The sequence below is a fragment of the Pseudomonas sp. RL_105y_Pfl2_101 genome (assembly GCF_963970585.1).
Taxonomy (GTDB): Bacteria; Pseudomonadota; Gammaproteobacteria; order Pseudomonadales; family Pseudomonadaceae; genus Aquipseudomonas.
On record NZ_CAXAPG010000003.1, the window covers coordinates 54,606 to 108,092 of the forward strand.

The 53,487-nt window shown below is 58.0% G+C and carries 66 protein-coding genes and 2 pseudogenes (2 of these 68 running past the window's edge); 56 read left to right on the forward strand and 12 right to left on the reverse strand.

What is annotated here, in order from left to right; all coding sequences use genetic code 11:
• Window positions 1-418: the 5' portion of a hypothetical protein gene (locus AACY31_RS05040; protein ID WP_339503972.1), read on the reverse strand. It extends 176 nt beyond the left edge of the window; the window shows 418 of its 594 coding nt (coding positions 1-418); its start codon is at window positions 416-418; the stop codon falls past the left edge of the window.
• A 249-nt stretch (window positions 419-667) separates the two neighbouring features.
• The gene (locus AACY31_RS05045; RefSeq protein WP_339504163.1) at window positions 668-1,408 is read right to left on the reverse strand and encodes a S24 family peptidase; all 741 of its coding nucleotides are present in this window, start codon (window positions 1,406-1,408) and stop codon (window positions 668-670) included.
• A gap of 83 nt (window positions 1,409-1,491) precedes the next feature.
• On the opposite strand from AACY31_RS05045, the gene AACY31_RS05050 reads away from it, so the two are divergent.
• The 13 genes and pseudogenes from AACY31_RS05050 to AACY31_RS05110 all read left to right on the forward strand — a co-directional run bounded on the left by AACY31_RS05050 (window position 1,492) and on the right by AACY31_RS05110 (window position 8,439).
• Entirely contained in the window at window positions 1,492-1,731 is a 240-nt protein-coding gene (locus AACY31_RS05050) for a hypothetical protein (protein ID WP_339503974.1), read from the forward strand.
• Between the two features lie 30 nt (window positions 1,732-1,761).
• Complete coding sequence (locus AACY31_RS05055) at window positions 1,762-1,950, forward strand: hypothetical protein (RefSeq protein WP_010568074.1); 189 nt, start codon at window positions 1,762-1,764, stop codon at window positions 1,948-1,950.
• An 18-nt stretch (window positions 1,951-1,968) separates the two neighbouring features.
• Window positions 1,969-2,157 (forward strand): hypothetical protein, encoded by a 189-nt coding sequence (locus AACY31_RS05060; RefSeq protein WP_186643048.1) that lies wholly within the window; start codon window positions 1,969-1,971, stop codon window positions 2,155-2,157.
• 127 nt (window positions 2,158-2,284) lie between these two features.
• On the forward strand, window positions 2,285-3,088 hold the full coding sequence (locus tag AACY31_RS05065; protein WP_339503981.1) for a phage regulatory protein/antirepressor Ant: 804 nt from the start codon (window positions 2,285-2,287) through the stop codon (window positions 3,086-3,088).
• A complete protein-coding gene (locus AACY31_RS05070; protein ID WP_339503983.1) occupies window positions 3,085-3,405 on the forward strand; it encodes a hypothetical protein in 321 nt (106 codons plus the stop codon). Before AACY31_RS05065 ends, AACY31_RS05070 begins: the two co-directional genes overlap by 4 nt.
• On the forward strand, window positions 3,402-4,181 hold the full coding sequence (locus AACY31_RS05075; protein ID WP_445261522.1) for a YdaU family protein: 780 nt from the start codon (window positions 3,402-3,404) through the stop codon (window positions 4,179-4,181). Before AACY31_RS05070 ends, AACY31_RS05075 begins: the two co-directional genes overlap by 4 nt.
• A complete protein-coding gene (locus tag AACY31_RS05080) occupies window positions 4,171-4,989 on the forward strand; it encodes an ATP-binding protein (protein ID WP_339503985.1) in 819 nt (272 codons plus the stop codon). Before AACY31_RS05075 ends, AACY31_RS05080 begins: the two co-directional genes overlap by 11 nt.
• Window positions 4,989-5,135: pseudogene (locus tag AACY31_RS05085) on the forward strand (ClpX C4-type zinc finger protein); the annotation flags it as partial. The gene AACY31_RS05080 and the pseudogene AACY31_RS05085, both read left to right, overlap by 1 nt.
• Window positions 5,136-5,465: 330 nt before the next feature.
• Window positions 5,466-6,047: a hypothetical protein gene (locus AACY31_RS05090; RefSeq protein ID WP_339503987.1), complete on the forward strand. Its 582-nt coding sequence runs from the start codon at window positions 5,466-5,468 to the stop codon at window positions 6,045-6,047.
• 187 nt (window positions 6,048-6,234) lie between these two features.
• Window positions 6,235-6,705, forward strand: coding sequence for a hypothetical protein (locus tag AACY31_RS05095; protein WP_339503989.1), 471 nt, complete (start codon window positions 6,235-6,237; stop codon window positions 6,703-6,705).
• Complete coding sequence (locus AACY31_RS05100) at window positions 6,702-7,334, forward strand: recombination protein NinG (protein WP_339503991.1); 633 nt, start codon at window positions 6,702-6,704, stop codon at window positions 7,332-7,334. Before AACY31_RS05095 ends, AACY31_RS05100 begins: the two co-directional genes overlap by 4 nt.
• The gene (locus AACY31_RS05105) at window positions 7,331-8,026 is read left to right on the forward strand and encodes a hypothetical protein (protein WP_339503993.1); all 696 of its coding nucleotides are present in this window, start codon (window positions 7,331-7,333) and stop codon (window positions 8,024-8,026) included. Before AACY31_RS05100 ends, AACY31_RS05105 begins: the two co-directional genes overlap by 4 nt.
• Window positions 8,027-8,199: 173 nt before the next feature.
• A complete protein-coding gene (locus AACY31_RS05110; protein WP_093199243.1) occupies window positions 8,200-8,439 on the forward strand; it encodes a hypothetical protein in 240 nt (79 codons plus the stop codon).
• Window positions 8,440-8,673: 234 nt separating this feature from the next.
• On the opposite strand, the gene AACY31_RS05115 is transcribed toward AACY31_RS05110, so the two are convergent.
• Together AACY31_RS05115 and AACY31_RS05120 are read right to left on the reverse strand one after the other, a co-directional pair.
• Window positions 8,674-9,075 carry a type II toxin-antitoxin system HicB family antitoxin gene (locus AACY31_RS05115; RefSeq protein ID WP_339503997.1) on the reverse strand — a complete coding sequence of 134 codons (402 nt, stop codon included), beginning with the start codon at window positions 9,073-9,075 and terminating at the stop codon, window positions 8,674-8,676.
• A gap of 37 nt (window positions 9,076-9,112) precedes the next feature.
• The gene (locus AACY31_RS05120; protein ID WP_028236771.1) at window positions 9,113-9,295 is read right to left on the reverse strand and encodes a type II toxin-antitoxin system HicA family toxin; all 183 of its coding nucleotides are present in this window, start codon (window positions 9,293-9,295) and stop codon (window positions 9,113-9,115) included.
• A 111-nt stretch (window positions 9,296-9,406) separates the two neighbouring features.
• Between AACY31_RS05120 and AACY31_RS05125 the strand changes: the two genes are divergently transcribed.
• From AACY31_RS05125 to AACY31_RS05135, 3 genes are all read left to right on the forward strand, one after another.
• On the forward strand, window positions 9,407-9,736 hold the full coding sequence (locus tag AACY31_RS05125; protein ID WP_028236772.1) for a hypothetical protein: 330 nt from the start codon (window positions 9,407-9,409) through the stop codon (window positions 9,734-9,736).
• On the forward strand, window positions 9,733-10,053 hold the full coding sequence (locus AACY31_RS05130) for a hypothetical protein (protein ID WP_339504000.1): 321 nt from the start codon (window positions 9,733-9,735) through the stop codon (window positions 10,051-10,053). Before AACY31_RS05125 ends, AACY31_RS05130 begins: the two co-directional genes overlap by 4 nt.
• Window positions 10,054-10,248: 195 nt before the next feature.
• Window positions 10,249-10,449 (forward strand): YodC family protein, encoded by a 201-nt coding sequence (locus tag AACY31_RS05135; RefSeq protein WP_339504002.1) that lies wholly within the window; start codon window positions 10,249-10,251, stop codon window positions 10,447-10,449.
• A 122-nt stretch (window positions 10,450-10,571) separates the two neighbouring features.
• Here the strand turns inward: AACY31_RS05135 and AACY31_RS05140 are convergent, their stop codons facing one another.
• Entirely contained in the window at window positions 10,572-10,859 is a 288-nt protein-coding gene (locus AACY31_RS05140) for a hypothetical protein (protein ID WP_339504004.1), read from the reverse strand.
• Between the two features lie 116 nt (window positions 10,860-10,975).
• Here AACY31_RS05140 and AACY31_RS05145 point away from each other — a divergent pair, with 116 nt between their 5' ends.
• The 23 genes from AACY31_RS05145 to AACY31_RS05255 all read left to right on the forward strand — a co-directional run bounded on the left by AACY31_RS05145 (window position 10,976) and on the right by AACY31_RS05255 (window position 29,894).
• Window positions 10,976-11,599, forward strand: coding sequence for a putative metallopeptidase (locus AACY31_RS05145; RefSeq protein WP_339504006.1), 624 nt, complete (start codon window positions 10,976-10,978; stop codon window positions 11,597-11,599).
• A 29-nt stretch (window positions 11,600-11,628) separates the two neighbouring features.
• Window positions 11,629-12,105 carry a DUF2280 domain-containing protein gene (locus AACY31_RS05150; protein WP_339504008.1) on the forward strand — a complete coding sequence of 159 codons (477 nt, stop codon included), beginning with the start codon at window positions 11,629-11,631 and terminating at the stop codon, window positions 12,103-12,105.
• A complete protein-coding gene (locus tag AACY31_RS05155) occupies window positions 12,080-13,399 on the forward strand; it encodes a phage terminase large subunit family protein (protein WP_339504010.1) in 1,320 nt (439 codons plus the stop codon). Before AACY31_RS05150 ends, AACY31_RS05155 begins: the two co-directional genes overlap by 26 nt.
• Window positions 13,400-13,401: 2 nt before the next feature.
• The gene (locus tag AACY31_RS05160) at window positions 13,402-14,781 is read left to right on the forward strand and encodes a DUF4055 domain-containing protein (RefSeq protein WP_339504012.1); all 1,380 of its coding nucleotides are present in this window, start codon (window positions 13,402-13,404) and stop codon (window positions 14,779-14,781) included.
• Window positions 14,781-15,854: a hypothetical protein gene (locus AACY31_RS05165; RefSeq protein WP_339504014.1), complete on the forward strand. Its 1,074-nt coding sequence runs from the start codon at window positions 14,781-14,783 to the stop codon at window positions 15,852-15,854. Before AACY31_RS05160 ends, AACY31_RS05165 begins: the two co-directional genes overlap by 1 nt.
• A gap of 149 nt (window positions 15,855-16,003) precedes the next feature.
• A complete protein-coding gene (locus tag AACY31_RS05170) occupies window positions 16,004-16,750 on the forward strand; it encodes a DUF6651 domain-containing protein (protein ID WP_339504016.1) in 747 nt (248 codons plus the stop codon).
• A 9-nt stretch (window positions 16,751-16,759) separates the two neighbouring features.
• A complete protein-coding gene (locus AACY31_RS05175; RefSeq protein ID WP_339504018.1) occupies window positions 16,760-17,728 on the forward strand; it encodes a major capsid protein in 969 nt (322 codons plus the stop codon).
• A 49-nt stretch (window positions 17,729-17,777) separates the two neighbouring features.
• A complete protein-coding gene (locus AACY31_RS05180) occupies window positions 17,778-18,044 on the forward strand; it encodes a hypothetical protein (protein WP_339504020.1) in 267 nt (88 codons plus the stop codon).
• A gap of 3 nt (window positions 18,045-18,047) precedes the next feature.
• Complete coding sequence (locus AACY31_RS05185; RefSeq protein ID WP_339504022.1) at window positions 18,048-18,425, forward strand: hypothetical protein; 378 nt, start codon at window positions 18,048-18,050, stop codon at window positions 18,423-18,425.
• A 2-nt stretch (window positions 18,426-18,427) separates the two neighbouring features.
• On the forward strand, window positions 18,428-18,793 hold the full coding sequence (locus AACY31_RS05190) for a glutamate 5-kinase (RefSeq protein ID WP_339504024.1): 366 nt from the start codon (window positions 18,428-18,430) through the stop codon (window positions 18,791-18,793).
• 2 nt (window positions 18,794-18,795) lie between these two features.
• Window positions 18,796-19,176 (forward strand): HK97 gp10 family phage protein, encoded by a 381-nt coding sequence (locus AACY31_RS05195; protein WP_339504026.1) that lies wholly within the window; start codon window positions 18,796-18,798, stop codon window positions 19,174-19,176.
• Entirely contained in the window at window positions 19,173-19,568 is a 396-nt protein-coding gene (locus AACY31_RS05200) for a phage tail terminator-like protein (RefSeq protein WP_339504028.1), read from the forward strand. Before AACY31_RS05195 ends, AACY31_RS05200 begins: the two co-directional genes overlap by 4 nt.
• Before the next feature lie 60 nt (window positions 19,569-19,628).
• Window positions 19,629-20,558: a phage tail tube protein gene (locus tag AACY31_RS05205; RefSeq protein WP_339504030.1), complete on the forward strand. Its 930-nt coding sequence runs from the start codon at window positions 19,629-19,631 to the stop codon at window positions 20,556-20,558.
• A 48-nt stretch (window positions 20,559-20,606) separates the two neighbouring features.
• On the forward strand, window positions 20,607-21,122 hold the full coding sequence (locus AACY31_RS05210; protein ID WP_339504032.1) for a hypothetical protein: 516 nt from the start codon (window positions 20,607-20,609) through the stop codon (window positions 21,120-21,122).
• A gap of 358 nt (window positions 21,123-21,480) precedes the next feature.
• A complete protein-coding gene (locus AACY31_RS05215; RefSeq protein WP_339504034.1) occupies window positions 21,481-21,981 on the forward strand; it encodes a hypothetical protein in 501 nt (166 codons plus the stop codon).
• Window positions 21,982-22,041: 60 nt separating this feature from the next.
• Window positions 22,042-25,962, forward strand: coding sequence for a phage tail tape measure protein (locus AACY31_RS05220; protein WP_339504036.1), 3,921 nt, complete (start codon window positions 22,042-22,044; stop codon window positions 25,960-25,962).
• Window positions 25,962-26,300, forward strand: a complete 339-nt coding sequence (locus AACY31_RS05225; protein ID WP_339504038.1) for a phage tail protein — start codon at window positions 25,962-25,964, stop codon at window positions 26,298-26,300. The genes AACY31_RS05220 and AACY31_RS05225 overlap by 1 nt, the downstream gene beginning before the upstream one ends.
• Window positions 26,301-26,309: 9 nt before the next feature.
• The gene (locus AACY31_RS05230) at window positions 26,310-27,059 is read left to right on the forward strand and encodes a phage minor tail protein L (RefSeq protein WP_339504040.1); all 750 of its coding nucleotides are present in this window, start codon (window positions 26,310-26,312) and stop codon (window positions 27,057-27,059) included.
• Between the two features lie 2 nt (window positions 27,060-27,061).
• The gene (locus tag AACY31_RS05235) at window positions 27,062-27,820 is read left to right on the forward strand and encodes a C40 family peptidase (protein ID WP_339504042.1); all 759 of its coding nucleotides are present in this window, start codon (window positions 27,062-27,064) and stop codon (window positions 27,818-27,820) included.
• Between the two features lie 283 nt (window positions 27,821-28,103).
• Window positions 28,104-28,340, forward strand: a complete 237-nt coding sequence (locus AACY31_RS05240; RefSeq protein ID WP_339504044.1) for a DUF4258 domain-containing protein — start codon at window positions 28,104-28,106, stop codon at window positions 28,338-28,340.
• Entirely contained in the window at window positions 28,340-28,771 is a 432-nt protein-coding gene (locus AACY31_RS05245) for a helix-turn-helix domain-containing protein (RefSeq protein ID WP_339504046.1), read from the forward strand. The genes AACY31_RS05240 and AACY31_RS05245 overlap by 1 nt, the downstream gene beginning before the upstream one ends.
• Before the next feature lie 94 nt (window positions 28,772-28,865).
• Window positions 28,866-29,264 (forward strand): hypothetical protein, encoded by a 399-nt coding sequence (locus AACY31_RS05250; protein ID WP_339504048.1) that lies wholly within the window; start codon window positions 28,866-28,868, stop codon window positions 29,262-29,264.
• 75 nt (window positions 29,265-29,339) lie between these two features.
• On the forward strand, window positions 29,340-29,894 hold the full coding sequence (locus AACY31_RS05255) for a tail assembly protein (RefSeq protein WP_339504169.1): 555 nt from the start codon (window positions 29,340-29,342) through the stop codon (window positions 29,892-29,894).
• A gap of 69 nt (window positions 29,895-29,963) precedes the next feature.
• On the opposite strand, the gene AACY31_RS05260 is transcribed toward AACY31_RS05255, so the two are convergent.
• Complete coding sequence (locus AACY31_RS05260) at window positions 29,964-30,587, reverse strand: hypothetical protein (protein ID WP_339504050.1); 624 nt, start codon at window positions 30,585-30,587, stop codon at window positions 29,964-29,966.
• Window positions 30,588-30,722: 135 nt separating this feature from the next.
• On the opposite strand from AACY31_RS05260, the gene AACY31_RS05265 reads away from it, so the two are divergent.
• The 8 genes from AACY31_RS05265 (at window position 30,723) to AACY31_RS05300 (ending at window position 39,411) form a co-directional block, all read left to right on the forward strand.
• Window positions 30,723-34,283 carry a phage tail protein gene (locus AACY31_RS05265; RefSeq protein WP_339504052.1) on the forward strand — a complete coding sequence of 1,187 codons (3,561 nt, stop codon included), beginning with the start codon at window positions 30,723-30,725 and terminating at the stop codon, window positions 34,281-34,283.
• Window position 34,284: 1 nt separating this feature from the next.
• On the forward strand, window positions 34,285-34,587 hold the full coding sequence (locus tag AACY31_RS05270) for a hypothetical protein (protein WP_339504054.1): 303 nt from the start codon (window positions 34,285-34,287) through the stop codon (window positions 34,585-34,587).
• 957 nt (window positions 34,588-35,544) lie between these two features.
• Window positions 35,545-36,651 (forward strand): pyocin knob domain-containing protein, encoded by a 1,107-nt coding sequence (locus AACY31_RS05275; RefSeq protein WP_339504056.1) that lies wholly within the window; start codon window positions 35,545-35,547, stop codon window positions 36,649-36,651.
• 380 nt (window positions 36,652-37,031) lie between these two features.
• Window positions 37,032-37,361 carry a phage tail protein gene (locus AACY31_RS05280; protein ID WP_339504171.1) on the forward strand — a complete coding sequence of 110 codons (330 nt, stop codon included), beginning with the start codon at window positions 37,032-37,034 and terminating at the stop codon, window positions 37,359-37,361.
• A gap of 115 nt (window positions 37,362-37,476) precedes the next feature.
• Window positions 37,477-38,022, forward strand: a complete 546-nt coding sequence (locus tag AACY31_RS05285; protein WP_339504058.1) for an HNH endonuclease — start codon at window positions 37,477-37,479, stop codon at window positions 38,020-38,022.
• Window positions 38,022-38,447, forward strand: a complete 426-nt coding sequence (locus AACY31_RS05290) for a cell wall hydrolase (RefSeq protein ID WP_339504060.1) — start codon at window positions 38,022-38,024, stop codon at window positions 38,445-38,447. Before AACY31_RS05285 ends, AACY31_RS05290 begins: the two co-directional genes overlap by 1 nt.
• Complete coding sequence (locus AACY31_RS05295; RefSeq protein ID WP_339504062.1) at window positions 38,444-38,956, forward strand: lysis protein; 513 nt, start codon at window positions 38,444-38,446, stop codon at window positions 38,954-38,956. The genes AACY31_RS05290 and AACY31_RS05295 overlap by 4 nt, the downstream gene beginning before the upstream one ends.
• A 242-nt stretch (window positions 38,957-39,198) precedes the next feature.
• On the forward strand, window positions 39,199-39,411 hold the full coding sequence (locus tag AACY31_RS05300; protein WP_339481832.1) for a hypothetical protein: 213 nt from the start codon (window positions 39,199-39,201) through the stop codon (window positions 39,409-39,411).
• Window positions 39,412-39,754: 343 nt separating this feature from the next.
• Here the strand turns inward: AACY31_RS05300 and AACY31_RS05305 are convergent, their stop codons facing one another.
• Window positions 39,755-40,717 carry a GlxA family transcriptional regulator gene (locus AACY31_RS05305; protein ID WP_339481831.1) on the reverse strand — a complete coding sequence of 321 codons (963 nt, stop codon included), beginning with the start codon at window positions 40,715-40,717 and terminating at the stop codon, window positions 39,755-39,757.
• Window positions 40,718-40,812: 95 nt separating this feature from the next.
• Here AACY31_RS05305 and AACY31_RS05310 point away from each other — a divergent pair, with 95 nt between their 5' ends.
• The 6 genes from AACY31_RS05310 to arsJ all read left to right on the forward strand — a co-directional run bounded on the left by AACY31_RS05310 (window position 40,813) and on the right by arsJ (window position 45,821).
• Window positions 40,813-41,256, forward strand: coding sequence for a tautomerase family protein (locus AACY31_RS05310; RefSeq protein ID WP_339481830.1), 444 nt, complete (start codon window positions 40,813-40,815; stop codon window positions 41,254-41,256).
• A gap of 85 nt (window positions 41,257-41,341) precedes the next feature.
• The gene (locus AACY31_RS05315) at window positions 41,342-41,689 is read left to right on the forward strand and encodes an ArsR/SmtB family transcription factor (RefSeq protein ID WP_339481829.1); all 348 of its coding nucleotides are present in this window, start codon (window positions 41,342-41,344) and stop codon (window positions 41,687-41,689) included.
• A gap of 36 nt (window positions 41,690-41,725) precedes the next feature.
• The gene (locus AACY31_RS05320; RefSeq protein ID WP_339481828.1) at window positions 41,726-42,784 is read left to right on the forward strand and encodes a flavin-containing monooxygenase; all 1,059 of its coding nucleotides are present in this window, start codon (window positions 41,726-41,728) and stop codon (window positions 42,782-42,784) included.
• Window positions 42,785-43,095: 311 nt separating this feature from the next.
• On the forward strand, window positions 43,096-43,467 hold the full coding sequence (locus tag AACY31_RS05325; protein WP_339481827.1) for a metalloregulator ArsR/SmtB family transcription factor: 372 nt from the start codon (window positions 43,096-43,098) through the stop codon (window positions 43,465-43,467).
• Between the two features lie 119 nt (window positions 43,468-43,586).
• Window positions 43,587-44,591 (forward strand): ArsJ-associated glyceraldehyde-3-phosphate dehydrogenase, encoded by a 1,005-nt coding sequence (locus AACY31_RS05330; RefSeq protein WP_339481826.1) that lies wholly within the window; start codon window positions 43,587-43,589, stop codon window positions 44,589-44,591.
• Window positions 44,592-44,600: 9 nt separating this feature from the next.
• Window positions 44,601-45,821, forward strand: a complete 1,221-nt coding sequence (gene arsJ / locus AACY31_RS05335; RefSeq protein WP_339481825.1) for an organoarsenical effux MFS transporter ArsJ — start codon at window positions 44,601-44,603, stop codon at window positions 45,819-45,821.
• Window positions 45,822-45,855: 34 nt separating this feature from the next.
• Here arsJ and AACY31_RS05340 read toward each other — a convergent pair whose 3' ends face one another.
• The 3 genes from AACY31_RS05340 to AACY31_RS05350 all read right to left on the reverse strand — a co-directional run bounded on the left by AACY31_RS05340 (window position 45,856) and on the right by AACY31_RS05350 (window position 49,237).
• Window positions 45,856-46,122 (reverse strand): thioredoxin family protein, encoded by a 267-nt coding sequence (locus AACY31_RS05340; protein WP_339481824.1) that lies wholly within the window; start codon window positions 46,120-46,122, stop codon window positions 45,856-45,858.
• A gap of 22 nt (window positions 46,123-46,144) precedes the next feature.
• On the reverse strand, window positions 46,145-47,587 hold the full coding sequence (locus AACY31_RS05345) for a permease (protein WP_339481823.1): 1,443 nt from the start codon (window positions 47,585-47,587) through the stop codon (window positions 46,145-46,147).
• Window positions 47,588-47,797: 210 nt separating this feature from the next.
• Complete coding sequence (locus tag AACY31_RS05350; protein ID WP_339504173.1) at window positions 47,798-49,237, reverse strand: lactate dehydrogenase; 1,440 nt, start codon at window positions 49,235-49,237, stop codon at window positions 47,798-47,800.
• A 235-nt stretch (window positions 49,238-49,472) separates the two neighbouring features.
• Here AACY31_RS05350 and AACY31_RS05355 point away from each other — a divergent pair.
• Window positions 49,473-49,637 (forward strand): annotated as a pseudogene (locus AACY31_RS05355) (alcohol dehydrogenase catalytic domain-containing protein); the annotation flags it as partial.
• Window positions 49,638-49,688: 51 nt separating this feature from the next.
• On the opposite strand, the gene AACY31_RS05360 reads toward AACY31_RS05355, so the two are convergent.
• Window positions 49,689-50,057, reverse strand: coding sequence for a hypothetical protein (locus AACY31_RS05360; protein WP_339492787.1), 369 nt, complete (start codon window positions 50,055-50,057; stop codon window positions 49,689-49,691).
• 236 nt (window positions 50,058-50,293) lie between these two features.
• Here AACY31_RS05360 and AACY31_RS05365 point away from each other — a divergent pair, with 236 nt between their 5' ends.
• A complete protein-coding gene (locus AACY31_RS05365) occupies window positions 50,294-50,533 on the forward strand; it encodes a YceK/YidQ family lipoprotein (protein WP_003203548.1) in 240 nt (79 codons plus the stop codon).
• A 118-nt stretch (window positions 50,534-50,651) separates the two neighbouring features.
• Window positions 50,652-51,692, forward strand: coding sequence for a zinc-dependent alcohol dehydrogenase family protein (locus AACY31_RS05370; RefSeq protein ID WP_339481821.1), 1,041 nt, complete (start codon window positions 50,652-50,654; stop codon window positions 51,690-51,692).
• On the opposite strand, the gene AACY31_RS05375 is transcribed toward AACY31_RS05370, so the two are convergent.
• Window positions 51,689-53,487, reverse strand: partial view of a DKNYY domain-containing protein gene (locus AACY31_RS05375; RefSeq protein ID WP_339504064.1) — the 3' portion only. Its footprint extends 223 nt past the window's final position; the window shows 1,799 of its 2,022 coding nt (coding positions 224-2,022); its start codon lies beyond the right edge, outside the window; the stop codon is at window positions 51,689-51,691. The genes AACY31_RS05370 and AACY31_RS05375 overlap by 4 nt on opposite strands.

Consider the following 53,487-nt stretch of genomic DNA (forward strand, 5'->3'; position numbering starts at 1 on the left):
CTATCTGGGCTTGGTGCTCTGCCGGGATAATCACGACCCAGCCATGGTTGCTCCCCCTCCCGGTAGGTATGCAAGGGATAGATAGCTTATCGGTGGATGGCGCGACATCCGATCCGCAGAATCTGCATTTTTTGGCCTCAACTTTTATCAGTTCAGCGCAAAATGGGCAGGCCGCGCAATCTGCGCTATCGGAGTACTTTGGCTTGCTCTGATTTCGTAGATCCATGGAAATCAAAATAACCCCAGAAACCACTAACGCCGCCCCTAAAACTGAAAACATGATCCGGCGAGACATAAGATCGGCATTTGCCACCCTCTCCCAATACATCGCGCCATAAGGCACGGTGACATCCATGGCGATAGCGTAAGCAATGGTCGCAAGCCCAATGATTGCAAGAAGAACTCCAGCCAGCCGCATGTTTTTACCTCCGCGTTAAGTGGTAGCCATCCTACCACCCCAAATACTCGCCATCACCAAAGCGCTCAGCGGCGGTTTCATGGGTTGCGCAGCAAGGGCGGCGTATTGGCTTAAGAGCGGAGCATGGAGGCTTTGATTCAGGCTAAAGGTGGGAATGGCGGACACAAAAAGCCCAGCACTGGGCTGGACTTTATTATTCCGTGGTAGAACCTATTGCTTTGCCTGGCTTGGCTATGGGAGCGTACCCTTCTAAAGCATCCCGCCGCGCCAAACCACGCGCCCGATAATACGAACCTCATTTATCTCCCCATCACGCAGCGTCTCATCGCCGTATCGCGCCTTGTCCGGGTTGTCGCTGCGGATGATCCAGCCGCCAATGTCGGACTTCACCAGGCGCTTAACGATCGTTCCCTTGGTTGCGCTCTGCATGGCGAATATCTGGCCGTCCTTCGGTTCAATCTTGGATTCGTCCACCAGCAGCACGTCGCCATCGTTTATGGTCGGGTCCATGCTGTGTCCGTTCGCATAGATGACGTCCAAGTGACGCTGGTTCAGGTTGTTCGCCCGAAGCCAAGACGACTTGAACGCCATGACGCCGCGAATCTCGACGTGAGGGTTGTCGTCGCCATCGCCGGTTGAGCCGCGCGCGGTGAGTTGCAGTACTCCTGTGTATCCAGGCTCATCCCGAAGATCGAAGCTCCGAGGGGGAGTTCTTTCATCTGTTACGGGAGAAGTGGGTGAGCCTTCCAACATGTCGCCCCGACCATACTCCAGCCACTCGACGCGCACACCAAGAGCATTGGCCACAGCCAGCATCTTGGCGCCGCCAGGCATGGACTCACCGTTCATCCACTTGCTGGTGGCCTTCGGTGTGACGCCAGCCATTTTCGCAAGGCGAGCACCGGCACCCCATTCTGGGATGTCTTTTTCCGCCAAGGCCTTTTTGAGGCGGGCAACGAACGCAGCGCGCAAATCTTCTATTTGAACCATGGGTACATGGTTGCATGCGCTTGCATGTACTTTCAGTTCCGACATAATATGTACCGCAAGTTCATATTTAACTCGGAGGCCATATGCGGCCGCTCAAGAAATCGATCGATGACGCCGGCGGTGTTCCAGCGGTTGCACTGGCCTGCGGAAAGACTCCACGCGCCATCTACAAATGGCTCGCCGCGGACGCTTTGCCGCGCACCGAGTACACCGGCGAAACCCAATACGCCAAGAAAATTGCTGAGCTGGCTGCCTCCAATGGCAAGCCGTTCGAATCTGCCTGGCTGCTTGCCGAGGCGCACCCGAAGAAAACCGCCGCTTAACCCACCTTGCATGCTCAAAGGAGCCAAACGATGCACTTCGACCCAAGCCACATGCACGACAAACCCACAAAGGTCCGCCTGGATGAGGTGGCCGACGATCTGCTGACCGCTATGGCCAGATTTCAGCGGACCCAGAAAGCCGTGCTCGCCCGCGAAATCCTTGAGCGCGGCCTGAACCAAATGATGGAAGAGCTTAACGCGAAAACAGACGTGGCCTGAAGTTGCCGAGGAGGCCCTGTGCCTGAAAGAAAGCCGCTGGAAATCCAGCTCGACTGGCAGGGACTCGCTGATCTGGAGCTATTGGCCAGACGCAACGGGTTAACGCCAGAAGAGATGGCCGCATCAATCATGAATCGGGCGCTTGATCGAATGACGCGCCCGCCAAAAAGCCGCAGCAACGTCGCTTCCATAGGACGCAAGGGCTGATAAGTCCCCTAGGGACTATTGAGGATCCGCCAGTGAAACAACCAAGCAGTAAATCGGACGCACAAAAAAACCACCGGGCAAGGGTGGCTTTTGGTGCAGCACATTCAAATCAGTTCTGGAGCGAATAATGCCTATTCCCCAATCAGTCGTCAACTCAAACCAATCCGCGACACAATTTCACGTATCGCAAAAAGTGTCGCGACCCACCATGTCATCACGCGAGATCGCAGAATTGACCGGAAAGCGCCATGACCACGTCATGCGCGACATCCGCAATATGCTCTCCGAGCTGCAAATCACTGACCCCAAATTTGGGGGCACCTATTTGGATGGGTCTGGTCGCTCGATGCCTTGCTTCCATCTGGATCGCGAGCTTACCGAAACCCTGGTCACCGGCTACAGCATCCCGCTTCGCCACAAGGTCATTCGCCGCCTTCACGAACTTGAGGACGCCCAAGCCAAGCCGGCCTTCGATATCGCCAGCCTGAACGACCCAAAGGTTCTTCTGGCCCTACTGACCGACAACGTCCGCAAGGTCGTCACCCTGGAGTCCGACAACACCGAGCTTTCCCACGAAAACCTGATGCTCGAGCAGAAGGTCGCTGCCGACGCACCGAAGGCGGCTTTCTTCGATGCGGTGACCGTCACGCACGAAACCTATTCGGTGGCCGAGGCCGCAAAGTTGATCGGCACCGGACAGAACCGCCTGATGGCATTCCTGCGCCAACGCCGTTGGGTCACCCTCCGCAAAAACGAGCCTATGCAGGGTCCGATTGAATCCGGCTATCTAACTGCGAAGCTCAGCACCTATGAGCATCCAGAGAACGGAAAGACCACCGTGTCCACTCCTCGGGTTACCGGTAAAGGCCTGACGAAGCTCCAAGCCCTTTGGTCGCGCCGTGACGCCGATCTGCTCGGAGGTGCTCTGTGATCACCACCGAACGACTTCAGCTAATTCTTCGTGTTGCTGATCGTGCAATGGCTCATCAGCGCGCCATCGACGACCTTGCCGAAGCCCAGCGCCGCCTGGATCAAGGCTATGCCGACTTCTTCGAAGCGCACGGCCGTCCAGAAGGACGATTTCACCAGGACAACGAAGATTTCCTGCCAGTGATGTTCTTCACGGAAGGCCAATACCAACGGCTGCAAGCTGCCAAGAAGGCCGAGTACAACGCCTTGCGTCGTCACCACACTGCGCTGCGAGCGCTTGAGTCGTTCAATCCAGTCGATCTCAAGGGGGTCGCATGATGCATTACTTCAAAAGAAATATTGGCGACTACCACAAGAAGGCTGGACGCCTGACGATGCTCGAGCACGGTGCGTACACGCTCTTGCTTGATGCGTGCTACGACCGTGAACGCTTCCCTACTTTGGAAGAAGCAATTGACTGGTGCTGGGCACGCAACAAGGAAGAAATCGACGCAGTTGAGCTTGTTTTGCGCAAATTCTTCGATCTCGTTGGCGGTCGTTACGTGCAGGCCCGCATTCAGGATGAAGTGGCGTCGTATCACGCTACAGCCTTGAAAAATAAAGAGATCGCGGAGAAACGCGAGGAAGCCAAGCGCACCAAGCGTGCACCACTCGTGCACGAAGCGTGCACGGATGGTCACCTAACCACTAACCATAAACCACTAACCATTAACCAAGAACCAGTAGATCAAAAGACTTGCGCACCTACGGTGAGCGAGGCGCCGGATCTGTTCCCGAAGTTCTGGGCGCTCTATCCACGCAAGCAGGACAAAGCCAAGGCTCTGAAGGCGTGGACGAAACTCAAGGTCACTGACGAACTGTTCAACCTGATCGCCAAAGGACTCGCCGCGCAGGTTGTGTCTGCCGACTGGCTCAAGGACGGCGGCAAGTACGTCCCAATGCCGACCACATGGATCAACGGCAAGCGCTGGGAGGACGAGGTCAAGCCATCCAGTAACGTGCACCAGTTCCCGGCATCCCGCCACACCGGCTTCGACCAGCGTGATTACAAGGCGGGCCTGACTGCTCGCGGGGACGGCACCTATGACTTCTGAGCCGAAGAAAATCGATCTCGACATCAACGACATCGAGCGCCGTTTCGGTGTGATCGCCAAGCAGCCAGCCGAATGCCCGACTCACGGTAAATACGCCGCGGTCCTTCGCAAGACCAGCGACATCGCGTCCGGATGCCCGGAGTGCGCCGCAGAGATTCAGGCGCAGCGCGACCAGGAAGAACAGCGGGCGATGTATGCCCGTATTGCCGAACAGCGCTTAGAGCGCAAGCTGGGGGCCTCGCTGATTCCAAAGCGTTTCATGGGCAAGAACTTTGCCGACTTCATCGCTGACACACAGGCGCAGAAAGCCAATCTGGCGAAATGCGTCGAGTACGCCGAGAAATTCCCGCAGCACCTGGAAGACGGTCGCTGCATCGTGATGACCGGCACGCCGGGTACCGGGAAGACGCATCTGGCCGCCGCCATCGCTGGGCACGTCATCGTCAACCACAACGCCACAGCCGTGTACCGCACTGTCGGCGGGCTGCTCCAGTTCATCAAGGGCAGCTACGGCGACCGCGCCGAATACACCGAGTCCGAGGCGTTCGCCAGTTTGGTCGAGCCATCGCTGCTGATCATCGACGAAGTGGGCGCCACCAAGCCAACCGAGTTCGAGCTGGCCACCCTGTTCGCGGTGATCAACGGACGTTACGAGGCTCAGCTGCCGACCATCGTGATTTCCAACATCGACGCCAAGGAGCTGGGCGCAGTGCTGGGTGATCGCAGCGTCGATCGTCTGCGTGAGGGTCGTGGCATTGGCCTGGTGTTCGAAGGCGCGTCTGAGCGCAGCAAGCGGAGGGCTTCCTGATGAGCAATGTCGAGCGAATTCTGTACTGCAGCTTTTGTGGTGAAAGCCAACACAAGGTTGATGTGCTCATCGCAGGGCCAAGCATCTTCATCTGCAACGACTGCGTGGATCTTTGCGTTTCTATCCTGCGTGAGCGCCGGCCTGAGAAGTACTGCGCCCAGCGTGACGCCCTCGTCCAGATCATTGAAATGAACCGTCAGCACGCCGAAGACCAATACGGCGACGCAAACAAAGCCGAGGCGTGGGGCTGTGTCTCAGTAGCCCGCCGGGGTTTGAAAGGGGCTAAGCCATGACCACCAAAACCCAAATCGGAGTCGCCTGCGGCCTTGCTGGCTTCTGCATCGGTATCTACAGCGTCCTGATCACAATGGCGGTGACAGCATGATCATTACCTGGGAACAACTGAAAGCCCTGCTCAATACGTCGGTGGTCATTCACGACGGACGTGACGGGTATTCCTTCGCGAGGGTGACGGCATGAGCGACCAAACAGAATTGAAACGGCTTGCCGAAGCAGCATCGCCGGGAAAATGGGATTACGAACAGGACTGTCTGTTCTTCTACGTCGATGGCTACACCAAGCACCTAATGGAGCTGTGCGAAGGCGATGACGTTGATGGAATCCAGCAAATAGAAAACGCCAAGTTCATCGCTGCCGCGAACCCGGCAGCAGTACTGGCCCTGATCGCCGAGAACGAGCGCCTGGAGCGGAAGAATGCCAATCAGTCAGAGAGCATCCGCGAGTACCAGGACTTGGTCATGGGCGGCGACGTAAGCCTTGGGATGCTGAAAGCAGATATCCGAGTGACGACCGGTGAGCGCGACGAGCTGCGCGCCGAAGTCGCCGGCCTCAAAACCGGCTACGAAGCCTATGAGCAGGTAGTTCAGGGGCTCAAGGCAGAGAACGAGGTGCTGCGCAGGAGTGCAGATCGTTATCAGTGGCTTCGGGACAAGCAGACGTTCATCTGGCTGATACAGGACTGGTTTCCGAAAGACAACGTTTTGACCGATGTGGATGCCGAGATCGACGCTGCCATGAGCAAGGGAGAGCAGTCATGACCGATGAAATTATTTGCCCGTGCTTCCTTGCCGCAAAGGCCTTGTCTCGCCTACAGACTTTTTATTGGATCTGGGAGCACTACCGGGATAGCTCGGTCCCGCCTCTTCGTCGTCACGCCATTGCAGCAAAGGCTCACGGTTTGGTTTGGCATGATCGAACCTTGAGCGTTAGCGCGGAGGCCCGGCCATGACCGACAAGATCAGCGTTAACTGCCAAGCCAAGCTCTCCGAAGCCATCACCTGCCTGGCCACCATGTACCGCGACAAGAAGTTCGTCGTCGTGTCGCTGCGCCCCGGCAAGGACCGCACGCTCGACCAGAACGCATTGTGGTTCGGGATGTACAAGCGAATCTCCGAAATGACCCAGATCGGTGATGCCGCCGACGCTCGACGGTACTGCAAGTTGCACTTCGGCGTGCAGATCCTTCTGAACGAGGACGCCGGTTTTCAGGCTGCGTGGTACCGGGTAATGCGACATCTGCCCTACGAGGAGAAGCTGGCCATGATGGGCGAGCACAAGCTGTTCGGCCCGGATGGATTCCCGGTGACCAGCCTGTTCAATCGCGCTCAGGGGATCCAGTACACCGACCGCATGGCCGCCTTCTTCACCGGTCAGGGCGTTGTCTTCACTGATTTGCTGAGCAAGGAGGCTGCATGAAGCGCACTCCACTGCAACGCAAAACCCCGCTCACGTCCGGCGGCCCACGCCGTAAGCGCTGCCCTACATGTCGAGTGATGTTCACGCCCTCCAGAAGCTCGCAGGCGGTGTGCGGCGAGATCGAGTGCGCCATCGCTCACGGCAAGTCCGAGAAGGGCCAAGCGACCGCTAAGAAAGCCTTGGCGGACGTGGGGCGCCGCGAGATCAAGGTCCGCAAGGAGAAGCTGAAGAGCAGGGCGGAGCACCTGCGCGAGGCTCAGACCGCGGTGAACGAGTACGTCCGCCTGCGCGATGCGCACCTGCCGTGCATCAGCTGCGACTCACAGCCCAACGATAACGACCTGATGACCGGAAGCCGCTGGGACGCCGGCCATTACCGATCCGTCGGCGCCTGTCCGGAGCTGCGCTTCGAGCCGCTGAACATCCACCGCCAGTGCGTGAAGTGCAACCGCAACCTTTCCGGCAACGCGGTCGAGTACCGCATCCGCCTGGTGCTGCGCATCGGCGCCGACAAGGTGGCCTGGCTGGAGGGGGCTCACCCTGTCCGCAAGTACACCGTGGAAGAAATCAAGGCCATCAAGGCTGACTACCGGGCCAAGACCCGCGAACTGAAGAGGGCTGCAGCATGATCTATCCAACTGTTCTGAACGCAGTTGTCTCGGCCCTCGCGGCTGAGGCGATCGACAACACCAGCAAGCAGGCGTGGCAGAAGCTCTACAACTCTGCCGATGAGGACGAGGGCGGCGATCTGGCGACACTGGTCCGCTCCCGCGGCGCTGACACCATCGACCGCACCCAAGTGGACTGCTGGGTGTCTGCCCGGCTGCACAGTGCGCTTGAGCAAAAGCACTGGGATGCGCTGGTGGCGAAGTACAGCACGCACAAGGGGCGCAAGGTCCAAGCCATTGCAGAACTGCAAACCCAGATCAACACGCCAGCGCCGAAGCTTTTCCTGTTCAAGGCGAGCACCGCATGGGCTATCCCGCAGTTGAAGGGCGCGCGGCCGAAGGTGGCGACATCCGTGTCAGTCGAGATCCCGATCGATGCGCCAGAGTGGCGCCGTGAGGCCGTGGTGAAGGCTGCGCTGGCTGCAGGTCAGGCGAAGGTCAAGCGTGACAGCTCCCGATCCGCGGACATGATCGTGCTCAAGGACAGCTTCTACGACATGAACACCTGGGATAACGACGGCACCCCGGAGTCGACTCGACGCCGGTGGCGGCAGGATATCGGAAAGGCTGCTGACGTCTTGGTCGACGAGGCTCTGGCGCACGCTGCCGATATTCTGGAGGCGGAAGGTTTGCTGATTGAACAGGCTGCGTGATTGCCTGTTGACATCAGTGAGCGGATGAGCGAAATTAATCCCATCCTGTCATTCCTGCGCGTATCGAGGAGTGACAAACGAAACCCGGCCACCGTGCCGGGTTTTTTATTGCCCAAATGCAGGCGAAAGACCGGAAAGACCCTCCTGCTCAATCGACGTTCGAGGATCTACCGATGACCAAAATCACCCGCTGCAAAATGACTCTCCGCTCCAAAGGGCCTGTTCAGGGCTCGACGGAATCACTGACCCGCCTGCACTTCGGTGCTGTGTGGTCGGCCAACCCGGCGGAAGAAGACGCGATCTATGGCAAGTACACGCCATACGGTGAATACACCGTGAACGTGGCCGCAGACCGCGCCGAGCATTTCGAAGAAGGGAAGGACTACTACTTCGATATCTCGCCTGCATTCTGATTTAACTGTAGCCAGGGCAGCCCTCGGGAAGGCCTGGACGTCGATAGCCGGATAGTGCGACGTGTACGGAATCAACACCGGCAGCCCGCGCACCCTGACCTCACAATGCTGCAGGGTGGCGCGAGACTGGATCAGCGAGATCGATGCAAAGGGGCGTCGACGTTGAGAAGGCCTTTGGCCGACAGCTCGGAAAGACGAGCGCACCTATTCAGGGCCTCGACATTGGTCGGGGATTTATCGCCCAAGTTTTTCCATGGCGGCATCCGCCAGGAAAGACGACCGGCTTTTGATGTTGTGATCGCGAACAAAGCGGTCGATCTGCTGGATCACATAGCCAGGCAGTGTGACGTTGACCTTCTCGGTTTTGCCGAGGTAGGGCGTGATGTCGATTTCCAGCATGCCCCATCCCATATCATCGAACTCTGGATTGTTCCGGTGGTTGTTGATAGAGGTTGGGAGCGGGATGCCTTTCTCAGAGCTCGCCAGCTCTTCCAGCATGATGTGCGCGATTTCGATGGCAGCGCTGTACGCCTCCTCGAATGTGTCGCCGGCTGTAATTGCCCCAGGAATGTCAGGAATCTGGATGCCGGTAGCGGTTCTATCGTCGCCCCACTCGATGCAGATTGGATATTGCATATGTATCTCCTCAGGAGGTGCAAAGGGTGACGCCGGGCTACATCAACCCGGCTAGTTTCTTGATGGCCCTGACAGTTCCGATGGGTAGGTCTTTCTTTGGGTGTGGTACCGGAACTGTTTGGGGTCTATTTGGATGCTTGAACATGTGGTGGCTTCCGGTTACTCGATCTAGAACCCATCCAGCGGCTTCAAGCTCCTTTATCAACTGCCTGCTTTGCACCTCCATCTCCTTGTTTAGTTGATGAGTCAATTATACCTCTAGGCGCACAATATTGCAAATGTGTTTGTGCGCCTGGAGGCATCTTTTAGTCATGCCCACGGAGTCGAGCGCATGGAGTTTTTACAGCGCCTGTTCGATAAGCTCGACTGGGCTTTTGCCGGACTGCTCGGCGCAATCGCCGCCAGTTTCTGGCACCGCGATGACCTGGTAGACCGAAAGGCCTGGGCGATCTTCATTTTCTCGGGTGCTGTCTGCGCCCATTACCTGACGGGCCTGATCAGTTCCTATTTCGGAGTGGTCGAGCCGCGCAGCGTGGCCGGTGTGGGCTTCCTCCTGGGGACCTTTGGCGGATCGCTTATCGCCGCCATCACCCGGGCCATCAAAGCCGCTGACCTCTGGGCGTTCATCCGCCAGCGGTTCGGGGGAGGCAATCCACCATGAATCTTGAACTGATCAACTCCATCGCCTGCGGCATGATCGCCTTGTGGGCGTTCTGGTGCGTGGTGAGCGGGAAGGTGAGGGACGGCATCCTCGGGAAGCTGATCTACTCAACGATCGCCATCAGCGCGTACGTGGTCACCACCCGGCACGACAGCTTTCTGTTCGGGCCGACCGTTGCTGGTTTGACACTGCACATCGCATTGGCCTTGGCCGGTGTCCGCCACTTGTTCATGGTCACGTACTGGCAGCGGGTCAAGGCTTGGCTATGCCGCCATCTGAACTGCGAGCGCTGCATGGGCTGCGAGAAGAAGCGGTAGAGCGCGACACGTTTCGCGCGTCAGCAAATTGTGTCGCGACACTCGACTAGTGGAGCAGTATAGAGAGCCACTCTGGTCGAGCCAGCTAATGCGCTCAATCATTTATAGATGAGGGGGCTTTGGTGCCGAAACCGCCCACTTGTTGACGCACACTTTCCGATGCACTATCCAGCCTCCACAAACAAGGAGATGGTTATGGCTATTGAGAAGGGTGATGTGGTTGAGTTGAAAAGTGGCGGGCCAAGCATGACCGTGCAGACCCTCGGCAACTGGGAAATGAAAGGCATCGAAGATGGTGCGATGTGCGTCTGGTTCGACGGTAAGACGAAGCACCAAGATGTTTTCGATGTGGCTGTATTGAAGCCGGTGGACGAAGCGTATCGCGGTCGAGTCTAAACCAAAAGTGAGTCGAGCCCCGCCAAGTGCGGGGCTTTCTGTATCCGGAGTTCAAATGACAACTAAGCAACCCGACTGGGAGGCGATCGAACGTGCCTTTCAGCCGGGCTGCTTTCAAACGCCTATGGACTGATGTGCTTAAAGAAACATGGACCCACAGGTTGACCGTAGGCTGCGCATTCGGCATGGATTTCGGTTAACCCCTGTGCAAAGCTCCCGATACACAGCCCCAAAAGCGCCGCAATGACGACATAGGCCCATACTCGATCGGTTGGCATTGGCTGCTGCTTCATCCACGAATCAGCACACCTGGCACCGTAGAATAGAAAGTACAGGGCGACCAATGCGGCGACGCCGATTGCCGAGTAAAGGCCCAGGGAAAAGATACTGAGCGGTTTAAGGAACTCCATTGCACATCTCCTTTTTAAAGTGCGGATAGATTGAAGCACTCGGGCATCACGCCCGCCACTCAACTGCGTGTAGTTTTTCGCACTTGTGTGGCTTGATCACACAGGATTCACTCCATATGCACAGGCCAATGCCTCCGGCATCACTGCTTGAGTTGTCGGGCCTTTCCGAACTCGGCATTCGCCTGACCCCGGCTCCAGAAGTGTGGGAGTGGCTCCAAGCCGAGATCCTTGCCGACACTGGCAGCATCCACAACGAAGATCATGCCCACTTACTGGATGCAGACATCCAGGTTATGTGGGCCTCGTCGAGCTTCAACAAGCAGGGCCGCACAGTCCTGGGCCAGGCCGAGCAAGTGGCGTTCCGCGCTGGTGGCTGGCAGAAGGCCCGGATGGAGCAGCAGATGCGCGACTGGTTCGGCGATGTGCCGAGCTTCATCATCACCCTGGCCGCTGACTACTGCGCCCAGTGCAGCGACACCGACTTCTGTGCCCTGGTAGAGCATGAGCTGTACCACATCGCTCAGGCGACGGATCAGTACGGCGCACCCAAGTTCACCCAGGAAGGATTGCCCAAGCTGGAGATGCGTGGACACGACGTCGAAGAGTTCGTTGGTGTGGTCCGCCGCTATGGTGCGAGCCCGGATGTCCAGGTGCTGGTCGACGCTGCAAACAAGCCCGCTGAGGTGGGGAAACTGAATATTGCGAGGGCCTGCGGAACCTGTCTCAGTCGGGTCGCTTAGTTTTACCCCGCTTTTACGGATGACAGCCTATGGCCGCGCTGAATGATGAAGTGAAGCGCTTTATCGTGCAGGCCCTCGCGTGCTTTGACACGCCATCCCAGGTGTCGGAGGCAGTAAAGCAAGAGTTCGGCCTGGAAGTTGGTCGCCAGCAATGCGCCGCATATGACCCGACAAAGCATGTAGGGCGCCGGCTTTCGGAAAAGTGGCGAACGGTATTTGAGGATTCCCGCAAGCGTTTTCGTGAAGAGACGGCGGAAATCCCTATCGCTAACCGCGCCCGTCGGCTGCGCATCATGAACCGGTTTGTTGAGCGGGCCGAAGGGATGAAGAACATCTCCCTGGCAATGCAGATCCTGGAGCAGGCTGCGAAGGAATGCGGCGACATGTACGTCAACCGCAAGACAGAACCCGATAAGCCCCTGGGCTCCCAAGCGGACCAGCAGCACGCGGTTGCTGAGTACAAGCTGGAGCCTGACGAGAATGCCCCGACTACCCCGTACCTATGACGCTCCGGTCCAATTGACCAAGAAGCAGGCCAACATCTACGTGTGGGGCTTCCAGCCCGATGCGCGCTTCCGTGACGCGGTGTGTGGTCGCCGGTTCGGCAAGACGTTCCTCGGCAAGGCTGAGATGCGCCGCGCCGCCCGACTGGCTGCTGAGTGGGGCGTGAGCGTCGAGGATGAGATTTGGTACGCGGCCCCTACACAGAAACAGGCCCGTCGCGTCTTCTGGCGCAGGCTGAAGCAGGCCATCCCTCCAGAGTGGCGTGAGAGCAAGCCGAACGAAACGGACATGCTGATCACGCTCAAGAGCGGCCACTTGATCCGGTGCGTGGGTCTTGAGAACTACGATGACCTGCGAGGGTCCGGCCTGTTCTTTGTCTTGGTGGACGAATGGGCCGACTGCAAGTACGCGGCCTGGGAGGAAGTCCTCCGGCCAATGCTTTCGACCTGCCAGTACACGATCCCAGATGTTGGGGTCCGTAAAGGCGGTCATGCACTGCGCATTGGCACGCCGAAAGGCTTCAACCACTGCTATGACACCTACCTTGACGGGAAGCCAGGCGGCGAGCCAGACCACAAGAGTTGGCAGTACACATCACTCCAAGGCGGGAACGTCCCCCCTGAAGAGCTCGATGCTGCCAAGCGCAAGATGGACCCGCGCACGTTCCGCCAGGAATACGAGGCCGGGTTTGAGAACTACTCGGGCGTTGTCTACTACACCTTCAGCCGCGCCGAGTGCAGGACTAGCGAGCGAATCAAGCCAGGAGAGGCCCTGCACATCGGCATGGACTTCAACGTCATGAAGATGGCAGCAGTGGTCTTTGTCGTCCGTGACGGCCTTCCGCTGGCGCTAGATGAGTTCCATTCCGTGCGCGATACGCCAGAGATGATCGAGAAGATCAAGGTGCGTTTCGTCGGGCACAACATCGCCGTGTACCCGGACGCCTCGGGCCAGAACACCAGCAGCAAGAACGCCAGCGAGTCAGACCTGTCGCTGCTCATGAAGGCCGACTTCACAGTCGTGGTCAACTCGACCAACCCGGGCGTGAAGGATCGAGTGAATTCCGTCAACGCTATGTTCCTGAACACCTACGGCGAGCGCCGGATGAAGGTGAACATTGATCAATGCCCTCAGTTCACTTTGTGCCTTGAGCGGCAGACCTACAACGACAAGGGCGAGCCTGACAAGGACCCTAAAAAGGGTCACGACCACATGAACGATGCCGGCGGCTACTTCATAGCCAAGCGCTACCCGATAAACGCCGACATGACAGTCACCCAGCCTTTGAGAATGTAATCATGAGCAATAACCCAAGCGACACGCTCCCGGCCGTTGACGCCATGCGCAAGTACTGGGACGTGATCACTCCGCTCATGGGTGGAACGATGGCGATGCGGGCGGCTGGAACGCGTCTTCTTCCCCAGTACCCCGCCGAGGCTGACGAGTCGTACAAGGAGCGCCTGCGTCTCTCCACGCTGCTGCCGGCCTACTCGGAAACGGTCGGGAACATGACCTCCCGGGTTTTCGCTGAGCCGTTGCAGGTTGGCGATGATGTTCCCGAGCAGCTCAATGAAATGACCAAGGACATTGACCATGCTGGCAATGACCTGAATTCTTGGGCTGTTGAGTTCTTCCGCGAGGGCCTGAGCCACGGCCTGTGCCATGCGTTCATCGATCACCCTACGGTGGACGGTGTGCGCACCCAAGCCGAAGAGGTCGCGGCAGGGGTTCGCCCGTATGCGGTGATGGTCAAGCCTGAGCAAGTGCTGGGCTGGCGCTCGAAAGGCGGCCAGCTCACGATGGTTCGCTACATCGAGACTGTCGAGGAAGAGGACGGGGAGTTCGGCGCCAAGTGCGTCGATCAGATCCGCGTGCTTGAGCCAGGAGCGTGGCGCACGTACCGCATGGGCGCCAAAGGTGGTGCCTGGGCCTTGCACGATGAAGGCACCAACAGCCTCAAGAAAATCTTATGGGTGACGTTCTACACCGGCCGCACAGGCTTCATGACGGCCAAGCCGCCACTCCTGGAGCTGGCCCACCTCAACGTCAAGCACTGGCAAAGCCAGAGTGACCAGGACAACATCCTCCACGTTATTCGTGTGCCGATCCTGGTGCGCATCGGTGTGCAGGCCATGTTCGACAACCAGGGCAAGCCCGTGCCGCCTGAATTCAAGGTGGGAACCGGTGCGCTGACTGATCTGCCCAAGGATGGCGACCTCAAGTACGTGGAGCACACCGGGGCGGCGGTCAAGGCAGGCAGGGAAGCCCTGCAAGACCTGCTGGACGAGATGCGCATGGCTGGTGCCAAGTTGCTCACGCCAGAGAAGAGCGCGACCAAGACCGCAACCCAGGCGGATGAGGAGGCAGCGCAGGAGCTGTCACCGTTGGCCCGCATGGCAAATCACTTTGCCGACTGCCTGGCCCAGCTTCTCCAGTTCATGGCCGATTACCGTGGCCTGGGCGATGGTGGCACAGTCGAGATGCGCGGCAACTTCGATGTGGATTACATGCCAGAAGTGTCTCTGCCGACGCTGGTGGCCATGGCCAATGCCGGGATGCTGTCCAAGGAAACCCTGTTCGCCGAGATGCAGCGCCGCGGCGTCATCAGTGATGAATACGACTGGGCCGATGAGTTTGCGAAAATCGAAGCCCAGGGCCCCGCACTCGGTACGATGTGATGAAGACCGCCAACGAGAAGCTACTCGATAAGCTGATCGGGCACGAGGTTGATCTGCAGCACCTGAGCAATGCCCGGGTCGTGACGATCATCAAGATCCTCAACAGCAAGGACGCCGAGCTGCGTGCTGCGCTGATCGCGGCAATCGACAACCTCGGCCCCAATCTGTCGGCGACTTCGGTGGATTCGGCTCTGTCTACGGTCCTGCGCCTGAATCAGTCCACTTTCGTGGAGATCCGCCAGGCGCTGGACCAGGCCACCGACGGCTTGATCAGCTATGAGATCGCCTTCCAGCAAGGCGCGCTACAGGCGGTGATCCCTGCGGTTGTGCAGGAAACCTTCCCGATTGCGGCCGCTCAGTTCAGTCAGGTCAAGGCGATTGCCCAGGCCAGGCCGTTCCAGGGGCGACTGCTCAGGGAGTGGATGGGCGGCATCGAGGCGTCACGTGCTGCGTCGGTTCGCGATGCCGTGCGTGCCGGGGTGGTTGAGGGGCGAACCACTGCCGAGATCGTCCGCAGCATCATGGGCACCCGGGCAGAGAAGTACGCCGACGGCATTCTGCAGAAGTCGCGCCGGGAGATCGAGGCCGTTGTCCGGTCTGCCGTATCGAGCACCGCCGAGGCTGCCAGCGACAAGGCGTACGAGGCGAACAGCGACATCATCAGCCACGTTGAGTGGATCAGTACGCTGGATACGCGCACCTCGACCACTTGCCGCATCAGGGACCGCCTGCCGTACACCCTTGGGACCTACCTGCCCATCGGGCACAAGATCCCATGGCTGGCCGGCCCCGGGCGAATCCACTGGTGCTGCCGGTCGACCAAACTGCCGATCCTCAAGAGCGCATCGAAGCTTGGCTTCAGCGATGGAGCCACGCGCGCCTCCATGGACGGCCAGGTGCCGCAGTCAACGAACTATGCCCAATGGCTTGGCCGTCAGTCGGCGGCACGCCAGGACGAGATCCTGGGGCCTGAGCGCGGAAAGCTGCTGAGGCAGGAAAAGCTCAAGCTGGATGACTTCTACAACGACCGCGGGAAATTCCTCACGCTGGATCAGTTGCGGGAGCGCCTGTAATTCCCTGCGACACGAAATGCCGACATTCGATTTTGTGTCGCAACCCGGCCTCGCCACGTGCGGGGCTTTTTTCTGCCTGCGGTTCGGATGGACGGGGCGACAAGGAGCCGGATGGCTCATCAACTGGCCCGATGGCCCAGAGAGACGAGATGAAACTGAAGACTGTTGAAGTGGATGGCAAGCAATACGCTGAGATCCAGGATGGCAAGCCGCTGTATGTGGAGGACGACGGCACTACTGTAGCCTTCGACGCAGTGGGCACTCGCAGCACCATCACCCGCCTGAACGCAGAAGCCAAAGACCACCGCGTGCGCGCCGAATCCGCCGAGAAGATCGTTAAGACCTTCGAAGGCATCGACGACCCTGCGGCGGCCAAAAAGGCCCTGGGCATTGTTGCAAATCTCGATGCCAAGACGCTGGTGGATGCCGGCGAGATCGAGAAGGTGAAGAGCGAGATCAGCAAGGCCTACCAAACCCAACTGGATGAAGCCAACGGCAAGGCGCAGACACTCGAGCAGCAACTGTACTCCGAGAAGATTGGTGGCAGCTTCGCCCGCTCGCAGTTCATCGCCGAGAAGATGGCGATTCCGGCTGACATGGTGCAGGCCGCGTTCGGTGGCAATTTCAAGATCGAAGAAGGCAAGGTTGTCGCTTATGACGGCCAGGGCCAGAAGGTCTTCAGCCGTGCGCGCCCTGGTGAGTTTGCCGACTTCAACGAAGCGCTTGAAACCCTCGTTTCACAGTACCCCCATCGCGACCACATCCTGAAGAGCTCCGGTGCCAATGGCGGCGGCGCTCCCAACGGCGGTGGATCGAACAACCAATCCAAGGGCAATTTTGGTGGCAGCAAGGAAGATCGAGTCGCTGCTATCAAAGGCCTGACCGCTAGCGAATAAGGAGGCCCAATGGCCCTTTCGAACATGAAGGTATTCAACGAATACCTCAAACGCGTCACCATCGAGACCCTGGCGCAAGACGTTGAAAAGTTCAACGCTGCTTCGGCGGGCTCCATCCGCCTGACCACCCAGGGCATTGACGGAGACTTCCTGCAAGAGTCGTTCTGGGCTGGCCTGCACGGCGCCCAGCGCCGTGTTGACCGTTACGCCGCCAACGGCAACCAAGCTGCAACCCCTCTGGCCCAAAAGCAGTACGACTCCGTGAAGATCGCGGGTGGTTTCGGCCCGATCCTGTGGGAGCCTTCGCAGCTTTCCTGGATTCAGAAGAACCCGGAAGAAGCGCTGGAAGTTATCAGCCGCAACCTGTCCGAAGCCATCATGTCGGACCAGCTGAATACCGCCATTGCTGCCCTGGCGGCTGCGATCGGTAACCAGCCGTCCGCCACTAACGATGTCTCGGCTACCGCCGGCGTGAGCTACATCGCCATCAACAACGCCCATGCGTTGTTCGGTGATGCATCGCAACGTCTGGTCGCCCAGGTCATGACCGGCGCCATGTACCACAAACTGTTGGGCCAGAACCTGGCGAACGCCGAAAAGCTGTTCACCTTCAGTGGCGTGCAGGTTGTCGACATCCTGGGCAAGGCCGTGATCATCACCGATGCTGCGGCTCTGTACGAGGCCGGCACGCCGAACAAGCAGAAGGTGCTGAGCCTGGCCGACGGTGCTGCTGTGGTGATGGACGGTTCCGACTTGATCACCAACATCGAGACCTCCAACGGCAAGGAGCGCATCGAGACCACCATGCAAGCCGACTACACCTTCGGCCTGGGTCTCAAGGGCTACACCTGGGACACCGCCAACGGTGGCAAGTCGCCAACCAGTGCCGAACTGGCTACCGGCACCAACTGGGACCTGGTCGCGAACAGCATCAAGGCCTCGGCTGGCGTTCTCACCATCGGCGACGCCGCTCAGTAATCGAGACGGCGGCCTTCGGGTCGCCTGATCCACCTACCAGGAGTCCACCATGGACGAGAAAGTCGTTTACGAGAAGCACCCGGTCACCGCTGAGCGCAAGGCTGAACTGCGCCAGAAAGGCTACAAGATCATCGACGCCCGGTTCGCGCCGGATGACTACGAGCATCCAGAGCCAATGGCGAAGGTCGAGCGCCTATCGAAAGGTCTTAACGTCGATCAGATCAAGGCTGCTCTGACCGCGAAAGGTATCGACTTCGATGCTTCGGCCAACAAGCCAGTCCTCGCCGAATTGCTCGACAAGGCCGATCAGGAATAACCCATGACCGACTTCATCACTGTTGCAGACGTTGACGCATTGCTGGGGTCGGACTGGGCGGGCACCGGTGATCCGGTTATGTCTGTGATGCAGGCCAATGCCTGGCTGACCAGCAAGATTAAGCGTCCTGTTCCCGCCGAAGTACCGGCCGAGATCAAGCAGGCCGGCGCCCAGGTTGCAAAGATCGCCTCGACGGGCTCGCTGTACAAGGCCGTCGAGCGCGAGACCATCAGCGAGACGGTATCGGCTGGGGGCGGCGTCTCTGTCAGCGAAACCTACGTTCAGGGATCTGTCGCGCTGTCTTCCGGGGAGAGCTTCGCCATGGCGCTGATCTATCCATGGGTCACTGGCACCAACTCCATCGCGATGGTGAGGGGCTGAGCATGGGCATGAAGGACAAACTTCAGACCAGGCTGTCCAAGGCGTTTGACGGAAAGCTGGAAGATGCAGTGAGCCAGATCGTCGGCAGCTACAACGGCCCCGGCGTCTTTGACCCGGTAACCGAAGAAACCACGGCAGAAACAATCACCTACACAGGTCGTGGCGTTATCACCGGCTTTAAGGTCGAGCGCATCGACGGGATCAACATCAAGGTGGGTGATGCGAAGTGCGTCATCATCAGCAACGAGATAGACGCCGTGCCGGACGTAGGCCACGCCATCAGCGCCGGTACTGAAAACTTTCTCGTCCACCTGGTTATTCCCGATCCAACTGGCGCAACGTACCAGCTTCACCTGCGGAGGGCTTGAGCATGGCAAGAGGTTGGAGCATTCCGCCTAGCCTGTTTATGGGCGCGGTAGAGCAGGACCTATCGAAGAAGATCAGGACGATCGCGATTCAGTTGCTCAACGAGGTGACCATGCGAATGCCGGTTGATACCGGCCGCGCAAGGGCAAACACCATCGTGAGTATTGGGTCACCGGTTTATCAGGTGCTGGATAGCTACGATAAGTCGGGCGGGGCCACGATCATTGAGGGTGCATCGCGCCTCAGCGGGCTTGAGCCGTACACGGTTGTGTACTTGCAGAACAACCTGCCCTACATCGAGCGCCTTGAAGATGGCCACTCGAAACAGGCGCCAGTAGGCATGTTCGGCGCAGCATTCAACAGCGTAGCGCGGGCCAACCAATGACCTTCGAGCAGATCCGCAACATCGTCACCACGCGCATGACGCAGTGGACGGGAATCCCGGCGGCGAGCGTCGACTTCCCGAACAACGAGATATTCGACCCGTCCGGGAAGCCGATTTGGGCAAGGCTGGCCAACGTGCCGGGCCTGTCCTCTACGCCAGAAGTCGGCCTATCGCCATGCGTACAGCGCACTGGGGTCGTGATCATTCAGCTGTTCGTACCGAGCTACAAAGGCACGCTGGCAATCACCCGTGCGGCTGACACGCTGGTGCAGCACTTCGAGTTCTTTAGCGAGAGCGGTTTCGACTGTTTCGCGGCCTCGGCAGTAACCCTTGGCGATGACGGCAACGGTTGGTATCAGATCAACGTGCAAATCCCCTACAGGGCGTATTAGCCCCGAAAACCCAGCCGCTCCCGAGCGGTTTTTTTACGCCTATTGATAGGAGACATACCCATGTCGTCAGGAGCAAAGGTCGCCACGGCCTATGTTGAAGAAGTAACCCAGGGCGTGACGCCCGCGACCGGCTGGAAAGAGCTGATCCGTACCTCGTTCGGTATCGGCCCAACCCAGAACACCGCAGAAAACAATGAAATTGGCTCGACTCGAATGAGCCAGGGCACCACGCCGACCACGGTTGATGTCGCCGGCGCGATCGGCATGAAGTGGCGCTACGGCGGCGCGGTCGATGACTTCCTGGAGTCGTGCTTCGGTGCTCGCTGGACGGCTGACTCCCTGACCATGGGCAATCAACGCATCAGCTACTCGATTGCCTCCTACGCCAGCGACGTGACCGTTGCTTCTGTTGCTCGCGGCGCGCAAGTCGCCTCGATGGCCTTCACCTTCGGCACCGACAACGATGTCACCATTGACACCACGTTCTCGGCGACCGACTGGGAAGACAAGGCCGACGGCACCAGCTTCTTCAGTGCGGCAACTGCTGAGCCAAGCGGCCCGCGCTTCAACTTCAAGAACTTCACCGCCCTGACGCTGGATGGCGTAGCCGCTTCGGCAGCTAACGGAACCTGCATCAGTGCAATGTCGCTGACCTTCGACAACGCAGTCCAGACCCAGCGCTGCCTCGGTTCTGGCGATGCCTTCGCCGGCAGCATCATCCCGACAACCTTCAGCGCCTCAGGCAGCGTCACCGTGGCCTGGTCTGCCGCTTCCTACGCCCTGTACCGCAAACAGCGTACCGGCGAATCGGTGGCAATGAGCTTCACGCTCGAGAACGAGGATGGCGCCTACACGGTGCTGCTGCCAGAAATGGAAGCGGTCGGCAGTTGGCCGGATGGCGGCGCGACCGACATCATCGAGGTTGAGCTGGCAGTTTCGGCACGCCGCATCCCGCCTACGATCACTCGCGTACCGGCTGTTACGCCTTAACTGATAATCATGCAGAGGCCTGAAAGGGCCTCGTTGCTGGGGTACAGAATGGCCTTTATTTTGAAAAAGAAAGATCCGTTGGATGCTGTGTCTACGCGCTGGATCGAGCCGGCCCCCGGCCTGCGCTTGCAGGTCGGATCGTCCGCTCGCCCGGGCTACACCAGCGACTACCGCCAGATTCAGCGGCACCTTGAATTCGCCTCGCGCCAGATGGGCGTTGGCACTGAAGAGTTCGACATCCTCAAGAAGTCATCGGTTGAAATTCCAGACCCGGACATTCTTTTCGTTGAGCTGGCATGCAAACACCTGATCCTCGACTGGGAGGGTGTTGCAGAGGCGGAAGATCCAGACGCACCAGCGCCATACACCCCGGAGCGCGGCGTTGTTCTCATCGAGCAGATGCCAGAGGTTTACTTCCTCGCCCTGAATGCTGCCAACGACATTGCCTTGCGTCACAAGGAGCAGGTGGCCAACACAGTGGAAAAGCCCTTGCCGCCTACCGCTGGGCAGCCGTGTGGGCGGGCCCGGAAAACGAGCGCAAAAGAGAAGTCCACGAAAAGCTGAGGGTTTACATTCCTGAGCCGCCAGAGCTGGACGGTCCAACCACCGATATGCTGGAAGCCTATTACGTGATCAGTCGGGGCCGGCAGTATGTCGGCATGAACGGTGTTCCGGCGCCTCTCTCTGTTCGGGATCTAAGCGATTACCTGGCAGCCTACGGTGAGCGATATTCCCGCGAAGAGTTTGATGCTGTGATATTCGCCCTTGATGACGATTTCCGCAAAAGATGGGCAGAGCAACAGGACGGCGCAAAATAGAAGCGGCCTTGTATCGCCTGGAACTGCAAAGTAGTCGTACAGGCTGCTTTGGCTGCTCCCTCTGATGGTGGTAGATTGATGCCATCAAACAGGGAGGAGCGTTAATGTTCGGTGGATTTCTTGGGTTCATGGGTGTCGCAGTAGGCCTAGCGCTGCTGATTCTGGCGTGGCCAAAGGTTCCAACAAGGATGCCGATAGTCAAGGGCTCGGTGCTGGCATTATCCGTCGCACTGATCGCAAACTTCGTCCTGTCTCTCTACTTGATGCGTCATCCCACCGCCGGAATGAAGGCCAACAGTTATGCCGCAGCGGCGGACGCCAGGAAGGAGCGGAGCCAGAAAGAGTGCAATGATCCCGTCAGTGCGTTCAGCGCCGTAACCCTTGAAGTAAAGCGCCGCCTCAAAGACCCAGATTCTGCCGTATTCCCATGGCCTAACGACCCCGAGGTCAGTGTTCAGCGGGTAGGCGGCGCCTGCACCTTTAGGGTCAGCGCGAATGTCAGGGCAAAAAACGCATTTGGCGCTTACTTGCCTAATCCGTTCGACGCGACCATCAGATTTGATATGACTAGAGGTGCGTGGGTATTGGAGGCGATCCAGATCTAGCGCAGTACAAAAAATCACGCAACCCGCTCCGGCGGGTTTTTTTTCGCCCGGAGAAACGTTATGACCCAGCAATCCAGCCGCCTGGATATCATCATCGATTCGCGGCAGGCTCAGCGGAATGGTGAACAGCTTCGTATCACCCTGAACAACCTTGTTGTGGTTGGCGATCAGGCTGCCAACTCCATGTCTGGAGCTGGCTCGGCGGCTCGCGCTGCCGGCGTGGCGTTCGCGGCTCTCGGTGCTGGTCGAGTAGTCAGCGAGATCATCCGACTTACAGACGCCTTCAAGTCCATGCAGGGTTCGCTGGCGCTCGTAAGTTCGTCAACTTCGGTAGCAAGCGATTCATTTCAGAAGCTTCTGACGATGGCCAACAACACCGGCAGCTCGCTGGAGTCGACGGTTTCGCTTTACACGCGGCTTGCCAACGCAACCAGAGGTGCCGGCTACACCACGGAGCAGTTGCTTGGCGTAACCGATGCTATCAACAAGGCGTTCGTAATTTCCGGCGCCACCATGCAAGAGGCATCTAACGCGGCGATTCAGCTATCCCAGGGCTTGGCTTCTGGCACGCTTCGCGGCGAGGAACTGAACTCTGTTATGGAGCAGGGGCCTCGCATCACCCGTGCGCTGGCCGAATACCTGGGCGTCACCAACGGCCAGATTCGCCAGATGGCTGCCGACGGCAAGATCACTGCTGAGGTTGTTACCAATGCGCTTCTCAAGTCTCTGACTTCGCTGAACTCAGAGCTTGATCGTATGCCGCGCCGGTTTGAGCAGGCATCGACCGCACTGAAAAACAACTTCCTTGCCGCTGTAGGGCAGATCGACATAAATCCGCTTATCAGTTCGGTTGATGCGTTGGCCGACTCTCTGTCGAAACCAGAAGTCATCGATGGAATTCAGTCCATCGCGACCGGCCTCGGCAATGTCGTTGCTGTCGGCGGTGATGGGCTGAAAACAGTCGTCTCCAACACCGATGCGTTGATGGCGATAACCGGTGCTTACGCTGCAAAAGTTGGTGTCGGACTGGTCAGCTCTCTAGGGCTGGCGGTCAAGGCTAGATACGACCTAATCGTCGCGACACAAGCGCAAATTGTCACCGAAAGACAGGCCGACGTTGCGTCTACAGCCGCTGCCGCACAAGCTACCCGACGCGCTGCAACCGAAGAGGCTGCCGCTCTGGCGATTTCCCAGAGATCACTGGTCGAGGCTTCTTCTACACGAGCCGCCCAAGCAAGCGCGCTTATCCGAATACAGGCTATCCAGGCTCAGCTGGTCGCGGATCGGGCCCTGGAGACTCAGCGGCTAAAGTCGCAGATCACCGAGACTGGACGACAGCAATCTCTCGCTCGCTTAGCGGAGATTCGTCGGACCGAGGCTATCATTACAGCCCAACAAACTGCTGCACGGACTGCGCTAGCCCAGGCAACCAGTTCAGAAATTATCGCTCAGTCTGCTGTCACTGCTGGAAACGCACGACTGGTGACTTCGCGCGAAGCTGACACGCTTGCGATGAACGCTCAAAACGCCGCGCAGCTTCGTCTGAACGCCGCGCAGAGCGGTGGAGCAAGGGCAGGCTCTGCGATTCTCGGACTCCTTGGTGGACCTATGGGGCTGCTGACAACAGCCATTACCTTGGCGGCTGGCGCGGCCATCTATTTTTCTACCAGCACTGACACTGCAACCAAGTCACTGATCGATCAGAACCTGACGCTGGACGACTCGATATCGAAGTTCGCCCAGCTGAACGCCGAACAACAACGTTCGCAAAAATTTGAATGGATCAAGGAGCAGAAGGCATCGCTGGAGGAGTCCGGAGAGGCCATCAAGCAATACAGACTGGATGGTGCAGAAGCATTCCTCCAGATCGGTAACAGCGCCAACGGCTATCGCGAGAAGTTCAACTCGATGGTGCAAGAGGTTCGCGATGGTAAGCGTTCTCTGGATAGTGTCACCGAGTGGGCCCGCACCAATACCACCTTGACTGATGATCAGATCAGCAAGCTGGCTGACTCGGCTACCGCCTATTCAACAAATACCGATCGCGCCGAAAAGCTCGGCGAGATGCTGAATCGGGCTTCCGGCGCAACCGGGTCACTGACGCAGTCCACTACCGCCCTGGCGGACGTACAGACCATTGCAGCAGGTACGCAGGCAGTCAGCGCTCAGGCGTGGGACAAGTACATCGCCCAACTTACCAAGACCCGCGATCTGGTTGGCGCAAACGCAGCGGCTGAGGCGGCATACACCGCCATCAAGATGGGCGCCAATTCGTCGCAGCAAGAGCAAGCCAAGGCCATCGCAGCGCAGACCGACCTGCTCAATAAGTACCAAGACGCGGTCAAGGAGAACAACAAAGTCGAGCAGGAGCGACTGAAGGTTCTGCTGGTGGCGAGCTACACCGCCATGCAGGCCGCTGAGGATCTTGCAGCAGCCAAGAAAAAGGCTGACGCAGAAACGGCGAAATCTGCCGAGGACAGCTCGAAGCGTCAAATCACAGCCATAGAGAAGGTCGCCGCAGCCTCCTACGCATCATTGATTACCAAGCCGGCTGCGCAACAGAACCTTGGTGGTTATGGACTGCTGACCAATGGCGGTACTGCGCCAGTTGTTCCGCGCAAAACTCCGCAGCAGTTGGCAGATGAGGCTGCAGCACAAGTTATTGCTGGAACCACGCCAAACAAGCCAACAAAAACCCCCAAGGGTCCTAGCGAAAAAGGTGAGATGAGCGCCGCATTGAGCGCCTTCGATGCTCTCTACAAAAAGGCAGATCCAGCAGCGCAGGCTGTTCGAGATCTGACCGAGGCCCAGGAGAAGCTTCAGCTTGCACTTTCCAAGGGGAAGATCACGCAGGAGCAATATGGTATTGCGCTTGGTCAGGCATCAAAGGATTACGCCGCAGTTATTGAAAAAAGTGGCGAACTGAGCCAGGCCGAGCAGTATCGACTGCAGATCCAGAAGCAGCTCCAAACCCAGCAGGATGCGGCCAACCAAGCAGCCGCTGCTATTGGGCAGGGTTCGGAAGAGGCACAAAGAGCTTCGGAGCGGCTAAAGCTGGAGAGCGATCACAACGACCGAATCCTTGATCTGCGTACCAAGCTTGCCAGGGCGTCAACTGACCAGCAGCGCAAGGATTTGCAGGATCAGATCAATATCACTGAGGAGCTATTCCCGCAGCGGGTCGCAATCATGGTGAATGGCTGGGCCAAGGTGGATAAGGCCCAGGCCGACTGGTCGAACGGTGCAAGGTCGGCATTTCAGAACTATGCCGAGCAAGCTGCTGATGTGGCCGGCCAAAGCAAATCGCTATTCACCAACGCCTTCAGCTCGATGGAGGACGCGATCGTCAACTTCGCCATGACTGGGAAGCTGTCATTCGCGGACTTCACCAAGTCCGTTTTGGCTGACATGGCGCGCATTGCTGTCCGGCAAGCCAGCTCACAGGCAATGAGCGCGCTATTTGGTCTTGCGGCTTCCGCCGCTGGTTCGTATTTCGGCGGCGGCGCAACATCTGCAGGCTCAACCCAGGCTGGATACTCCGGCGACCTATCAGGCTTTACCCCTGGCAGCATACAGGCCAAGGGCGGCGCCTGGTCTGGCGGCGTGCAGATGTTCGCCAACGGCGGCGCCTTCACAAACTCCATCGTCAGCAAGCCGACAGCGTTCGGTATGGCTGGCGGAGGGATTGGCGTGATGGGCGAGGCAGGCGAGGAGGCGATCATGCCGCTGGCCCGCACGGCTGGCGGTCAACTGGGTGTGCGGGCTATCAGTGGTGGCGGCAATGGCGGCGGGAACGTTTACAACTTCCCCGTGGCAGTTTCCGTGCATACCACCGGTGACGGCGGCGCGACCACCACGGAAGACACCACGCAACTGGGCAAGGGTATCCAGCAGGCAGCCAAGGTAGAAGCCGAAACAGCAATTGCCCGAGGCTTGCAGCCAGGCGGCGCCATCTGGCGCGTTATCAACGGGAGGGGCTGATGGCTATCGAAACGTTCACCTGGTGCGTGCATGCGCAATCATCCGGGGCGACGAGCTATGCCACCAGGTCTAGAAAATTTGGCGATGGCTACGAGCAGATCGCTGCCGACGGACCGAACAACGTTTCGGAGGAGTGGAGCATCTCCGTAAGCGGGAATGGTGCGACGATCAAAGCGATCAAAGCGTTTCTAGACCAACATGGCGGGGCCAAGTCGTTCCTCTGGAAGCCGCCTCTGGGGGAGCTGGGTATGTACCTTGGGGAGTCGCCGAATATCAGTGACGGTCAGGGCGATTACTACACGCTTACGGCGACCTTTCGACAATCCTTCCATCCATAAGGGGCAACCATGCCGCTGATCAGTGATATCCAGGTTCTTGAGCCTGGCAGCGAAGTGCTGCTCTTTGAATTGGACGGCTCCGACTACGGTGCGGACATCCTGCGCTTCCATGGGCATGCAATCCCGCACACTCCGGCCGAGCTGATCGCCGCCGGCGCTGCTGCCGATGAGCTGCCAGCGAAGCCGATCTACTGGCAGGGCAACGAGTACAGCGCCTGGCCGATGCAGATTGACGGCATTGAATCCAACGGTGACGGCACGGCGGTCCGCCCAACGTTGTCGGTGGGTAACGTCAATGGCCGGATTACCGCCCTGTGCCTGGCCTTCGACGATCTGCTTGAGTTCAAGCTGACCATGCGGCACACGCTGGGCACGTACCTCGACGCGGAGAACTTCCCCAGCGGCAATCCCCAGGCAGACCCAACCCAGGAAACGATCGAGGTCTGGTACATAGACCAGAAAACGAACGAGGACGGGGAGACGGTCACGTGGGAGCTTGCCAGCCCGGGCGACGTGGGCGGGGAGTCCATAGGGCGCCAGGCCACGATGCTGTGTCATTGGTGCCTGACGGGTGGTTATCGCGGGCCCAACTGCCAGTACACCGGGCCGTACATAGACAAGGACGGCCTGCCCACTGATAACCCTGAGATGGATGAGTGCGATGCCACGCTGGGCCGGGGCTGTATCCCGCGCTTCGGCGAAGGTAATCCGCTGCCTTTCGGTGGCTTCCCTGCTGTTTCCCTGATCGCCCGGAGCTGACCATGCGCAAGCACATCTTGAGCGCGATCCAGGCGCACGCGGCGGCCGAGTACCCGAAAGAGTGCTGTGGGCTTCTTCTGGCCCTGGGTCGAAAGCAGCAGTACTTCCCATGCAGGAACATCGCGACCGAGCCGAGCGAAGAATTCATCATCGATCCTGAGGATTACGCCGCGGCGGAAGACCTGGGCGAGATTATCGGCATTGTTCACTCACACCCGGACGCCACCAGCAGGCCGTCACCGCGAGACCTGGCGATGTGCGAAGCCACGGCCATGCCCTGGCACATCCTGAGCTGGCCGGAGGGTGATCTGCGGACGGTGGTGCCCACTGGCGAGACGCCGCTGCTGAAACGCCCATTCGTCCACGGTGCCTGGGACTGTTGGCAGGTCTGCGCCGACTGGTACAAGCGCGAGTGGGGTCTGGAGTTTGAGGCCTTCAAGCGCGCCGACGGTTGGTGGGAGAACAAGGACAACACCAGCCTGTACGAGGCGAACTACGAGGCCGCCGGCTTCTACCGGGTCGACCAGCCGCAGCGCGGCGACATGATCGTGATGGAGGTGGGCCGGACGGTTCACCCGAACCACGCTGGTATTTTCCTTGGCGCCAACCCGGCGCTGCCTGGAGAGGATGCCGCGACGTTCGGCCCCGGGCCGTTCCTGCTTCACCATTTGTACGGTCGCCCGAGCGAGATCATCGTTTTTGGCGGCCCTTGGTTGGACCGGACGCGCTTGATCCTAAGGCACAGGCATGCGAAGGGATGACAATGGGCCACCTTGATGCAAAAGTTGACTATGCTGACCCTAGAAATGTACCGCTTGTCGGCCTAAACACTGCGGTTAAGCGGCGAACGCTTGTCCGAACTGGCGCTCCGTCGATCAAGAAAAACGTCGAATTACACATGTATTGACATTCTTGGGTTGCGCACTACTATTGCGCTACCTATAAATATTATAGGTTTATATGAGCACTATTCCACCGTTATGGTCACCAGGGGAACTGGAAAACCTGATTCATGTGCTTGCGCGTGACTCGTCGAGAGTGATCATGACTGATCATTTTCTGCAGAGGCTTGCCGAGCGGGGAGTGACTGTTGGTGAGGCGCTGAGGTGCTTGCAACGCGGGGCCATAATCAGAGGTCCAACGTACAGCGCGGAACATAAAAGCTTCGAATTTAGAATGTGCGAGCCCGCGCCGCGGGATATCGTTTGCGTGGTTGCGGCCGTTAAGCCAGTCATGGATCCGGGCGAAATGATTGCTATCACCGTATGGGAGGTGACGTAATGTTCGAATATACAGGGAGCGGCCTGGAAGGCATCTACCTGAAAAACGGCTATACGATTGTCGAGACGTCCTATGGAAAGGGCGTGAAGATTCAGGACGTTGCAGGCCTGCATCGAGCCATTGCTCTTGACATCGTTCAGCAGAAGAAGCCCATGACGGGCCATCAGTTCCGGTTTCTTCGGAAGGAACAGGATCTGATCCAGGAAGAAGCTGCAGCACTTTTCCGAGTTGATGTGCAAACCATTGCAAACTGGGAGAAGAAGGGCAGCGACCCTGTTCCTGGCGCATCCGATATCGCTATGAGAGCTTGGTATTCTGCTTTCATTCACGCGAATTATGGACCTGTCAGAATTGATGCCGGGACTCCGCCTAACGAAAGCGCGACGTTCCAGCACTGTAAGGACCATTGGGTGGAAGCCCACGCCGCTTAAACCACCAACAAGTCCGACTCTCAAGAGCCCAGCCCACCCGCTGGGCTTTTTTCATTTCTGATATCTTGTGGCCATCTTCCACAGGAGTGACCCCATGAGATTGTTCGTAGGCGCGGTAGCTGTTGCTTTGCTGGCGGGGTGTGCGACCTCTCCAGTTCCGTCCAGTGAAGCCGACCCGGTCCCATCGTCCAGATTGTTTGCGTTCCAAGCCCCGACGATGGGTGATTCGACGCTCGTTGTCACTCGGGACAAGGGCTTTGTCGGAGGCGGCTGCAATACGAAGGTGAGCATCGACGGCCGCCAGGCGGCAGAAATCGGTACCGGCGAGACCGCGAAATTCCGCGTCACTCCAGGCGAACACATTGTCTCGGCGTCATCCTGCGGGAGCGGCCTGAAAGAGCGGGAAACCAACATCAAGGCCGGCAGCACCAAGAAATTCAGGATATCCATAGACTCAGCGATGAGCATGGACCTATCACCTACCATGCAATGACAAGAAGCCGCCTCCGGGCGGTTTTTTTACGCCCGGAGAAAAGCCTTGGCAGCCACGCTCAGCAACAACCCAGCCATGACCACCATTCTTCTTTCTGGACCGCTTATCAAGCTCTTTGGCCGGGTTCACTATCGTGAACTTGGCAGTAAGTCCGTGGGGGAGGCCTTCAAGGCGCTCAAGTGCACCCTGGAGGGATTTGAGGCGGCGATCAGGGACCTTGAACGAAAGGGCATGCGCTTCGCGATCTTCCGGAACCGGAAGAACGTGGCCGAGAAGGACTTTGCTCTCGGCGGCGCGCAAGAGATCCGCATTGTCCCTGTCGTTTCCGGGAGCAAGCGGGCCGGCCTGCTCCAGACGATTATCGGCGCGGTGCTGATTGCGGCCAGCTACTTCGGTGCGCCGACGGCACCCGCAGGTATCGCGCTGCTCGCAGGCGGCGTGATCCAAATGCTCAGCCCCCAGGCCTCTGGCCTCAAGACCAGTGCCTCCCCCGAGAACGCACCGTCCTACGCCTTCGGCAGCGCCAAGAACACTACGGCCAGCGGTAACCCGGTGCCGATCTGCATCGGCGAGCGCCGGTGGGGCGGGATGATCATCAGCGCTAGCATCTACGCGGAGGACAAGGCATGACCAAGGAGCAGATGCAGATCAGGGAGTACCGGCCAAGCTCGGAGCCGTTCCGCCCCGCACCCATCAACTTTAGAGAGGGGTAGCGATATCCAGCGGCCCCAAAGATAAGAACTCGATTCCATCTTTGGTTAGCTTGAGGACGCTTGCCACTCCACCAATAAGGACGCGCTGGCCCTTCGGCTTAGCGTGCTCCAGAGCAGCTTGCACTCGCATGATTTCTTTTCCGCTTGCGGGGAAGTTCCAATACTCAACCCCTCCCAAGTCCTCGGCAGTCACCGCCGGCCTCATTGCCAGGCCGTGCGCGAGTCGGGAGGATTCGAAATTCGATGTCGAGCGGTAGACGTAGCTATGAACAAAGCCAGTATTGTTGGAAATCCCGAAAAGATAGATCGTTGCTGTCTGATCCGAGAGGGCGGGGAGTTGGCGCTGCATTTCGCGCCAGATGGCCTGAAGTCGCTCGGTCGCTTGATCGTTGAGAGAATCTACATCCGAGGCAGCACTCTCTTCATTCACGAAGGAGATCCAGTGAATGAACAGGTCGGCGGCTCCAGTCCCGGCGGTTATCAGCCTTAGCTCATCAACCGAAACTGCTTTGTTGGCGTGCCCGAGGAAGACCTCGTCAGGCGTTACGATGAGGGTGTCAGTCACAACAGTGGCTTCGTGTTCGTCCATGTAAAAGAGCAATGAACTCATGATGGCTCCCAGCCGGGTGGATTCGCCCCGGGAGGCTACGCTCCGCTGCGACTGACGCGCCACTGTCATTTCGTCCACCCTGTACAGATACACAGACCGCCACATGAGGCGGTTTTTTTTCGCCTGGAGGAAAGCATGGGCGCAGCACGAAAGATGGAAATCCGTGGCGAGAAGGGCGGCAGCAGCAAACCAAAATCGCCAACCGAGGCCAACGATAACCTGCGCTCCACCAACGTCGCGAAGCTGCTGATTGCTGTTGGAGAGGGCGAGTTTGAAGGCGTGCCAACGGCGGCCGACATCTACCTGGATAACACGCCGATCAATGACGCCAGTGGCAACGTCAACTTCCCGAACGTGAAATGGGATTGGCGCCCTGGCTCCGTGGATCAGGCCTACATCCCCGGAATTCCGTCGGTAGAGAACGAGACATCGCTGAACATCGAACTGCGTAGCGATGCGGCCTGGGTCCGATCTGTCACGAACACTCAGCTGTCGGCCGTACGCCTGCGCTTCGCCTGGCCAGCGCTCCAGCGCCAGGACGACCAGGGCAACATTGGCGGCTACAGGATCGAGTACGCAATCGACGTGGCTACCGACGGCGGTGCCTATCAGCAAGTTCTGACCGATGCTGTGGATGGCAAGACCACTACCCGTTACGAGCGCTCCAAGCGTGTTGACCTGCCCGAAGCAACCACCGGCTGGCAGATCCGCGTCCGCCGCCTGACACCCAACCAGAACAGCAACAAGATCGCCGACACCATGCTGATCGCCGGCTTCACTGAGGTGATCGATGCGAAGCTGCGCTACCCTAACACCGCGCTGCTGTACATCGAGTTCGACGCCGAGCAGTTCACCAACATCCCGGCTGTCACCGTGAAGTGCAAGGCCCGGAAATGGCAGGTCCCAAGCAACTACGACCCGATCAGCCGCACCTACACCGGCACCTGGGATGGCAGCATGAAGCTGGCTTGGACCAATAACCCGGCCTGGATCACATACGGCATTTGCACCGAGGACCGTTTCGGCCTGGGCAAGCGCATCAAGACGTTCATGGTCGACAAGTGGGAGCTGTACCGGATCGCGCAGTACTGCGACCAGCTTGTTCCCGATGGCCTTGGCGGTACTGAGCCGCGCTTCCTCTGTGATATGAACCTGCAAGGCAAGGCCGACGCCTGGACGCTGCTGCGTGATATCTCTGGCATTTACCGTGGGATGACCTACTGGGCTCAGGGCCAACTGATCATGCAGGCAGACATGCCTCGCGCCCAGGACTTCGACTACGTCTTCACTCGGGCGAACGTCATCGACGGGAAATTTGCCTACGGCAGCGCCTCGGCGAAGACCCGGTACACCCGAGCTCTGGTCAGCTACGACAACCCGGCGAACAACTACGATTCCGACGTCATTCCGTTTTCGGACCTGAGTCTTCAGCGCCGCTATGGGGACCGGCCAACCGAGTTGAGCGCCATTGGCTGCACTCGCGCCTCCGAGGCCCAGCGCCGGGGCAAGTGGGCGATACTGAGTAACAACCTAGACCGCACCGTCACCTTCAAGACCGGCATGGAAGGGGTTATTCCGCTCCCGGGCCACATCATTCCTGTGGCCGACTCGCTGCTGGCCGGCCGGGAGATTGGCGGGCGTATATCTGCCGTTGCCGGTCGCGTGGTGACCCTGGACCGGGACACCCAGGCTAAGGCGGGTGATCGCCTGATCATCAACCTACCTGGCGGCCGAGCTGAAGGGCGCACGGTGCAGAGCGTGTCGGGCCGCGCCGTGACCGTGACCGTCGCCTACAGCGAAGCGCCCAGGCCCCAGCTTCAGTGGGCGCTCGACGCGGATGACCTGGCGATCCCGCTGTATAGGGTGCTCCGGACCAAGCGCACCACCGAGGGCGACTTCGAAATAAGCGCTCTGCAGTACGAACCGAGCAAGTTTGCCCACATCGACACGGGCGCGCGCCTGGAAGATCGGCCAATCAGCGTGATCCCTATCACCGTTGTGCCCGCGCCTGCGAGTGTCACAGTCGCGTCGACCTCTTCTGTTGCTCAGGGGCTGGCGGTGGCCACCATGACAATCAGTTGGCCCGCCGTGGAAGGAGCTGTGGCCTATGACATTGAGTGGCGCAAGGACAGCGGGAACTGGATCAAGGTACAGCGCACCGGCTCGACCAACGTGGATGTTGTCGGCATCTATGCGGGCGCCTATGTGGCTCGCGTCCGTGCGGTGAGTGCCTTCGACATATCGTCGATCTGGCGCAACTCTGTGCTGACCGACCTCAAGGGCAAGGAAGGCCTGCCGCCGGCGGTGTCGTTCCTGACGGCAACGTCGCTGTTGTTCGGCATCGGTCTCAAGTGGGGTTTTCCTGCTGGAGCCGAGGACACTCAGCGCACCGAGATCTGGTATGGACCGACCAACGTGCTGGCGAACGCTACCAAGCTGGCTGACCTGGCTTACCCCCAGAGCGACTACAACCTGCAAAGCCTGCTGGCTGGCGCGACGTTCTTTTTCTGGGCGCGCCTGGTGGATCGGACCGGGAACGTCGGCCCCTGGTATCCGGTGGTCAACGGCGTCATGGGCCAGGCCAGTTCTAACGCTGGGCCCATCCTGGAAATGATCGCCGGCCAGATCACGGAGACGGAACTGGGTCAGGACCTGCTGGATGAAATCGAGAAGATCCCCGGCCTTCAGGATCAGATCGACAACCTGGAGGGGCTTGGCGGCTATGTGCCGACGCAGGCATACCTGAAAGGCCAGATGGTGGTAGAGGCGGATCGCATTTACCAGGCCAAACAGAACGTTCCGACTGGCAATCCGCCGCCGAACGCCACCTACTGGCTCGATGTTGGGCAGTCGGTCGAGACAGCCAACGGCCTGGCGCAACAGGTGGCAACCAACACCACTGACATCACCGAGATTGACGGTGTCGTCACTGCCCAGACCACGGCCTTCGAAGCGTTGCGTGCGTCGTACCGTGACGACAACGGTGAGGGTGACCTGGCAGACGCCATTAAGGGTTGGACCAGCACCGCCGCAATCGCGGAGGAGCGCAAGGTAAGCGCCTCCGAAAATGAGGCAATTGCCCGTGAGCTGGTTACCTTCGACACGAAGATTGGAGAGAACTCTTCAAACATCACCAAGCTGACGCAGGTGGTGACCACCAACCAGTCGGCCACCGCGCAACAGATCAGCCAGCTCAGCACCACCGTTGGCTCTCAACAAACCGCCATCCAACAGAACACGTCGATCATCAATGACGTGAGCGGGAAGGTGTCGGCCACCTGGTCGGTGAAGCTGCAGTACAACTCTGGCACGGGACAGTACATCACTGCTGGTGTTGGGCTGGGCATCGAGAACGGTCCGGCCGGTTTGCAAAGCCAGTTCCTGGTGAGCGCGGACCGTTTCGCCATCGTGAACACCATTGCCGGCGGCGCCATCTCGGTACCGTTTGCAGTCCAGGGCGGGCAGGTGTTCATGAACTCAGCCTTCATCCAGGACGGCACGATTACCACAGCGAAAATCGGTTCGGTGATTCAGTCGACCAACTATGTCTTTGGGCAGACCGGCTGGGCGATCTACAAAACCGGCGCTTTCGAGATGAATGGCGAGGTAGCCGGTCAGGGGCGTATGGCCCTGAACAGCAGCGGCCTGAAGTTCTACCACCCTAACGGCAACCTGGCCATTGACCTGAGCGTGTGACATGACTGGACTCGTTATAAAAACGCCGGCTGGCGTGGTCATGCTCGACATGACGATGAGCATCAGTCAGCACCAAGGCTCAGTCGACACCGGCTCTGTAAATGGATCAACCGCGATACCCGCGGTGCCGACAGGGAAGACTCGGTTTTACATCGTCGTCCCGCTGGTTGATCTGCAAAGGGAGAAAGGGAAGAAGCCCGGGGTGACGATAACCGGGAGCACGTTGTCCTGGGCTTATTCCTACTCAACAAATGGTTGGGGATACTTCTCGGCCAACTGCCGCATCTACTATGGGTACTACTGATGCCTCAACTCAAGGTTTACAAGGAGAACAGTGAGCTTCTGTTTGATACTGCCCTGATCTGCTATGGCCTAGTCAAAAGCGGAAACATGGCATATCTTCAGACATGGAGTCGGAGACAATTGCGTTCGGCTCAACTTGACCCAAATGATGGTGCAAACTGGACTCCTGTAACTGCTGTAGTAGATCAGTCAAAGAAAACTGATTGCTTGCACGGCTTTACTGTTACGAACGCCATTTCTCCGATTGTATTTATCGTAGGTCCGGGGGCATTGAATGGCACCAGCGTATCAGGGTCTTCCATAACGTTTTATTATTCCTGTGCCACCACTTCTACAAAGTTCTATTGCTTTGATTTGATGTCGGACAGCATTGTTGGAAGTCCTTACTTGAAGACGTGGACGGATACGGGGCGAATAACTTTCAACTCTCTACAGCTTCCACTTAATGTTATATCGACTGTTCCGGCTCCACCGTTGGGTCCTCGCGGCTCGCCCAATAGACCAGTTGATTGGCGCGACCCAGCATACGCAGGTGGTTATAACGTTAGCCTAAATGCCGGCAACTCAGCAGGCGATTTTTCCCGAATCATGTCCCGGGTAGATTTGAACTTGACGCCTAGCAAGGAGTACGCTGCTTATCTGCCTTGGAGCAGGTCTTGTGGTATAAATGACCCTTCGCTTAATCATGGGTTTGAAGCTTACAGTCAACATGGTGGGGTGGAGGGGGCATTTGGAAGAGTTGGCGGCATTTCCTTTATGTTTTGCTCTAGTGCTGGAACCACTGAGCAATACAAACCGGTTTATAGCACCCCATCATTTTTTAACATCCCCACAGATCGAGCGCCTACCGCTCTGGTAATAGAGGTAGCCAACTTGCCTTTCCCGTATAACTGACACGCCAATTCAAAACGACCTGCCAAGCGCGGGTTTTTTATTGATTAAAATAAAGGACAACTCCATGCCCTGGTATAAAACGGGAACGGTCTCCGTCACCCTGAATTCCAACGCCGTGACCGGCACCGGCACGGCCTTCATTGCGAACTGCCGTGTCGGTGATGCCTTTCGCGGGCCCGATGGTCGGTGGTATGAAGTCACCAACGTAGTCAGCAACACATCGATGTCCATCTATCCGCCATATCAAGGCTCAACTGCGGCCGCGGGCGCCTATGCTCTGGCTCCCATGCAAGGCTACGTGAAGGATTCGGCGGATGCATTGCGAGCCATTGTTAACGCCTATGGTGCCCAGCTTGCTGCACTCGGCACCACCGGTAACTATGACATTCTGCCGGTGGAAAAGGGCGGCACTGGTGGCACTACCCAAGCCACCGCTAGAACTGGTTTGGGGTTGGGGACCGCTGCTACCGCTACTTTAACTACAACTCGTAGTGATTCTACGACGGGTAGAGTTTTGAAAGTCGGAGATCACGGTATTGGTGCCGAGAATTTGGAGGCGATTCCCTCTACGACCATCAATGATATTAGGACCAATGGTTTCTATTATGTGTCAGCGGGTGCTACACAGGGATCAGCCCCGGAAGCAACTAATGGTTATCTAGAGAACAAGTGCATAACACCCGTCTATGCAATCCAGAAATACATGACGGTTACAGTCGGCCAAGAGTATGAGCGAGTTCTAAATAATGGGACCTGGCTTCCTTGGCGCAAAACATACAACTCCGGAAATATGGTAGGAGCCGTATCTCAAGTGGGGGGTATACCAACTGGCGCTATCATTGAGAGTGGCACCAACAGCAATGGTGAATATGTTCGATTTGCAGATGGTAGTCAGATTTGTAGATATGTCCATACCACGCGCCTAGTTACAACCGCATCCCAAGGTTCTCTATTCTTATCACCATCAGGCCAAGCATTGACATTCGCAATGCCTTTCAATAGTCCTCCGGTCGTTTCGCCGGCACCAACGTTTGACACGGCGACGGGTACGAGCCGGGCTTGGTTGAGTAATAACCCACCGACATCAAGTAGCGTTCTATTAGTAGCACATGGTCCGCTCGCAACATCATCTTGTTTACCTGGGTATGTAGCGGTAGGGAGGTGGTACTAATGAAAATCATACTTAGCCCGCAGCGTCGGGATGATACACTTGAGGTGGTCAAAAACGTCGATGTCTTGACCGTTAACGGAGAGGACTTCGATCTATCTCTTGTGGGGGAGGGGGACACGCTCCCGCGCCAAGCTATCGATTCGATATGGTTTGCTGGTGACGTTGAACGGCTCAACGGTGAGCTGGTCTTGACGCTAATGTTTCCCAACCCCAGCAATTACAGCCAGGCCCAGGCTTTTCCGTCGCCACTGCTGGACGTGCCCGACGGGGTGGTGGTTTTCCCCGGGCCCGAGCAGGCGGATTATGTCGCGCCTCAGCCCGATCCCGCCGAACCTGTAACCGACGGCGTGATCGACTGGTCCCGGCTGATCACCAAAGAAATGAAGGCGGCGGCGATACTCGCCGGTCAACTGGCTGCAATGAAGTCCGGCCTGGCCGAGCGAAACACCCGGGCCGCGATGCAGATCTCCCGCATCCAAGACCGCATCGACACCTTGGGATACGGGATCGAGATTGGCGAGGCGACACCTGAAGAGGAGGCAGAGCAGGCCGCGCTGGTTGCTCCGCTGAAAGCCTGGAAGGTCTACAAGTACGCCCTGGGCAAAGTGACCACGCAGCCCGGATGGTTTGAATCACCGGTATGGCCGACCGAGCCGCCCATCCCTGAAATCATAGCGGCGCCTATGTTGGTAACCGCTGATTCAATCTGACCGCCACTGACCACCGCAACCCGCCATCGAGCGGGCTTTTTTTCGCCTGGAGAAAAGTTATGACCGCAACCGAGAAGGACCGCGACATCCTCGCGCGCACGCTGTGGGGTGGCAAATGAGGGACATCCCACTGCCGGCCGGATTGACGCTTGATGGCCTGCAGTGGCGCCTGAGTCATGCCTCTGACGACTATGAAGTGAGCGAATACGGTCATGTCCGCCGAAGGACCACGGGCCGACGCACGTTCCCTGGGAAGCTTTTGTCTTTCTGCTGGCATCACGCCGGCTACCCGCGATTCAAGCTCACGATCAATTGCAAACACCAAACATTCGAAGCACACCGACTGGTTGCTATGGCATTCCTCGGTCCGCCATCAGGCGATCGAAACGAAGTCGCCCACGGCGATGGTGACCCAAGCAATTCGCATTACTCAAACCTCTCCTGGAAGACTCACGCCGAGAACGAGAGCGACAAGATCTCGCACGGCACAGTCCCGGCGGGCGCAAAGAATGGTGGCGCGAAGCTCAACGACGACTTGGTCCTGAAGATCAGGGCGCGCCGCCCTACTGGCGCAAGCTTGGCCGCTATCGGCCGTGAGTTCGGCGTCGCCTTCCAAACCATTTCCAAAATCGTTAACCGAAGATCCTGGAGTCATATCTGATGAACGCGACCGAGAGAGACCGCGATATTTTAGCGCGGACGTTGTACGGAGAAGCCCGTGGCGAGAGTTTCGCCGGTCAGGTGGCCGTGGCCTGCGTCATCCGCAACCGCGTGAACGACGGTAAGGCCCGGTCCTGGTGGGGCGAAGGTTACGCCGGTGTCTGCCTGAAGCCGTACCAGTTCAGCTGCTGGAACAAGAACGACCCGAACTATCCCTACCTGACCGGCGCGAAGCCAATCCCGCCGAAGCAGTTCGCCCAGGCGCAGCGTGCGGCCGATCTGGTGATCTCCGGCGCCGAGGCTGACATCACGAAAGGCGCAACCCACTACTACGCCACGACCATGCCGAAGGCGCCGGCTTGGGCCAAGGATGCCACCCAGACCCTGTGCCTAGGCAATCATGTGTTCTTCAAGGACGTGCCATGAATCCCCTGGGGCTGAAGGTTCTGGCCGTTGGCGTGCTGGCGCTCCTGCTGCTGGCTGTCGGTGGCACCTGGAAGGTCCAGGACTGGCGGTATGGCAAGCAATTGGCAGAGCAGGCAGGCCTTCATAAATCCGACCTGACTGCCATCGGCAATGCGGCAGCCGCACAGATCCAAACAGAGCAGGGCAAGCGCCTGGCGCTCGAGCAGCGCCTCTCCAGCAGCGAACAAACCCACCATCAGGCACTGACCAATGAAGAGAAAAAACAGGCTCGCCTGCGCGATCGCCTTGCCACTGCTGATTTGCGGCTGTCAGTCCTCCTTGACGAGGATCCAGCCAGTGGCTGCGCAGTGCCTGCCACCCCCGGCGCCGTCGGCGTGGTTCATGGAAGAGCAAGAGCCCAACTTGACCCAGCGCATGCTCAACGAATTATCGCCATCACCGACGCCGGCGACCGGGGGTTGATCGCGCTGCGGGCGTGCCAGGCGTATGTGCGAGAATTGAATAAATAGGGATTGTGTTCGTTCGGCAGGACGCCGGAGGAGGGGGCAAAAAAGGCGAGGGGACTTTTTCGGGGATTCGCTAATTCCGGCTTGGCTCAGTAGGGCACCGTTTGCAGCGAGCGCCGTGAGAAGAGCCAATAAATGCTGGGCTTTTGACCCGTTTTCAAGCATGGGGTGCTAGGGGTCGAGTGTTCGAATCACTCCGTCCCGACCATATTTACTGAGTAAAATCAGGCACTTAAGCCGATCAGATGGATCGGCTTTTTTGTGCCCGCGCAAAACTATCCCGTGATTTCGCTGATATTCAGGTCGGGGATTGCCTCCGACCACACGATATCGGCGTGATCCTGGCACCGAGCCGTTTCACCGATCACCGCGTATTTGATGCAACGTACTTCGAAGCCATCAGGACTGATTTCATCGACATGGCGGAAATGATCCGGCCAGCCTTTTTGGTGCGGTGACTTTGAGCGGGGAGTTGCTGGCCGGCAGTGCTTTGGGAGCGCTATGCTGCGGCGTATAGGAATATGAGGAACATGGATGCCCGGCTCGTTTCAGGCCTTTGGGTTTATCTTCCTTGCATGTGCTGCAAGCATTCTTCATCTGTGGCTTATCTGTAGGGTAATGGTCAGTAAGGTCGGCGGATTGAAAAGAGCCTTGCTATTGGGGGGCTGTTGCTTGCTCGGATATCTGCTCTTACGGCCGGGCACGGCTGGTATGGAAAGCTCGTATTCCCAGAAGACATTGAGATCGGTTTGGGCTAGGGCTCGTCATCATACTGTGCGGCTGCCCTCGCACTCATTTGAGCTACTGGCGCAGTTGTCTCGGGGATGCGTTCAACAAGCGGCGCATAAGTCGCCGTAGGGCCGTGGCGTCCTGGTATCCCACCTGCTCGGCGATAGATTCAACGGAGTATCTGCTGGTTTCCAGTAGCACGCGGGCCCTGTTCAGTTGCACGCGCTGGATCAAATATTGGGTTGAAAGGCCGGTTGCTTTTCGAAGGTGCCGGGACAGCGTTCGCTCAGACATGCCGACGTACGCCGCAAGGCTCGGAACGCTGGGAGGGTGGGGCAGGCAGGCTTCTATGTAAGCGGTGAGGTTGGCGACCAGTGTATTGCCCCGGGCCATGATCGCTGGGTTGATGAATGGGGATTGCAACTGTCGGCCGTCGAGTAGAAGAGCCTTGCCCACATAGTCGGCGAGCGTTGGCGACAGGCGCCTGCGCAGCAGGTGCAGCATCAGGTCAGTTTGCGCGAAGGCTGCGCCAGCGGTCGTCAAGGGTGGGTCGCAAAGCACCATGACGTTGGGGTCGACGATGCAGTCAGGCGCAATGCTCGACAGCCAAGGGGCGAGCCACCAGGAGGTCGTTACCTTTCGACCGTCCAGTAATCCTGCGGCATGCAGGAGAAAGACAGCCGAGCACGAGGCGGCAATCTCCTTGCCTTCATTCACATGTGCCCTCAGCGCTGGCAGTGTCTGCAGTACCCAGTCTTGCTCAAGACGCTGCAGCAGCGCGTCGAAGTCGCTGATGCCAAGGCCCGGAATGACCCAGCAGGAGTTGTCCTCGACGTCTGTCGTCAGTTCGTCGACCAACAGTTGCATGCCTTGCCCTAGCGTAATCAGCCCTGGCTGCGGCCCACAAACTCGCCAGCGTGGCACGGCGAGGCCTTGGCGCTGCGCAAGTGTCGCGGCGGTGCCGAGGATGTCCAGGGTGGCCGCGACGCTTGAGGCGAACGACTCGGGAAAGACTAGAACAGTGAAATCGTACATTGTCCGATTATGCCCGAAAGAAGTCGAATCGGTCACTTATGGAGGCAGGAGATAACTGGCCCAATGGCGCTTCCAGTTAACAGTGAGGTTTTGCCATGCCAAACATCTTGATCAAGGTGCCTACGGGAGCTTTCAATCAGCCACAGCGCCAACAGTTGCTTCGAAGCGTGAGCGACGTGGCAATGGTTAATGAACACATGGGCGATGCCCCTCAGCAGCGAGCTTTGTGCTGGGTGCTCATTGAGGAAATTCAGGCCGATGAATGGCTGTGCGGAGGCGTTGCTCCTCATGCCAGGGCCGTTCCATGCATTGTCATCGTCAAGGTGCCTGCCGGCGTTCTTGATGCACCGATGCGCCAGCGCTACGTGCGTGAATTGCATTGCGCAATACACTCGAGCCTGACAACGGAGGATCAGCGCCAGTTGCTGACCTCAATACAGATCCAGGATGTGGTTGATGGCACTTGGGGGGCGAACGGTGATATTTGGCATCTGGCCGACTTCACCCGTGCAGCCGGGTACGGACATCTCGCTCCCTAGGCTATAGGCCTTCCAGAAAGTGCAATGTCTGGGGGGCTTTGCAGAGTATTGACGCGTGCACAAGCATGCACATATAGTCAGTCGCATGACTGATCGAATCCTTCACCGAACCCGCGCAATTGACGCTGCCATCGAGTCTCTCGATGGCGCTTTCTTCAAAGCACTTTGCGAGCCTTCGCGTGTCGCTGTGCTCAAGCGCGTGATGCAACTGGGGCGCGCCGATATCGCCGAGATTGCCCAAGGATTGCCCCAGGAACGTTCAGTTGTTTCCCGACATCTGCAAGTGCTGTTAGAGGCAGGTATCGTCCGTGGCACCAAGGTCAGCAGGCAGATGTTCTACGAGGTGGATGGTCCGGCGGTGGTGGCACGCCTCGAAGCTATTCTTGAGCATATGAAATGCCTGACCCCGTTCTGCTGCCCGGGTGCGTCCTGATTTTTTTTGTCCTATAGCGTGCATGAGTGTGCATATATGAATGTAATGAATGAAATCATGGATGTCATTGTGATCGGCGCAGGTCAAGCAGGATTGGCGTGCGGTTGGCATTTGCAGCAGAAAAACCTCAGGTTCCTGATTTTGGATGCTGAGCGGTCTGCGGGAGGGAGTTGGCGCAACTACTACGACAGTCTGAAGCTGTTTTCTCCAGCGGCTTACTCGTCATTGCCAGGCATGCGCTTCCCGGCAGAGCCTGATCATTACCCGTTTCGTGATGAGGTCGTGCGCTATCTGGAAGACTATGCAAAGGCATTCAAATTGCCAGTTCGTCAGTACGCCCGTGTACAGCATGTACGCAGAGAGCACGGGCTGTTTCAGCTTCAAACCGACGATGGGGAACACTTTTGCTCCAAGGCGCTGATCGTCTGCACGGGTGGATTCAATAAGCCTTTCATTCCCGATATTCAAGGGCTTCAGGGTTTTCTCGGGCGCAGTTTGCACAGCGCGGAGTATCGAAATACCAATGGCTTTGGTGACCAGCGCGTGGTTGTGGTTGGCGCTGCGAACTCGGCGGTTCAAATTGCTTATGAACTGGCTCATGTAGGCAACGTCGTGCTGGCAAGCAGGGAGCCCATTCGGTTTTTTCCGCAAAAGATACTCGACGTGGATTTTCATGCGTGGCTGAAGTGGTCAGGGTTGGAAAAGACCCGTTGGTTGAGCGATCAAAGCACGCCGGTGCTCGATGACGGGATCTATCGACGAGCGCTTGAGCAAAGGCTTTTCGAGCGTAAGCCGATGTTCGAGGCGATAACACCAACCGGCGTGATCTGGTCTGATGGGCAGCACACCGAGGTTGATAGTTTGGTGTTTGCTACAGGCTTTCGCCCGAACCTGGAGTTCTTGAGCGGGTTGGAATGTCCAGGCAACGAATATTGGGCTAATCGTAACGGGCAGGCGAAGCATTTGCCCGGGCTGTATTTTGTCGGTCTACCGAAACAACGGAATTTTGCTTCAGCGACACTCAGAGGTGTCGGCCAGGATGCGGCCTACATCATGCCCAGCTTGATGCGATTTGTTCGAGATGTGGCTGTTTAGCAGGCCATTGGCCCATCCTGAGGGCGTGGATCGGAACACAGGTAATCCGCGGTAGGAGGACAGTGTTATTACCATATGCGTATATGCATTTTTCAAGATGGTTCTGAGCCGTTCTGCTGATTGAATATCCCGGGTGTCCTATAAAAAGGGTTTTTATGGGCATCTGTTCGCCAGGAGCTGGTTGTTTTTGAGTTTTTCCGATGGGAGGGGTTTATCTATTATTCGTAAAATCATATATTCGAAAAATCGTATATAAATCGAGGCATTCACAATGACCAGCAAAGCCCGCGCTCTGTTCGCTGAGAATCGATATGGCTGACCATTTGACACCAGCCACTGTTTTCAAATGCCTGGCTGATGACACTCGCGTGCGCACCATGCTGCTCATCACTCGTGAAGGAGAGCTTTGTGTTTGCGAGCTGACCTGCGCGTTGAACCAGAGTCAGCCAAAGGTCTCCAGGCACCTGGCGCAGTTGCGTACTTGCGGCCTGTTGTCTGACCGTCGGCAAGGCCAATGGGTGTATTACCGACTGCACCCGAATCTCCCCGATTGGGTTCATCAAGTGCTAACCACGACGCTGGAAAGCAACAAGCACTGGTTAAGCCCTGATGCCAAACGCCTTGATGGAATGGGTGATCGGCCTGAGCGTGCAGTCGTTTGCTGCGAAAGCCAGACTGCCTGATTACGCTGATTGGCACGCTGTAGCCTCAGGAACAATGATCATGAGTAACAGGAGCCCTCCCTCCTGTATGGCTAGTTCGACAGCCAGTCGAACGCCCACTGACAACAGAGCACAACAACATGACTATCAAAGTTGGCATCAATGGATTTGGTCGTATCGGTCGCCTCGCTCTGCGGGCTGCCTGGAATTGGCCTGAGTTCGAATTCGTGCAGATCAACGATCCGGCGGGCGATGCAGTCACCCATGCGCACCTGATCAACTTCGACTCGGTGCACGGCCGTTGGCATAACGAGGCCAGCGCAGAAGGTGATCAAGTAGTGATTGGCGACAAGCGCATCAAGGTGACCGCGAACAAAACGATTGCCGACACAGATTGGTCGGGTTGCGATCTGGTGATTGAAGCCAGCGGCAAGATGAAAACCGTCGCGGTGCTGCAGGCTTACCTGGATCAGGGGGTCAAGCGTGTGGTGGTGTGCGCTCCGGTGAAGGAAAAAGGCGCGTTAAACGTCGTCATGGGCGTCAATCAGCACCTGTTCGACCCTGCGCAGCACCGCATCGTCACTGCTGCCTCTTGCACCACCAATTGCCTGGCCCCTGTCGTTAAAGTCATCCACGAAAAGCTGGGCATTCGCCACGGGTCGATCACCACCATTCACGACCTGACCAACACCCAGAGCATTCTCGATCAGCCACACAAGGACCTGCGCCGTGCGCGGGCCTGTGGCATGAGCCTGATTCCAACCAGTACCGGTTCGGCCACCGCCATTGCCGAAATCTTCCCGGAGTTGCGTGGGCGCCTGAATGGTCACGCCGTACGTGTGCCGCTGGCCAATGCGTCGCTGACTGATTGTGTCTTTGAGGTCGAACGGGCCACTACCGTCGACGAGGTCAATCAGTTCCTCAAGGATGCTGCCGAGAATGAGCTCAAAGACATCCTTGGTTTCGAGACGCGTCCGCTGGTGTCCATCGACTACCGTACCGACCCGCGTTCATCGATCATCGATGCGCTGTCGACCATGGTCATCAACGGCACCCAGGTCAAGCTTTACGCCTGGTATGACAACGAGTGGGGCTATGCCAACCGCACGGTCGAACTGGCCAAAATGGTCGGTCTGGCAGTCTGAGGAGCGGCCATGAAAGCGTTGTCAGCCCTCGCGCCGTCCGTGCGGCAGTACCTGCTCGTGACGGGTAACTACTGGGCCTTCACCCTCACCGACGGCGCTTTGCGCATGCTGGTGGTGCTGCACTTTCACGCGTTGGGCTACAGCCCGCTGCAAATCGCGGCGTTGTTTTTGTTCTACGAGCTCTTTGGCGTGATCACCAACCTGGTGGGTGGTTACCTCGGTGCCCGGCTGGGACTTAACCGGACCATGAACATCGGTCTGGGCCTCCAGGTGGCGGCGCTGTTGATGCTGACAGTGCCGGTCGCTTGGCTGACCATCCCTTGGGTGATGGGGGCTCAGGCGCTGTCGGGGATTGCCAAAGACCTGAACAAGATGAGCGCCAAAAGCTCCATCAAACTTCTGGTCCCCGATGGGCAGCAGGGCAAGCTTTACAAATGGGTGGCGATCCTCACTGGCTCAAAGAATGCGCTCAAGGGTGTCGGCTTCTTTCTCGGCGGAGCTTTGCTGGCATGGGTCGGTTTCAAAGGCGCGTTGCTTGCCATGGCGGGTGGCCTGGCGCTGATTTGGATCAGTAGCTTGATCCTGTTGAAGAAGGACCTGGGCAAGGCCAAAGCCAAGCCCAAGTTTCGTGACATCCTGTCCAAGAGCCGGGCGATCAACATCCTTTCGGCGGCGCGGATGTTCCTGTTCGGTGCCCGCGATGTCTGGTTCGTGGTGGCTTTGCCGGTGTACCTGAGCAGCGTGTTCGGCTGGGATTTCTGGAAGGTTGGCGGCTTCCTGGCGGCCTGGGTGATCGGCTACGGCATCGTCCAGTCCTTCGCGCCCAACATCACTGGAAAGAAACGAGGTCACGTGCCGGACGGTCGAGCGGCGTTTCTGTGGGCACTTGCACTGGCGGGTCTGCCCGCGGCCATTGCGCTGGGGCTGAACACCGGGCTGTCGCAACAGGTCGTGCTGTTGGGTGGATTGATGGTTTTTGGGGCGTTGTTCGCCGTGAACTCGTCGCTGCACAGCTACCTGATCGTGTCCTACGCCAAGGAAGACGGCGTGTCGTTGGATGTGGGGTTTTACTACATGTCGAACGCCACGGGGCGCTTGATCGGCACCGTGCTCTCTGGCTGGATTTACCAGGTGTTTGGATTGGGCGCATGCCTTTGGATATCAAGCGCATTCGTGTTGCTGGCCGCCTTGATTTCCATCGCTTTACCCAGGCATGCCGAGGCGATATGAAGCCACTAGGCAGGAGGGCATGAACCTCATCGGGCTACGTGCACGTGGAGGAATTGGCAGGGCCCGCCGTCGAAATCCAGCCCTGAATATCCGCAACCGTCGGAACTTTCCCGCTGCTTACAACCTTCTCGTTGATCACCAGAGCCGGCGTGGAGAGGATGTCATAAGTCATCATCTTGCCCATGTCGGTGATCTTTTCGAATTCGGCCTGGATATTTAGATTCTGCGCGGCTTGACGGGCTGCGGCCTCCAGTTTCTTGCAGTTGGCGCATCCTGAACCGAGGATTTTGATGTTCAGCATTGGAAGCTCCTGGTTGTGAAAGTCAGCTTGCTGTTTGTTTACGCTGAAAACGGATCAACTGGAAAATCGCAGCGGTCATCGCCAGCAAGGCCGCCACGCCTGCACCCAGGGTCAGCCAGCCGGTGCCATCGACCCAGGCACCATAGAGCAGGCCTGCCACGATGCTGAACGAAGCGACTAACCCAACGTAGGCGGCGGTCTTCCTGCGACCAATCACAGCCACCACCATGAGCATGCTCTGTAAGCTAAGTTCAGGGTCTGCCATCAGATAGGCCAGGAGCGGGCCAGGATGCATACCAAGATCGAGGAACATGCGGGCGACGGGTACCTCTACCAAGGTTGGGAAGTACATGAACACGCCGAACCCTACTGCTATGGCATTGGCGGTCACTGAGTTGCTGCCTGCAACGCTTTCAATCCACTCGGGTTGAATAACCTGGCGAACCATGCCGACGATGAATACACCCACCACCAGCACCATGAATATCTGCTTGACGAAGCGCCAGGCTTCCCAGAGCCAGCCTTGCCAGTCTTCGGCTGGCAGTTTTCGGGCAAAGTACCAAACAGACAATAGGGCCAGTGCGACACCGAATACTCGACCCGTGAAGATGAAAACCAATGTGCCAGGTTCTGGCGTCAGGCGCATCGAGGCGATCAGCAAAGTACTGGCGGTCAGGCCCAGTGCAACCCATGTCCAGTTATTGGCACCTTCGGTGATGTTATCCAGACCACGCTTGGCCGTGGCGGCAATCAGCAGGAGCAGGGCGATGAGTACAGACCCTTGCAAGCTCACGCCTTCTTCTCCTTTGCTGGCGTCATATGGAACCCAGTCAAACAGGGTGTCCTGCCACGCTTGGGCCCAGAAAAGCGGGACTTTGATACTGATCAGGTCTGCGGTCAGGGGCCACAGTCTCAAGGTACCCACGATCAGCAGGGCCACCAGAGATAGGAGGATGCCCAGGGCAGGCCCGCAAATGCTGGCTTTCTCTGCGAACAGGGCATCTGCCTGTGCATCGTGGGTCAGGTCGTCTTTCCAGAACAGAGTCGCCATTATCAAGCCAATACCGATGCCGAAGATCAGGCAGAGAATCAAACGGGCAATTGCAAACTCCGCTCCCAGAATGTTGCCGGTATAGGTGAGGGCCATGATATTTCCTGCCGGGGCAAAAAATAGAAAGGTGATCGCCGGGCCGATACCCGCGCCTTTGCGGTAAACGCCCGCGAACAAAGGAACAATGGTGCATGAGCAGACGGCAATGAGTGCCCCGGCCAATGCCGCCGCTGGGTAGGAAACATAGACAGGTGCATGCCGTCCCAGCCAGTGAGTGATGCTGGCTTTAGGAATAAGTGCTGCCATGGCCCCGGCAATGAAAAACGCTGGCAATAGACAAAGTAGGACGTGGGCCGCCAAGTAGGAAGCCAGACTGCCAGCTCCACCGTTGATTAACTCAAGCAAAAGGTCCATGGCAAACCCTGGGACATGACCATTAAAAGCCAGGTTCCAAGGTATTTGCTGTGGGCCGAACGGGCTTGACGTAGATCAGTTGCATGCAGAAAAACTTTACGTAATTCGTTAGACCACTGCACGGTGCGGCCCAGCGCAAAGCCAATCATCGCCAGGAAAACCGTCGGTATCCACTTTCATCCTGCAGGCAGAGTCGACTGTCTTTTGCTTTCAACGCACCAGTGCCGAAGGGTTTTCCTGCAGCAGCACCGAGTTGTGCAGGGTCGCTAGGGCTTCCTTCAATAGGGATTGATCCTGCGCATCCTGGGACTTTTTGCTTTGCTTGGCGGCGTACTCCAGCAATACCAAGTGACTGCGGCTGGCTGAAGCTTGTTTCGGCACCACCGTCTCTTCAATCATTTTGCCCATGACGTACTGCTGTGTCCGTGTGTCCTGGCTGGCGCTTTGCGTGACGGCGGCTTTGCTCAGTCGGCCGTCCTTGTAGGCGAGGCTGGCCGAACTGCGGGCCTCGTCATGCACTTGTACGTAGAGATAGTTCTGCGAGTCGGTCGTTTTGCCTATCACGGGTGCTTTCCCGCCCTTCAGGCTCTTGTGATAACTGGCCGATAAACTCGATTGCTGGACTTGATCGACGCTGCGATTGCTCATTATGGAACCTGCAACGACAGTTTTTTGCGACAGGTTATAGGCAAAGCTATCGACTTCGGACGGGCGCATCGGGTTGGACGCGTTGTGGGTTTGTTTGATGGACGCCTCGAAGTCTGCCAGCCCAGTCAGCAGGCCTTTGTCCGTCGCGTTACGGGTCAGTGGCTGTGACGGGGTAACGCCCTGAGGATAGTGGTTGTTCATGGCGCTGAAGGCGTCCTTGAACATCTCCATCAGGGCAGCCTTGGCGCTGCCACGCTCCTGCACTCGCTCAAACTGGGCGAGGTAGCTGTTCAGTGCGTTGGCCTGTTGCTTGGCATCGCCCAGGATTGCGCTGTTCTTCAGATCCACGCTCAGCTTCAATTCGCCATCCGGACCACTCATTTGCGTGGTGCGGCTCTGGCTGTCGGCGCGGTAGGCAAGGATCAGGTCCTCACCGTCCACGCCCTTCAGCTTGGCGTTCAGATCAATGGTGGCCAATACGCTGGAGTCGAACTGCGTCAGCTTGCCCAGGTCGAGCTTGGGAGGCTCGGCGGTCAACCCGTCGACAGCGGCCTGGAAGGCACTGCCAAGAACACCAATGGCCTTGAGTTCGTCCTCGCTCAGCGGGCCCCCGTCCACCGTAGCCTGAACGCCAAGTCCATCGTCCTGGCTGGTCAGGCTGAAGGTAACTGTCTTGCCACTGGCGGTCTTGATGCTCAGGGTGATCAGGTTGTCGGCTCTATTGTGCAGCAGTGCCTGTTCGGATTTTATCTCGGCGGTGTTGTGAGCCCTGTCCGTGGTGGTATGGAGCACTGACTGGGAAATGCTCGAACCACTCTTGGCGAACTGCTCCACCAAGGCTGCGCCCAGGCCGTGGAAACGGTTGGCTATCGACAGCGATCTGGGGTTGGTCCCCATGACGCGAGTGACGGCATCCTGACTGGTCTTTTCCCAGACACGAACAATCTCCTGGCCGGGCAGTTGCCCGAGTCGGGAATAGGTCTGTGATTCGACATCGGCCACGGGGTTGCCCAGGCTGACAGTGGCCGATGGTCGAGCCGGGAGGACATCAGCACGCTCTATCACTGTTGTGGGTGATGGCGCGACGCCAGAGCGAGTCTGGATGGGAATGGCGGAGCTGATCGGGGATAGGGTAGTCATGACAGTCCGTGTCGACAGAGCAGAGTTACCCCCAATGTAGTGAATACCCCGGCCGATTGAAAGCGTGGGCGCAGAAATAAGTGGCATAGGGCCATGTGGTGCGGTTGTTCAGGTCCTTGGCACGGGCGTATGCCGAAGCGACTGGCATGGCTGGAAAGGTCATGATCCTGATATTCAGCTGCCGCATGTACCCGGTCACGAATTGGCTGGGACCGTGACGGAGGTGGGGAGGGATGTCGCTCGGTGCAAGCTTGGACGTCGATAGCAGGATAGTGCAGCGCTCTGAATCAATGCCGACGGTCTGCCCGCCCGCCTACCATTGTGCAGAAAACCAGTATCGTGCGAGCTTCACCTGGGTTCTAAGGCCTACCTGACCTTTTACGCATAGATCCTCCTGTTCCTCGACTGACCTCAAAGGATCCTTCTTTGCGCTGGGTTTCAGGCCATCTTGATAGGTTGGGCCAAACTCGGGACTGGCCTGGGAAAGGAGTCGGATCGCTTTCGCATAGTCGTCTTCGAGATCTTCGGGCAAGGTGCCGCACGCCGCTTTTGTATGCTGATAGACCTTCCCCCACATGAAACCCGATTTGTCGGGGGTGTTGAGCTCCGAATAGGAGTGGGCTGCTGCAGAGGTACAGTAAAAAGTCAGTGACATTGCAGCCATTGAAAGTTGTTTGTGCATCGTTTGTTGATCCCATCCGTGGTTGTAAAAAAACCGATTTATACATTGTGCATCTTCTTCAAGTCCACGCTCTGCGCACCCGGCATGGAGTGTGGAGCGTAAGCGCCCCCACCAGGTTGCGGTGGCTACGTTGGTGACGTGGAAGGGCAGTCTTCTACGCACTGGCATGAAGGGTGACTCGCTTTTAGCGAAAGCGTCTATGCAGCCTCTTCGCGAAGAAGCAATAAGGACATTACGTGCTACAAAAAGTGATTCTGCTGATCCTGATCGCCAGCTTGAGCGGCTGCATGGCCACCGCGATGCGGATGGATTACGACAAACACCGATGTCCCTACATCGGCCTGCGGTTTGACTGGTGGCTGGTGGGCACATCCAAAGGAAAACTGATCCCTTTTTTGCTTATCGACGCACCCTTTTCATTGGTGGTCGATACCGTATTCTTCCCCTTCGAATATCAGTACAGCTGCAACCTCTAAGCGACAGAGATTGGTACGTGTCGTGGGGCCTGTGGCTACTGCTGGCTTTTGTTTGCGATTTGGCCTGTCCGCGAACCCGGATTCAGGCATAGCGCTTTTGCACAGTAGAGGGATTTTCATGAAAGCCGTAGTTTACGAAGCCTTTTCCCAACCCCCCCGTTTGATGACCGTCGAGGACCCGACCCCTGAACGTCACGGTGTGGTTGTTCAGGTCCTTGGCACGGGGGTATGCCGAAGCGACTGGCATGGCTGGAAAGGTCATGATCCTGACATTCAGTTGCCCCATGTGCCCGGTCACGAATTGGCAGGGATCGTGGCGGAGGTGGGGACGGATGTCACCCGGTGGAAGGTTGGCGATCGCATTACCGTTCCCTTTGTCGGTGGCTGTGGGGCTTGCCCGGAATGCAATAGCGGCAACCAGCAGGTGTGCCACAGCCAGTTTCAGCCGGGCTTCACCCATTGGGGGTCTTTCGCCGAGTATGTGGGGATTCACAAGGCGGATTTGAACCTGGTCGCGCTACCGGAAAACATGGACTTCGCCACGGCGGCGAGCTTGGGTTGTCGTTTCGTTACGTCGTTCCGCGCTGTTGTCGATCAAGGCAAGGTCACGGCGGGCCAGTGGGTGGCGGTTCATGGCTGTGGCGGTGTGGGGTTGTCTGCGGTGATGATCGCCCACGCTATTGGGGCGAATGTTATCGCCATCGATATCTCCGACGATAAGCTCAAGCTTGCCCAGTCGCTCGGCGCCGTCGCGACGGTCAACGCAAGCCGGGTGGCGGATGTCACCGAGGCGGTGCTCGAGATTACGAAGGGTGGCGCTCACGTTTCGCTGGATGCCCTGGGTCATCCAACGACGTGCTTCAACTCCATCAATAATTTGAGACGGCGTGGCAGGCATATCCAGGTCGGTTTGATGCTGGCGGACCACAGCACGCCGGCAATCCCAATGAGCAAGGTCATTGCCTACGAGCTTGAGATCTGTGGCAGCCATGGCATGCAGGCTCACCGTTACGGCGCGATGATGGAGATGATCACGTCCGGCAAGCTGGCGCCTGAAAAACTGGTCGGCAAGACCATCAGCCTCGAACAATCGATTGATGCGCTCATGAACATGGACCGGTTTGACACGGCAGGGGTGACGGTCGTGACGCAGTTCTAGGCGTTCGTCACCGGCTGGCCGAGCGATTCCCGATAATGCGCTTCGTCGACTTCGGTCAAGGTTGCATAACCGTCGTAGTGATAGATTCGATGTTGGTCACGGGCGTAGCGGTCATTCAGGAATCGGAGGGTTGCCAGGTCGATCCGTTTGGCGCTCAGCGGTCGTCGGTGGCAGAACAATTTACGCGTGCCCAGTTGCAGGAAGTCGGGATGCGGCACGCGGACTTCATCAGGGTCGAATGCCACATCCAGTGGTTTGCCTTCCGAGAGAATCAGGGTAGGGCTGATGGCATAGCTGCCGAGAATGCGGGTATCCGCGGGATGTAGCCGTTTTTTCGCCTCGCCGTAGTAATACACCGCATCCCGATCCTTGGCCCAACCATGACCACAGGACTCGAACGTGGCCGCTTGCGCCTTACGAATCGGTTCCGGGCGGTGGTAAAAAATTCGGTGACAGAACACGGTCTTACCGTCAGTCAGGTAGGGGGCACCCAGTGAGCGGAAATGCTCCGCGGGCTCCTGGGAAAACCGCTCAGGTACCTCGGTTTCGGCGTTATGAAACGGGATCAGATACAAGCCCTGGGCATCGCCGCACAGGTGCGTGTCCAGCAGTTTGAAACTCGCCGCGTCCAGTCCATTGATCACACGTCCATGGAAATACACCTGGCGGCCCAGCTCGAAACCGAGACCGATGGCACGTAAGGGCAGTGTTTCTGCAGGCGTTTGCGATTCTTCAGACAGGGCCTGCAGGCGGTGCCACCAATAGTCCTTCAACTGCGGATGGGCCTCGAAGTAAGGCGCCCATGCCTCTTGCATGGCCGTATCGATGATGCCGCCAGAGCCCAGCGGGCCGTGCTTGTCACCGACCAGCGCGGGTGAGTAATGCTGGTCATTGCGATAGAGCTGGGTCACTACGAAGCTTTCTACGTCGACATCGAGGCGTTTCTGGCGCCTGTAGACGTGCTGATGATCACGGTAATAGTCGAACCCCAAGTGGCGAAAACTCGGACCATGGGCGTCACGCAAACGGGTTCCGGCGGCGTAGACGAAGGTGTCGTCCACGGCAAAATAGTCATCCTCGTGTTCGCCGGTGCTGACCACGCGGCCGCACTCATCAAACACTGGCTGCGAGCATTTGAGCAGGTGGAAATCGCCAACGTAGCGAATGCTCTTGCCAGTCAGGTAATAGGCGCGGTGTCGGTCTTTGGCGTAGCGTTCGTTAAGTACGGTGAAGCTCGCCAGGTCGGCATTGTCGATGCGGTAGAAGTATTCATAGGAAATGCTCGAGCCTTGCTGCGCTTGCACGATGATCGACTGCCCATCGGTGCCCCAGCGACGGGCGAGCATCTGGAAGTCGTCCGGGTTTGCGATCGTCAGCGGCATGCCGTCCTTCTGGTGCAGGGGCTTGAAGCCCTTGTAGACCTGACCGTCGATCACTCGATAGAAAGGGTGGTTGCAATACCGCACCCGCGCTGTGGCATTGGCGATAAATAGCCCTTGCAGAAAGAGATGCACACCATCGCTGAACAGGGCAGACGCTGAAGTCACCGAGGCCGGCGACGCTGCCAGCAGGGCCAGGCTGTCGTGCCGTGCCTCGGGGATTTGGGTGATCGCGTAGTCGCCGAACCAATAGGCGCCGGTTGCGTCACGCCAATACTGGTAGCCAAGGCTTTCCAGGCCGTTGTCGAAGCGAAACGGCAGGGCCTGAAGCGCGTGGTAGCCGTGGCGCTCCCGGTAGGATGGAAGCAGGTAGTAGTCGCGCAGCGCGTCGCGCAAGACCCAGGGGTTGCGTCGAT

What these genes read in the sequence shown, in the direction of transcription:
- AACY31_RS05045 (WP_339504163.1), bottom strand. Translation starts at nt 1,408, where the DNA reads ATGGTTCAAATAGAAGATTTGCGCGCTGCGTTCGTTGCCCGCCTCAAA.
- AACY31_RS05050 (WP_339503974.1), top strand. Translation starts at nt 1,492, where the DNA reads ATGCGGCCGCTCAAGAAATCGATCGATGACGCCGGCGGTGTTCCAGCG.
- AACY31_RS05055 (WP_010568074.1), top strand. Translation starts at nt 1,762, where the DNA reads ATGCACTTCGACCCAAGCCACATGCACGACAAACCCACAAAGGTCCGC.
- AACY31_RS05065 (WP_339503981.1), top strand. Translation starts at nt 2,285, where the DNA reads ATGCCTATTCCCCAATCAGTCGTCAACTCAAACCAATCCGCGACACAA.
- AACY31_RS05075 (WP_445261522.1), top strand. Translation starts at nt 3,402, where the DNA reads ATGATGCATTACTTCAAAAGAAATATTGGCGACTACCACAAGAAGGCT.
- AACY31_RS05080 (WP_339503985.1), top strand. Translation starts at nt 4,171, where the DNA reads ATGACTTCTGAGCCGAAGAAAATCGATCTCGACATCAACGACATCGAG.
- AACY31_RS05090 (WP_339503987.1), top strand. Translation starts at nt 5,466, where the DNA reads ATGAGCGACCAAACAGAATTGAAACGGCTTGCCGAAGCAGCATCGCCG.
- AACY31_RS05095 (WP_339503989.1), top strand. Translation starts at nt 6,235, where the DNA reads ATGACCGACAAGATCAGCGTTAACTGCCAAGCCAAGCTCTCCGAAGCC.
- AACY31_RS05100 (WP_339503991.1), top strand. Translation starts at nt 6,702, where the DNA reads ATGAAGCGCACTCCACTGCAACGCAAAACCCCGCTCACGTCCGGCGGC.
- AACY31_RS05105 (WP_339503993.1), top strand. Translation starts at nt 7,331, where the DNA reads ATGATCTATCCAACTGTTCTGAACGCAGTTGTCTCGGCCCTCGCGGCT.
- AACY31_RS05110 (WP_093199243.1), top strand. Translation starts at nt 8,200, where the DNA reads ATGACCAAAATCACCCGCTGCAAAATGACTCTCCGCTCCAAAGGGCCT.
- AACY31_RS05115 (WP_339503997.1), bottom strand. Translation starts at nt 9,075, where the DNA reads ATGCAATATCCAATCTGCATCGAGTGGGGCGACGATAGAACCGCTACC.
- AACY31_RS05125 (WP_028236772.1), top strand. Translation starts at nt 9,407, where the DNA reads ATGGAGTTTTTACAGCGCCTGTTCGATAAGCTCGACTGGGCTTTTGCC.
- AACY31_RS05130 (WP_339504000.1), top strand. Translation starts at nt 9,733, where the DNA reads ATGAATCTTGAACTGATCAACTCCATCGCCTGCGGCATGATCGCCTTG.
- AACY31_RS05135 (WP_339504002.1), top strand. Translation starts at nt 10,249, where the DNA reads ATGGCTATTGAGAAGGGTGATGTGGTTGAGTTGAAAAGTGGCGGGCCA.
- AACY31_RS05140 (WP_339504004.1), bottom strand. Translation starts at nt 10,859, where the DNA reads ATGGAGTTCCTTAAACCGCTCAGTATCTTTTCCCTGGGCCTTTACTCG.
- AACY31_RS05145 (WP_339504006.1), top strand. Translation starts at nt 10,976, where the DNA reads ATGCACAGGCCAATGCCTCCGGCATCACTGCTTGAGTTGTCGGGCCTT.
- AACY31_RS05150 (WP_339504008.1), top strand. Translation starts at nt 11,629, where the DNA reads ATGGCCGCGCTGAATGATGAAGTGAAGCGCTTTATCGTGCAGGCCCTC.
- AACY31_RS05155 (WP_339504010.1), top strand. Translation starts at nt 12,080, where the DNA reads ATGCCCCGACTACCCCGTACCTATGACGCTCCGGTCCAATTGACCAAG.
- AACY31_RS05160 (WP_339504012.1), top strand. Translation starts at nt 13,402, where the DNA reads ATGAGCAATAACCCAAGCGACACGCTCCCGGCCGTTGACGCCATGCGC.
- AACY31_RS05165 (WP_339504014.1), top strand. Translation starts at nt 14,781, where the DNA reads ATGAAGACCGCCAACGAGAAGCTACTCGATAAGCTGATCGGGCACGAG.
- AACY31_RS05170 (WP_339504016.1), top strand. Translation starts at nt 16,004, where the DNA reads ATGAAACTGAAGACTGTTGAAGTGGATGGCAAGCAATACGCTGAGATC.
- AACY31_RS05175 (WP_339504018.1), top strand. Translation starts at nt 16,760, where the DNA reads ATGGCCCTTTCGAACATGAAGGTATTCAACGAATACCTCAAACGCGTC.
- AACY31_RS05180 (WP_339504020.1), top strand. Translation starts at nt 17,778, where the DNA reads ATGGACGAGAAAGTCGTTTACGAGAAGCACCCGGTCACCGCTGAGCGC.
- AACY31_RS05185 (WP_339504022.1), top strand. Translation starts at nt 18,048, where the DNA reads ATGACCGACTTCATCACTGTTGCAGACGTTGACGCATTGCTGGGGTCG.
- AACY31_RS05190 (WP_339504024.1), top strand. Translation starts at nt 18,428, where the DNA reads ATGGGCATGAAGGACAAACTTCAGACCAGGCTGTCCAAGGCGTTTGAC.
- AACY31_RS05195 (WP_339504026.1), top strand. Translation starts at nt 18,796, where the DNA reads ATGGCAAGAGGTTGGAGCATTCCGCCTAGCCTGTTTATGGGCGCGGTA.
- AACY31_RS05200 (WP_339504028.1), top strand. Translation starts at nt 19,173, where the DNA reads ATGACCTTCGAGCAGATCCGCAACATCGTCACCACGCGCATGACGCAG.
- AACY31_RS05205 (WP_339504030.1), top strand. Translation starts at nt 19,629, where the DNA reads ATGTCGTCAGGAGCAAAGGTCGCCACGGCCTATGTTGAAGAAGTAACC.
- AACY31_RS05210 (WP_339504032.1), top strand. Translation starts at nt 20,607, where the DNA reads ATGGCCTTTATTTTGAAAAAGAAAGATCCGTTGGATGCTGTGTCTACG.
- AACY31_RS05215 (WP_339504034.1), top strand. Translation starts at nt 21,481, where the DNA reads ATGTTCGGTGGATTTCTTGGGTTCATGGGTGTCGCAGTAGGCCTAGCG.
- AACY31_RS05220 (WP_339504036.1), top strand. Translation starts at nt 22,042, where the DNA reads ATGACCCAGCAATCCAGCCGCCTGGATATCATCATCGATTCGCGGCAG.
- AACY31_RS05225 (WP_339504038.1), top strand. Translation starts at nt 25,962, where the DNA reads ATGGCTATCGAAACGTTCACCTGGTGCGTGCATGCGCAATCATCCGGG.
- AACY31_RS05230 (WP_339504040.1), top strand. Translation starts at nt 26,310, where the DNA reads ATGCCGCTGATCAGTGATATCCAGGTTCTTGAGCCTGGCAGCGAAGTG.
- AACY31_RS05235 (WP_339504042.1), top strand. Translation starts at nt 27,062, where the DNA reads ATGCGCAAGCACATCTTGAGCGCGATCCAGGCGCACGCGGCGGCCGAG.
- AACY31_RS05240 (WP_339504044.1), top strand. Translation starts at nt 28,104, where the DNA reads ATGACTGATCATTTTCTGCAGAGGCTTGCCGAGCGGGGAGTGACTGTT.
- AACY31_RS05245 (WP_339504046.1), top strand. Translation starts at nt 28,340, where the DNA reads ATGTTCGAATATACAGGGAGCGGCCTGGAAGGCATCTACCTGAAAAAC.
- AACY31_RS05250 (WP_339504048.1), top strand. Translation starts at nt 28,866, where the DNA reads ATGAGATTGTTCGTAGGCGCGGTAGCTGTTGCTTTGCTGGCGGGGTGT.
- AACY31_RS05255 (WP_339504169.1), top strand. Translation starts at nt 29,340, where the DNA reads ATGACCACCATTCTTCTTTCTGGACCGCTTATCAAGCTCTTTGGCCGG.
- AACY31_RS05260 (WP_339504050.1), bottom strand. Translation starts at nt 30,587, where the DNA reads ATGAGTTCATTGCTCTTTTACATGGACGAACACGAAGCCACTGTTGTG.
- AACY31_RS05265 (WP_339504052.1), top strand. Translation starts at nt 30,723, where the DNA reads ATGGGCGCAGCACGAAAGATGGAAATCCGTGGCGAGAAGGGCGGCAGC.
- AACY31_RS05270 (WP_339504054.1), top strand. Translation starts at nt 34,285, where the DNA reads ATGACTGGACTCGTTATAAAAACGCCGGCTGGCGTGGTCATGCTCGAC.
- AACY31_RS05275 (WP_339504056.1), top strand. Translation starts at nt 35,545, where the DNA reads ATGCCCTGGTATAAAACGGGAACGGTCTCCGTCACCCTGAATTCCAAC.
- AACY31_RS05280 (WP_339504171.1), top strand. Translation starts at nt 37,032, where the DNA reads ATGAAGGCGGCGGCGATACTCGCCGGTCAACTGGCTGCAATGAAGTCC.
- AACY31_RS05285 (WP_339504058.1), top strand. Translation starts at nt 37,477, where the DNA reads ATGAGGGACATCCCACTGCCGGCCGGATTGACGCTTGATGGCCTGCAG.
- AACY31_RS05290 (WP_339504060.1), top strand. Translation starts at nt 38,022, where the DNA reads ATGAACGCGACCGAGAGAGACCGCGATATTTTAGCGCGGACGTTGTAC.
- AACY31_RS05295 (WP_339504062.1), top strand. Translation starts at nt 38,444, where the DNA reads ATGAATCCCCTGGGGCTGAAGGTTCTGGCCGTTGGCGTGCTGGCGCTC.
- AACY31_RS05300 (WP_339481832.1), top strand. Translation starts at nt 39,199, where the DNA reads ATGGATCGGCTTTTTTGTGCCCGCGCAAAACTATCCCGTGATTTCGCT.
- AACY31_RS05305 (WP_339481831.1), bottom strand. Translation starts at nt 40,717, where the DNA reads ATGTACGATTTCACTGTTCTAGTCTTTCCCGAGTCGTTCGCCTCAAGC.
- AACY31_RS05310 (WP_339481830.1), top strand. Translation starts at nt 40,813, where the DNA reads ATGCCAAACATCTTGATCAAGGTGCCTACGGGAGCTTTCAATCAGCCA.
- AACY31_RS05315 (WP_339481829.1), top strand. Translation starts at nt 41,342, where the DNA reads ATGACTGATCGAATCCTTCACCGAACCCGCGCAATTGACGCTGCCATC.
- AACY31_RS05320 (WP_339481828.1), top strand. Translation starts at nt 41,726, where the DNA reads ATGAATGTAATGAATGAAATCATGGATGTCATTGTGATCGGCGCAGGT.
- AACY31_RS05325 (WP_339481827.1), top strand. Translation starts at nt 43,096, where the DNA reads ATGGCTGACCATTTGACACCAGCCACTGTTTTCAAATGCCTGGCTGAT.
- AACY31_RS05330 (WP_339481826.1), top strand. Translation starts at nt 43,587, where the DNA reads ATGACTATCAAAGTTGGCATCAATGGATTTGGTCGTATCGGTCGCCTC.
- arsJ (WP_339481825.1), top strand. Translation starts at nt 44,601, where the DNA reads ATGAAAGCGTTGTCAGCCCTCGCGCCGTCCGTGCGGCAGTACCTGCTC.
- AACY31_RS05340 (WP_339481824.1), bottom strand. Translation starts at nt 46,122, where the DNA reads ATGCTGAACATCAAAATCCTCGGTTCAGGATGCGCCAACTGCAAGAAA.
- AACY31_RS05345 (WP_339481823.1), bottom strand. Translation starts at nt 47,587, where the DNA reads ATGGACCTTTTGCTTGAGTTAATCAACGGTGGAGCTGGCAGTCTGGCT.
- AACY31_RS05360 (WP_339492787.1), bottom strand. Translation starts at nt 50,057, where the DNA reads ATGCACAAACAACTTTCAATGGCTGCAATGTCACTGACTTTTTACTGT.
- AACY31_RS05370 (WP_339481821.1), top strand. Translation starts at nt 50,652, where the DNA reads ATGAAAGCCGTAGTTTACGAAGCCTTTTCCCAACCCCCCCGTTTGATG.